This is a genomic window from Virgibacillus subterraneus, assembly GCF_900110695.1.
GTDB classification, from domain to species: Bacteria; Bacillota; Bacilli; order Bacillales; family Amphibacillaceae; genus Lentibacillus; species Lentibacillus subterraneus.
Window position 1 is genome coordinate 1 of the sequence record NZ_FOEH01000003.1, and the last position, 57,671, is coordinate 57,671.

Genomic DNA, 57,671 nt, shown 5'->3' on the forward strand with positions numbered 1-57,671 from the left:
CTGATATAATAAAAACTTAAGAGAACTTAAAGCCGATTTAATTTTAGTGTTTAAGGGTTGATTTCTACCAGGATTTTATTTCACTATCGGGTGCGTTGATTCATTAAGGGTAATTAGCCATTTCCTTTTTGTTTAGGAAGTAATTAGCAATATTAAAAAAAGGGTGTTTAATTATGAGGTATTTATTCTACGGTACAATTAGCTTAGTTGTAATATTTATTGTTTTAACCTCACTCAATTATAATGGGTTTGGAATTATTGTTAGCTTATTTGAGTGGACAACTCGATTTATATTACCTTGGATAGCGTTATATTGGTTTATTCATCTCGTAAAAAGCAAAAAGGTGTAGGCGTTCGCTATTCAAGTAACAGGTGCTTATTTTCAAGAAGGATCAAGCACCTTACTTATTGAACCAATGGCAGCTTAGTAGAAAAAAGTTATTAGAAGTGAGGGGATATTAATCGAACACATTAAGGTTTCTCTTTCGAATGAAAGGCTATTATTAAGGGAATTCACTAAAAATGATTGGATTGATGTACATAAATACGCATCACAAGATATAGTTTGTCAATATCAACCTTGGGGACCTAATACAGAAGAAGACTCAAAAGGGTTTATTAATAAGGTGATTAAAGATGGAACCCAAGAACCGAGAACAAGGCTAGTTTTTGCAATTGTATATAATAAAAATATGATTGGAGCTGGGGAGTTTAACATTAGAGATTTCACTAACAAAGTTGGAGAAGTCGCCTATATTGTGAATCCAGATTATTGGGGAAGAGGCATTGCAACAGATGTTGCTAAGCTATTGATTAATTTTGGTTTTGAAGAACTTAAACTTCATCGTATTTATGCTACTTGTGACCCTAGAAACATTGGTTCATCAAAAGTAATGGAAAAAGTTGGTATGACACAAGAAGGAAGAATTCGTGAAGATTTGTTAATAAGAGAAGGTTGGCGAGATTCTTTTCTATATAGCGTTTTGGAACACGAATGGAAAGAAATAACATAACAATTTTTTTCAACTAAAGGGTGTTTTTTCTTGAATAAGGAGTTAATTTTAATGAAAAAATTGTGTTTTTTATTTTGGTTATTAGTCTTAGTTCTGTTCGTTGCTGCCTGTAGTCATACCCAGGAACCAAAAACTACTACCGAAGCAGTGATTTCACAATTGAGTAAAGAGGAATTCGATAATGTTGGAACTACTGGATTAAACAATCCTAAAAAAGATGACTTTCTCAAATTTACTTTCAACTTTGAAGTTGAACACGCTGCAAACATTACACGAAAAGTTGAATTTCCTAAACGGAAAAGTTGGAAGGAAGCTGTAAACTCGATAGATGATAAAGATAGGTTTTGGTTTGGAGAAGGTTATGAAGAGAATTCCGATGGTGAAAATTTTGCAAGATATAAGAGTGAATTTGTTTTTTACTCCAAAGGGTTGAATGAGGAAGAAATCAGGAAGGCTTTTAACTCAATCACTTTAAAACTTTATTTAGACATTGAAGAAGGAGAGACCTTTGAAAAGGAATATAAAGTTAGTGATCTAGTTAAATTTAATAACAACCAAAGTTCTTAAAGCGATGGGTGCGATTGTTTAATAAGAGATGGCTAATTGCACTAACTAGCAGGATAGTGTAGCAAGTAATGCAGATAAAAATAATATATTTTAAATCTATATGTGGGGTGAATTATGGTTTACATATTCATAGGGCTAATAATATTTGTTGTAATTTCTACAACCTATAAAATAATTAGGAAGAAAAAAGTACCCAATAACGACTTTACTCCTTATGATGATATCACTAGTGGTAAAAAATAAATTCACGTTCAACAAACAGGTGCAATAGTTAAATAAGCAGACTGACGTTAAAGTCGGTCTTTTCTTTTGTCTTTTTGTTCAGAAATTTTCGATTACGAATTGGAATATTATGTTAACATTAAATATATAGATATTGAACTAACTGGCAGTTAAGTTCAATAGGAGGCTGTTTAAATGTGGTTAAATATTATTGGTTCAATTATCATCCTTTTCATTATTGTCTTAACTATTAGAGGAATTATGAGAGACAAAAATAGTAGTAAATCAAAACACACTATCCAAAAAAATAAAGAAAAAAGTAATTCTAAAATTAAAAAAGAAATTGAAGAGGTAAAAAGAAAACAACGTCCACCCGAGATGTGAAGGAAAATAAGCTAACGGATGCAATCCGTCAAGAAGAAATAAGGGGGTTCTTATGAGATTTTATCTTGGGATGATTATGGTTATAGCCTTGTTGTTAACTGGGTGTGCAAACAATCAGACTGTGTCTGTTGAAGGTGAAATACACGGGGTAGACCACGAGAATAATACGGTAGTAGTCTATGTAGGGGATACATTGACAGAAAACCAAATGGAAACGATGGATTTTGACGAAAACGAAAAAAACATTGAGGCATTTCTAGTGCAAGCAGAGGAAGATACAGTGGTAAAGGGTGAAGTAGATTCTTTTAATGATTTAAAAATGGAACAAAAGGTATCCATCGAGATTAAAGGGAATTATGAAAAAGAACTGGTTACGATTGGAACACTTTTTGAAAACCACGAAAAACTGCCCGCTTATGATACAGAAAAGGTGGAGGTTATTCCTTATTCGAAAGTAGAAATTGTCGAGGGAATGACAGTGGACAAAGGAAAATACGGGCTTTATGTTTACAATCCGAAAACTAATGAAAAGAGTGGGTATGATGCCTACCCAGGTGCGAATGAAGATTTTCGTTTTCAAAGATTAGTGATGACACATGCTAATAGTGTAAAAAATACGAAAGAATTGTTAGGGTTATATGACGATTCTCCAACGTATATCATTACAGATGATAAGGGTATTATATTTAAATCGAACAAGGAAAAGGAACTAAATGCGTTTGTAAAAAAATTAGGGGAAACAGAAACGAACTAAAATAGGTAAACGGTACAAACACGAAAATCCTTCTTCAACTAACAGTTCAAGAGTTGCAAAACGGTATTGCTTCGGAAACTCTTATTAAATAAACTGAGGAGTATTCTTGAACATGGTTGTAGGTTTTGTGAGCTTATGAGGACAAAAGTGAAAAGTAAATTAGTATAGTTCTAATAGCTATCATATCAATAGCATTATTTATTTGGATTGTTCAACCTGACTTTGAATTTGGGAAATACGATGATTTTCAAGAAGCAATCAAAAAAGGTATTCCTTATAAAGTTAATAATATAATCCACACTGATCAATTCGATAATGTGACCATTGTTATGTACACCACTAATCCAAATAAAGGTGAACTACCTTTTGCGAATTATGACGCACTTGCTGTAGCCTTTTTTAAGGGGAACAATGTAAAAGGTTGGGAAAATATTGGTCATCACGGATGGACACATTACGAGAATGACAATATGACAGTTTATATTGAACCTCTTCGTGAATACGACAGTAAAGGCAATACGCTTCACGAATTTTATGTGGTGTTTGGTGAGATAAGTAATGCTGAAATTATTACAGTCGAAACTAAAACTAAAGCAGAAGAAAAATTTGAAGAAGCTGAAATTATCACTGCACAAGGAAACCGTTATTATTTTCAAATCGGTAGAGAGACAATTGTTAGAGGATTATCTGAAAGCAGAGAAGTCATAGGTAGCAAGGTAAATAAGTATATATTTGTGAAGAAATATACTTAATCTAAAGGGTGCTATTGTTTAATAAGAACAGTGGTTTCTTGGATAAAGACGCAGATTTGTTTGAATAGCTACTTTTGATTAACAATAAAAGGGGGGAAATAATGACAGAAGAAAAGAAAAAACAGTATTTTTATATGAACATTGGTTATATAGGTGGTTTGTTTATACTTATTTCCCAATTAAGGTATCTATTAGTTTCAGAGGATTCGCTAGGACAGTTTCTTGCGTTGATAGGTATTTTATGTTTAGGAAGTTTTATTAGATATGTAGAATCTAAATTGTTTCCTAAAACAAAGGAAAAACGAATCATTAAAGCGATTTATCTATGTATGTTAATTATAATTGCTATTATTGGTTCTTTTCTTTTATTGAAGTAAACGGTGCGATTGTTTAATAAGAGTATTCGTTTCTTGTGCTAAATAGAAGGTTTGTTTAAGATTAATTTATTAAATATTGAAGCAATAAGGGAGACTTTTCAATTAAAAGGTTTTTATCTTATTTCGTTTGTACAGTAGTTATTGTATGTTTTATTGGACAGTTTAAAGAAATAAAGAACTCTTAAAGAAACTGGTGCTAATCTAAAAAAAGGATATGCGCCTTTTTTGTTGAACTTATTGTATAAAAGTGGAAGGTTAATTTTGTGAAATTACATTTTTTGTTTATTTAACTTGTTTTGATCGTATGTAATAGCCGAGAGGAGGAATTTAATGCTTACAAAAAAACTCCACTTTTTAATTGCTCTTATTTCGTATCCTATAACAATTCTTCATTTTATCTTGGGTGATTACACAAACGAAAAACTATTATCAGGTATATCATTTTTTTCAATTACTACCGTTATTTATGTAGGGTTTGTTTATTTATACTTTAAAAGTGACATAGGTAAGAAATTAGTAATGTGTGGATTACTTGTAATTGGTATGACTTCGATGTTCTTAGCCATTACAGCAGCATAAATCAAACTTCTTATTGAGATCCTTAGCAATTGAGAAGAAGTTCTTTGTATTTATGTTTGATAAACTATCAGGTGTGTAGGTAAATAATAGTGAAAGGAGATATTTCCATGAATTATAATTACAAAACCTCTGCGCTGCCAACCGTGGTCGACCGAACCACCTGGCAGTCCAAACTGGATGAGTTGCGGATTCGGGAGAAGGCACACACACGAGAAGGTGACGCGATCGCAGCGGCCCGACGGCGGTTGCCGATGGTCGAGGTGGACTCGACCATCCCGCTGATCGGCCCAGATGGCCCGGTCACGCTGCTGGAGACGTTTGAGGGCCGGCGCCAGCTAATCGCGTACTACCACATGTGGCACACCGGCAGACCCGCCGCGGAGCAGTGCGAGGGCTGCACCTTCTCCACGACCCACATCAACGAGCTGTCCTATCTGAACTCGCGAGACGTGAGCTACGCGACTTTCTGTCAGGGGCCGTACGAGGAGAGCTCGCGGTATCGTGACTTCATGGGCTGGACGGTTCCCTGGTACTCGGTGCCCCAGGACGCCGTGGACCGGTTGATCGCAGACCGGCATTTCGGGATCCTGGCCAGTTATCTTCGGGACGGTGACAAGGTCTACGAGACTTACTGGACCACCGGCCGCGGCAACGAACTGATGGCACCGTCGTACGGACTGCTGGACCTGACTGTCTACGGCCGGCAGGAGTTCTGGGAGGATTCGCCCGAGGGCTGGCCTCAGCGTTGGGGCTCCAAAGGTGGTCAGTTTAGGCTGGACGGCCGCCCGACCGCCCAATGGTCTCGGCTTGAGGCCGGACACTCCGACGACCTTAACACCACGGCCACCGCCGCCGATCGACACTGCTGCCAAGACAAACCGTGACCTAGGGGTTCCTTCGGGATAACTGAAAAATAAAATATAGCATGATGAAAGTCCTCAAGATAGTTGTTTCAGGCACAATAAGCTATACAACACAATTGTATTCAAAAGCAATCTACTTAATTTTACTTTATTTAATCATCGGGCGCGATTGTTTAATTAGCGTCTCTTTGCTTTCTCAACTAACGGGGGCTTTAATAACAAGAGATATAGAAAGAAAAATGGCTTGGAGAAATATCCAAGTCATTTTTTACTGTAAGATTAATAGTGGATATTACTTGATTATAGATGAGATTTAACTTGTGCATCACTGATTTGTACTTCACAAGTGACCTATTAAGAATTCATCTAGCGGGTTCGGTTTCCTATCACAAAACTTATAATTACATTTTATGATGTAACTAAATTATCAGTGCTATGGTAATGCAATAATGAATTATTAATATGAGTGGTTGTTATTTAGAGTGCAAGCCTTTAGGCGAATTGCCTTAATTGCACTTATGCAGTTAGCAAAAAATGGCTTTCATAAGTAATCCCTTTAACGAATGCAAAGTCTAAGATGGTACTGTTATCATTACTTAAAAAAGTACCCTTGAATCTAAGTACATTATTTTAACAGATGCATAGGATAATTTTATAAATTGTGAAGGGATTGAGAAAAATTTATTATCCATATATGTATCCGTATCAACATCCTTACTATGTTGTTAATGTACCAATGTATAACTATGGAAGACAGTCTATTAACGGCACTTTGCCTAATGGGTTAGAACATGCTGACAGATTTGGATCGTTCAACGCTCACAAAGGTGATAACGGTGCCAAATTGCAAGATTATGGATCGAATCCTTTTGTCATTAATATTAATGAAGCAACGAGACAAAACAATACGTTTCGTACTGCTTTATGGACGGGGACACATTTGCAGGTTACTTTAATGAGTATCAATGTCGGTGAGGATATCGGTTTAGAAATGCATCCTGACGTTGATCAATTTTTACGTGTAGAACAAGGGCAAGGGATTGTCAAGATGGGTAACAGTAAAGATAATTTAACATTTGAAAGAAATGTCTATGACGATTCTGCAATAATGATACCTGCTGGATCATGGCATAATCTGACCAATACTGGTAATATTCCCCTAAGACTTTACTCAATATATGCTCCTCCAAACCATCCTTTTGGCACAGTACATGTTACGAAAGCAGAAGCTATGGCAGCTGAAGAAGAGCAAGAGAATGGAAATACGGTTATTTCAGGCAAGACGCCAGATGAATGGGTGCAGTATACAGAATATTTGGTGGAAGAAGGATTAGAGGATGTACGAAGAGGAATAAATGCAACTCATATTCTCCAGGAATTTATTTTGATGGGAGTTCTTGTAGGGAAGGGATATTCTCCTGAAACAGCATATGAAACTGTAGAAGAATGGGAACGAACAGGAGAATCCAAACTTCTTCAGCAAAGTAAAAATATGTAGTAATATATTTATTTTCAACAGTAAGGGGGTTGTAACATTGGCACCCCTTTTATTTGTATTAGAAAACCTGGCTTATCTCCAACGAGTAAATGTAGCAGGTTAAGGACTGCTCAATTGTAATCTTTCTTCTAATGATACGGTCGTGATAATCGGCAAATGGATCCTCATTCCGTTAAATGCCTAAAAACAGTTAATTGTGAGGCCGAAAAGGGCAAATAACGGAACCAGGAACCGAAACAAGCTCAATTCAAGGAGTTTGAGGCGAATAGCGGAATGACGATTCATATCAATCAGCACACGGATACTCATTCCGCTGAAATGGTAGAAGATCTATCTCGCAGGAGTGAATAGAGAGAATATTAGTGGAATTATTGATAAGCAGCTATGTGACTTAGCTTGGGGTGAAGCAAGCGAGTAAAATAAACAAACAAGTTAATCAAGCTAGCTAAAGATTATAAACAAATCTTTTAAGCAGCCTTCTTCAATGAATGGGAACTTGCGTTAAACAGGAAGATTCATTTAAGTTGGTCTTTTTATTTTGTTTACTATTTCAGAAAATTGTAATCTATTAATGACATCTATGTTATATTCACTAAGGTGAATTGTACAAGCGTATAGGAATTAAAGTGATTGAATATAGGATATACATTTAAATTAAGGAGGGGTAAATTTGTCTTTAAAAGTAGGAGATATCATTACATTTGAACGATCTTTTTCGGAAAGGGATGTTGAATTATTTACAGAGATTTCAGGTGATGAAGGTGCTCATCATAAAACACCTGATGAACATGGGAAGCTTGTTGTACAAGGGTTATTAACGGCGACTCTTCCAACAAAGGTAGGTGGAGACTATGATGTGATGGCTCGTAATATGAATTTTGAGTTCTTAAGACCTGTGTTTACAGGAGATACAATCATTTGCGAGGTTACAATTGAAAAATACGAAAAGCAGGAAAAGAACAGAACATCCATTAGAGCATACTTTTTATGCAACAATCAGCATGGAAAAGAGGTGTTAAAGGGAGAGTTTTCTGGGGTAATACTTTAAGCTTTTACTAACGGTTTACATAGACTTAGAAAAAGTAGTGCTGGATCTGCTCAGTAAGGTACTTTTAAAATGAAGGGGGTTAATGGATGCCAGTTTGTCAGAATTGCGGTGAAAAGTGGACTTGGAAACAAACAATTAAAACAATGTTCAGATTGAAATGCCCGCACTGTGGTGAAAAACAATATGAGTCTGTATCATCAAGAATAAGGGGTGGGGTTTTCGTACTTATTCCATTAGTTTTATTACCTATTAATGCTTGGTTAGAGTTTTCATTAGGTACGATGGTAATTCTTGCTATTATCTTTGCATCGATAGTAATCGGCTTATACCCCTTAATTTTGAAATTATCTAATAAAGAGGAACCTTACTGGTAGTGGGGGGAGAGTTTCTTATAGAAAACCGATCATGTTATTAATCAGCAAATGAATCCTTATTCCGCTAAATGGCAAAAATGCTGTTTAGCAGAGGCTTAAGTGGATCCTCATTCCGTTAAATGCCGAGAAAGAGTGAATTGTGAGGCCGAAAAGGGCAAATAACGGAACCAGGAACCGAAACAAGCTCAAATCAAGGAGTTTGGGGCGAATAGCGGAATGAGGATTCATATCAATCAGCACACGAATCCTTATTCCGCTAAATGACAGAGAAACTAGGAGTAGCGGGGTTCATGATGAGTCAGGTGATTTTGATAAACAAAATGCACCGTAAAATTACGGTGCAATTGAATGAGCCTCAATCTTCCTATAAATCTATTGCTGTAACTTCATGAATTTCTTCCAGGGATTTTAACTCGTCTAATTCTTTTTGTTCCATATGTCGGTCAACTTTAAGCATCATAATTGCTTCTCCGCCGATGCCTACTCGATCCACTTGCATTGTTGCAATATTGATATGATGCTGGGCTAGGATACTTCCCATTCTACCGATAACACCTGGTTGGTCCTGGTGATAAATGACAACAATATGATCCTCTGGTGTTACATCGACACTGTATTTATCCACCTTTACAATTCTTGGTCCTAAGCCATTTAATAGAGTTCCTGCCACACTTCTTGTTTCTGTTGCTGTCTTCACTTCTACTGTCAGCAGGTTTGTGAAGCCTCTGGTCCGGGATGTTTTATTTTCGTTGATGTTAATTCCTTTTCTTTTAGCAAGGTAGAGGGCATTCACATCGTTTACATGGTCGCCGAGATGTCGGGTCAGTAGCCCTTTTACTGTATTTCGCGTTAATGGTGCAACTTCCACTTCAGATAAATCGCCAGCGTAATAGATGTTTACTTCTTCAACAACCTCGTCAGTTAAGTGAATGAGGAATGAGCCAAGTTTTTCTGCTAAGTTGAAGTAAGGCTCGATTTTGCTCATGATATCATTTGGAACGGATGGCAGGTTAACTGGGTTTCTGACTAAATCTCCCATTAAAAAGCCGATAACGTCCTGGCAGACATCGATTGCAACATTTTCCTGTGCTTCGATTGTGCTAGCCCCAAGGTGTGGTGTAGCAAATACTTCCGGTAACTCTAGTAGCTTATTGTCATGGAACGGTTCTTCTTCAAACACGTCCAGTGCGGCACCGGCTACTTTTTTATCAACAATAGCGTTATATAAAGCTTCTTCATCAATAATTCCACCGCGGGCACAGTTAACAATTTGCACTCCAGGCTTCATTTGCTGGAACGCTTCAGCATTAATTAAATGCTTTGTCTCCTTTAATAAAGGTGTATGCACCGTGATAAAGTCTGCTTCTTTTAAAACATCTTCAATTGATCCGTAGCGAATTCCCATTTTATCTGCTTTCTCCTCAGTTAAAAATGGGTCATATGCCATAACGTCCATCCGTTGCCCTTTGGCTCTGGAAGCAACTTCTGTACCAATCCTGCCAAGCCCGACGATCCCTAGTGTTTTATTCTTTAGCTCGACACCGACATATTTTTTCCGGTCCCATTGATGATTTTTAAGTGCATAATAGGCTTGAGGGATTTTTCTGGATAACGACATTATCATGGCCATCGTATGCTCTGCAGCAGAATTCGTATTCCCGTTTGGAGCGTTGACAACGATAATGCCATTTTCGGTTGCTGCATCAAGATCAATATTATCAACGCCGACACCTGCACGTCCGATGATTTTCAGGTTCTTAGCTTTCTGGATGATATTGCGTGTTACTTGTGTTTGACTTCTTACTAGTAAGCCATCGAAATCGCCAATTCTGCTCTCTAATTCTTCTGGCGATAGATTCGTTTCGATTACAAGATTCATATTTTCCGCATCTTGTAGAGGCTGTAAACCTTCCTCGCTTAGCGGATCTGCAATTAATATATTAAATGACATGTTAATACCCCTAACCTAAGTATATTTCTTGCGCAGCTTGTGTTCCTTTACCTAGTTCAATGTCTTTACCTATTTTTCGTAAGCTAATTTCTACTATACTAATTGTTTGCAGTACATCTGCTGGAGAGCAGTAGCCCATATGGCCAATCCGAAAGATTTTACCTTTCATATGCTGCTGGCCACCTGCAACAGCTAAACCGAATTCTTCTTTAAGGACTCTTCGCAATGCCTCCGCTTCAAAATCAGCGGGTTTAATCGCTGTTACGGTAGGGGAGGCGGCGATATCACTCGTTAATAGAGGAATATCCAGGGCGCGAAAAGCGGCTCTGGTCATTTCCATCATTAACCGGTGTCGCTCGTGAATTTGTTCCAGGCCTTCTTCATTCATGAGTGTTAAAACCTGTTCCAGCCCTAATAAAAGTGATAAGGCAGGGGTGAATGGTGTTGAATCTTTTTCCAGGTTATCACGGTACTTTTTCAGGCCTAAGTAGAAGCGTGGCTGCTCATTCTGCTCGATCGTTTTCCATGCACGATCACTTGCAGCTATAAATGTTAGACCAGCGGGAAGCATCATTGCTTTCTGAGAACCTGTAACCAATAGGTCGATACCCCATTCATCCATTTTGCATTCAACACCGCCAATGCAGGACACCCCATCGACAATAAATAATGCATCTGAATGTGAATGTACTACTTGGGCAAGTTCCTGTACTGGATTAAGGACACCTGTGGATGTCTCGCAAAACGTGGCAAACACAGCTTTTATCGCTGGATATTTTGTAAGGTATTCCTTAATAGCGCCAGGTGTAACGGCTTCTCCCCATTCAACATCATAACGATGCGTTTTTATTTGATATGCGTCAGCTATTTTGACGAAACGTTCACCAAAAGCACCTGTTGCGATGACTAGCACTTCATCCCCGGGGGTAACCGTATTGACAACTGCTGCTTCCAAACCCGCTGTTCCACTTCCGGTGATAATCGCAACATCTTGTTCGGTTCCGAAAATGGGTTTTAGTTTTGGTTTAATGCTTTTAAGTAATTCCTTTGTTTCCTGACCCCGATGTCCAATCATTGGCTGGCTCATGGCGCGCTGTACGCTTGGGGGAATTGGAGTTGGTCCGGGAATTCTTAGTAATTGCTGGTCTGATAACATCAATTTTCTCCTTTCTGTAGTTGGAAATTATATTGATTTTCTTTTGCAAACTTTCCTTTATCGTATGTACGTTCAACAAAGGTCACTTCATTATTATTGTCTACTAGCAAAACAGTGGAGGAGCGGGTGCCATATTCAGGTGTCTTGATGAATAACGGTGAGAGCTTTCGTTCAAGGTCTAATCCAACACCTGTTTCCGGTAAGTTTTCATCCTTAGCTTCTTCGGCATCAGAAATGATTTGAAATAACTTATCTGTTTGGACTTTTTCTTGGGTCATTGTATATTTATGTAAATTCATCTTTCCTTTCGTGACTTTCGGCCATGGTGTATTTAAAAAATGATTGCTAAGTCCGTGTGTACCTGCATTGATTTCTGTAACTTTATCTTGTATGTTATTGTAATACAAAATTTGCTCTGTGTCTCCAATAATTATATTAAATCCTGCATATTTATGCTTGTTTACTTTTAATGATTCAAGAAAATTTTGTGGTGTTGCATCTTCTGCTAAATAGCTTCTGACTATATCACCACGTGATTGTTGACCAGTCGCTGGTTGCCCAGGGTCACGGTAATTTGTTAATGCTGCAAACCTTCCTTGTTTTGTGATGCCAAGCCAGGTCCCATGCTGGACTAAATCACGTCCAGCCAGAATGTTCGGTTCATCATCCCAAAAGCGAGCTTGCGCCGTTGGTCTCCCGTAAAACTCATCCCGATTTGCAGCAACTATTAATTTATAGTTTGGATGCTCGTGAAACTGAAAATTGATTAAGCACATCGTAGGATCGCTCCTTTTTTTATTCATTATACGTAAAAAAGAAGGTTTAGCAATAAAAAAAGTTTAAGCGAACAGCACCTGATGCTGTTCGCTTAAACATTGTTAACTATTACGATGAATGACCTCTTCCTCTAATGTGACTGTGTCACTGGTTGGGTCATTGCCCATTTTTAATTCATCATCAGCTATCACCAAGATCTCACCGGATTCAATAGCATCCACATACATTGATGCTTGTTTGTCAGATACACCGAGTTGAACTAATTTTTCATGAATATTAAGGCTTGAATCTTGAGAATTAAGCATTACTTTTTTAATTTTATCTATGAAAGAATCCTTCCCATCATCTTCTATTGCATTGTTTTCCACGTCGACATCCGTACGATCTTCCAACTCAGCCGTATTTTCCTTATTAGTAAAGATGGTAATATTTTCTGCCTTAAGACCTTTCAGTTCCAATACCGACACCTTCTTGATAGCATCCTCTTTCGAGTGAAATGGTCCAAAAATTTCGTTAGCCATTACCAAAGCCTCCTATTAGAAAATATATTCCTTTTTAGTCTATACCCATGAGATAAAACTTCGAAACTGGATGAATTTTATAAAAGTGATAGAATAGTAGGATGTTAATGTTTAGAATAACTGCATCAAGGGGGATTCAATTGCGTACTGCCTTAAAATTAATTGGCAAAATATTTAGTTATATAGTAAAAAAGAAACATAGCGACGAAGATAAATTTAAGTATAAATGAATTGGAGTGTCACTATTTGAGGGGGATAATTATGGATTATACGTTTGAATTTATGACGCAGGAGCAGGCAGAAGATATTGCATATAACTGGCACTATGATGGGATATATTCTTTTTATGATATAGAAGCTGATAAGGAAGATCTTGCTGAGTTTTTAGACTCCAACAAACGAGATTCTACTTATGTTGTTACAAAGGACAGTGAAGTTGTTGGTTTTTTTAGTTTTAATAGAACTGGAAACAACACCATAGATATTGGGCTGGGGATGAGGCCTGATTTGACTGGTAGCGGAAATGGATCGGAATTTATCAAGGCCGGGATGGAATTTGCTAAATCAAACTATTCACCTGATGAAATAACATTATCCGTAGCAACTTTTAATCAAAGAGCGATTAAAGTCTATCGGAAACTTGGATTTGAAGATATTGAAACATTTATGCAGGATACAAACAGCAGCAGTTTTGAATTTTTGAAAATGATTTATTATTGCTGATATTTTGCGTGGAAAAGGGGATATATATGGAACTACTATTAAGGAACGGAAAGTCAGTTAATGTTCGAGAATACTCTGAAAGTGATTTTGTGAATATTCAAAGGTTAAATATAAAAGAAGGCTGGACAAATCTAGTAGAGAAAAAAGATGATACAAAGCAAGCATGGGACCATTCTAATATTGCATTTGTTGTAATGGATGAAGGGGGATTTGTCGGGTATATTCGAGGAATCACAGATAAGTTTATTACTCTATTTATTGGTGAACTAGTGGTTAGTACCGACTATCGCGGGTTAGGAGTTGGACAGGGACTACTTAAATATGTGCATAGCCTATATCCCAAAACAAGAATAGAGATGCTTGCAACAAGTACATCTCGTACTTATTATGAAGAGCAAGGTTATCGGGCTTTCTATGGTTTTAGGAAAACGTTTGAAGAATGAACGGAGGATTACATATGAAAAAGTGGAAAACCATAGATTCAGTTTATTTGTTTGAGACACCATTTGGAAATTTGAGAAAAGATAAATGTGAGCTGCCAAATGGAATTGTGATAGATGACTATTATGTTAATGAATACGTTGATTGGGTTAATGCGATTGTTATTACGAAAGAAAATCAAATTGTACTTGTTGAACAATACAGACATGCTGGAGAGGATTTCTATTTGGAGGTTCCTGCCGGTAAAATAGAAGAAAATGAGTCATACGAGGAAGGAATACTTAGGGAGATTAGAGAAGAAACGGGGTTCACTTCAAAGAGGAAACCTATTAAATTAGGAGAGTTTATGGTTAATCCTGCTACGCAAAACAATAAGGTGAAAACCTATCTGATAATGGATGCCGTTAGAGAATTCAATCAAGATTTAGATGATACCGAAGAGATAATTATTAGATTGATTGATTTTGAGGAAATGGGACATTTAATTAAAACAAATCTGATAAAAACACAGCTGTTCACAGCAAATGCTTATTTTATGGCAAAATTGTTTTTAACAGGAGATAAACTTGCAACTAATCTATCAAAATAACTTGTTCTAATGAATTTGGAGGGATATTAGACATGGTCGAAACAAGGAAAACTTTAGAATCATTTGTTTATCAGCTTGGAGATGAGAATTTCAGAGGGGCCATTGAAACTCTAAAAGAGCTCGGAACTGGGGCACGTAATACACCAAAATCACCTGTAAAAAATAAAGCAATAGAATACGTTATTTCTACTGTTCAAGATAAATCACGATTAAAGGACATGGCTATTAAACTTGCAGAGTTTGAAGACGCTACTGCAAAGGAAATCGCCGCCCATTTACTTATGTCTGTTTATGATGAATATCCTCGTCAAGTTTCAAATGTTTTAAGATCACTTGCTAATGATGAAAATTGGGAAGTCAGAGAGTGGGTTGCTGGTGCTTGCGGAGAAATACTTACGAATCATTTTGAATTATTCTATGAAGATATAAAAAGTTGGACTCGTGACAACTCAGAGAATGTCCGACGTGCTGCCTCTATAGCTGCGATGTATGCAGGTAAAAAACGTAAAGAGGAATATGGAGAGCCACTGCTTGATATCGTGGAGTTATTGTTAACTGATAGTAATCCGTATGTAAAGAAAAATTTAGGACAATTTGCAATTGGGGATGGTTTGCTAAGGTATTATCCATCAAAAGTTTTGGCAAGGTTAGATAAATGGATAGAGATAAGTGATGAAAATGCACGATGGAATATAGCAAAGATTTTTTCATCCGCTGAGGGTATGAAATATATATGTGAAGCAGAAAGTATAATAAAAATACTTTTACACGATGAGCGGTATAAAGTAAAGAAGGCCATTGATTCAACATTAAATAAGGCTATAAAGAAAAACCCTGAATTAGTTAATGGATTAACTATAAAAGTAAAACAATAACTATCTGATTTACTTTTGGATAACCACCTGAATGACATGACCCAATCCTGTATGACGGCTTCCTTCGTTCCGTGTTGCTTCTCCATAATAAAAATGAATGCACTTATACGGTTTGATCCAGCTGAGAATATCTGACGGATTATACAGATTATCTACAGTAGGAGGACCACCGGATTTATAGTTAATTTGATTTTCTGAGTACACTTCAAACATAATCTGTCCGCCAGTTTTAACGGATTGAATTATATTTTCGATTAAAAATTGCTGACCTTGCTTTGGGACATGTCCAAATACCATAATAGCAGAATCGTATTGGTTGGGATCCACACTCTCTTTTGTTAAATCCTTAGCAGCAGTTTCGATGGATACATGATGCTGTTCTGCCAGTTTCTTGGCTTTCTTAATGCCGGCTGTTGACTGATCGTACATTGTTACATGATGCCCAAGGCTTGCCAAATAAACAGCATTACGACCCTCGCCTTCTGCAAAGCAAGCAACATTTGAGGGGGGCGGAATCTGCTCACCCATCTCTCGAATGAATTCATTTACAGTTGTGCCATATACATAACCTTTTTCTGAAAATCTGCTATCCCATTTGTCTTTTGACATTTTGTGAAAACTCCTTATAGATTTGGTTTATAAATAATGTACCATTTAAATCGTTGAATTCATAAGAATAAGTCTGGTGGGGAGCACGTCGGTATTTTGAGAGAGTGTGGCTCATAATCGAACTTTTCTAATGCGTGCTCGAACAAAAGAATAGTTTCCTATAATCTAATAATACAGTATAATTAAGTAGCCTATTAAACTGACAAGTTACCACGATTTCTACGTAAATCCCTGTTGTATTTGCCTCGAAAGCTAGTCTCTAACCAACCCAGTCATAGAAAAAATCACCTTGTCTACTCAAATAAAATATAACCGGAAAGGAAAGTGAACGATGCCAGGATTCGAACAAAAATATGAAGAATGGATTCAAGTACAAATTACCGAGGAGAAGAACCATAGGAGACGTGAACTTCTGAAAAAGGGTTTAGGTCACGGTACGGTTCAATTTCTTCGTTCAATTTGGTTTCCAACTGTGGGAAATTTTAATCATTTATACCCTGAATGGGAAGTACGGGATTTCAACAATGGTTACCGTTACCTTGACCTCGCTTACAGACCAGGACATGATGCGAAAGGATGTATTGAAATTCAAGGATACGGCCCTCATGCGAGAGACCTCGATGTTAGACGATTTAAGGATTTATGCTGGCGACACTCATTATTAGCCCTCGATGGATGGACCATCCTACCAATCGCTTATCTATCTATTCAAGATGAACCTCAACGCTGTCAGCAGCTTGTTCTTGCTTTTATCGGTAAATTCACCTCAACTGAAGTATCCACTGAATTATCTTGGCTCGAGGCAGAAGTTGTGCGATATGCACGTCGGTTGCTAAGGTGTTTTACTCCAGTTGAACTTGCTCACCATCTTCACATTAGCGATCGCCATGCTCGGAAAATTTTGCATAGACTAGTAGAACAGCAGATATTAATTGTTGCAAGTGGTAAAGAACGCGCCCGAACATATAAAATTAGACGATAATTATGTGAATAGTAGTTGTTGCAGTGACTTGGTTCTGAGCCAGTGCTACCAGGCGGATCCTCATTCCGCTATTTGCCTCAAATAATGACTTTTAGCATCTGTTCCGGATCCTCGTTCCGCTATTTTCCCTTTTCACCATCATTTACCCATCTTTATGGACTAATAACGGAATAAGGATTCACTTGACTAACTTTTGAGCAGTTTTTGTAACGTATAACGGAATGAGGATCCGCCACGATTATTTACCAGAACTTGACGGATCCTCATTCCGTTATTCACCTCAAATAATGACTTTTAGCATCTGTTCCGGATCCTCGTTCCGCTATTTGCCCTTTTCATCATCATTTACCCATCTTTTTGGACTAATAACGGAATGAGGATTCACTTCACTAACTTTTGAGCAGCTTTTGTAACATATAGCGGAATGAGGATCCGCCACGATTGCTTATTAGGAAATTGTCGGATCCATATTCCGTTATCGCCAAAGATGGGGCATAGCTGCCGGCATAGTTCTCACCACTCCGATGCCCCAATCACCTAGTTGCTAGCATAATGTCTGTTGAAGGTTTGGAAAAGCTGTTCGAACTGTTCCAGGATTGCTAGTGCTATAAGTCCGTTTCCTTCTGCTGATTTTGGATAGCCTAGAGGTACTGTACGTCTAACAAGCTGGGCATAAAGTTCTGTTTCGGATAAACGTCGATCAAATTGCTTTTCTGCAATGTTGATAACTAAGGCCAGTGCGCCAGATATATGTGGTGTAGCCATGGATGTGCCTGATAACCGGGCGTACTTACTATCAGTATAAGTAGATAATATTTTCACCCCTGGAGCGACAAGGTCGATTTCATCATTGGTATTGCTGAATGGTGCAATTTTTTTGTCAAAGTTAATAGCTCCAACTTGAGTTACTTCATTGTAGGCACCAGGGTATGCAAATTCATCAGTCACAGGTCGGCCATCACCTTCATTCCCGGCGGCACATACTACTGGGATGCCGGAATCAACTGCTTTTTTAACAGATTTATAAAGTTCCGGTACATCCTCCGGACCGCCGAGCGACATGGATATCACCCTTACCTTTTCGCCGTTAGGTCCTTCCCAATTCACGGCATAATTTATCCCATCGATAATCCATTGATAATCCCCGCTACCATCTTCGCTTAAAACTTTTAAAATCAAAAGCTTGGCATTTGGAGCGACACCAGAAATTCCTTCTTCTTGATTAGATGAAGCGGCAATTGTTCCTGCTACATGTGTACCATGACCGTTGTTATCATCGTAATTATCTTTATCCCCGCTGTAATCAGAAGTGAAGTTCCTTCCATCAATTATTCGTTCTTTCAAGTCTGGGTGGTCTACTTGGCATCCGGTATCAATTATTGCGACGACATTTCCGTGGCCTTTCTCTGCTTCCTCCCAGGCATAAGGAGCTTGAATCATAGAAACTCCTTCTGGGATATCAGTCGCTGTATCCTGAATTTCTTCGATCTGATAAGGAATCAAGTGAATTTTTCCCATCGTCTATCCCCTCCTTGTCTTATCTAATATATATACCTCTTGTAAATAATCTAAAACGATTAAATAGACCTATATTGATTTATGCTATAAGTACGAAAACAGGATAAGTATTGTATATTCCTTTTTGTCTATCCTTAGTTGTGTTAGAGTGTAATGTTGTTGTGTTAAACTTTGATGGTAAATAACGATCTTAATATAAAAGAAAGAAGGAAGAAAGATTATGGCAGAAAGTCAGGGACCATCACAAACAGGGGAAAAAATAAATAAAGTACCACTCATGCTAGTATTAATATCAGGGGCTTTTGCCGCCATTCTGAACCAAACGCTATTAGCTACAGCGTTACCGCATATAATGAGGGACTTGTCTTTAGATGAGAATACTGCACAGTGGCTGCAGTCTATTTTTATGTTAGTTAACGGAATCATGATACCAATAACAGCTTTTCTAATTCAGCGCTATACTACAAGAGGACTGTTTTTAACAGCGATGGGAATATTTGGTGTAGGTACAGTAATTTGTGCTATAGCACCGAACTTTGCAGTATTAATGGTTGGGCGAATTGTCCAGGCAGGTGGTGCTGGTATTATAATGCCACTCATGCAGACGATCCTATTTCTTATTTTTCCTGTTGAAAAACGAGGAACAGCGATGGGTATGTTCGGTTTAGTAATATCTTTTGCACCAGCAATAGGTCCGACACTATCTGGTTATTTAGTAGAGCATTTCCCATGGAGAAGCTTGTTTTATGTAATCTTACCAATCATTATTATCGATATTATTGTTGCTTATTTCATTCTTAAAAATGTGACGAAGCAGACGTTTCCAAAGGTTGATACGTTATCAATTATCCTTTCAACATTAGGATTTGGCGGATTGCTATTTGGATTTAGTACGGCTGGGAGTGGAGGCTGGACAAGTAACGAGGTAATTATCTCGATGGTTGTTGGTGCTATTGCCCTTACGCTGTTTATTCAAAGACAGTTCAAACTAGAACAGCCAATACTTGAATTCAGGATATTTAAATACAAAATATTCACATTAACTACTATACTTGGCATGATCGTATTCATGGCGATGATTGGTGCAGCCGTTGTGTTGCCATTACTGATGCAGAATATGCTAGGCTTTACAGCTTTTGAATCAGGGTTAATGCTCCTGCCAGGGGCTCTGTTGATGGGGGCAATGAACCCAATTACCGGTCGTTTATTTGATAAATTTGGCGCGAGATGGTTGGCTATAATTGGATTATTCATCTTAACAGTTACGACGTTTATGTTTACCAATCTAACCACCGAGACAACATTTACGTATTTGGCAGTGGTAAATGCTGTCCGAATGCTTGGGGTGGCAATGGTTATGATGCCAGTAACAACAGCTGGCTTAAATCAGATTCCAACGGACGTAATACCACATGGAACGGCAATGAATAATACAATGCGACAAATAGCAGGTGCGGTTGGAACAGCCCTGCTTGTGTCGGTTATGACCAATAATGCTATTCCGGATGAAGGAATACCTGGACTTGTTCATGGTGTTAATGTGTCCTTTATTGTCGCTGGATTTATCTCTTTAGTTGGCTTAGCTTTATCATTCTTTGTTAAAAATCCACAGCGTGACGTTGGAGATGCTGGCTAACGCACATTTATCACAAATTAATAATGTAAGCAAATTGACCATCAAATTTACGCTGATTTGATGGTCTTTTTTAATTTGTTTTATAAATCTCTTACTAGTGTGCATGGAATTCAGAATATTTGTGTTAAAATATATCCAGAGATTGTGAGTAGATGTACTCATAGGATACTTAGTGAGTTGCAGCTCGAAATGCAGGTCAGCGGTGTGGATCCTGGTTCTGATAAAGGGGCGAATGATTTATCAGTTTTCCTCAATTTCATATATGTCTAATAAGAAAAGAACCATAGAACTCCATTTATTGAAGAGCAGAAAGGGTGATATTATTGCCATTTGAGGCTGAGATTCCAATAATTTTTTCTTATACTGTTTTTCCACTGGGATTGGCTTTGTTAATTATTTCTTTAACAGGACTTAGGAAGGCGAAAAGAAATGGTTTTCTAGCAATAGGAACTATTTTCTTTCTGATAAGTATGTACCTCTTGAGGTCATTACTTTTCCAAATACCTGATGTGGATAACGTTATGGTTTCAGAGCATAACACTTTTGACTTTTATCTTTTTTTGATCCCTTTCTGTTTGTTTATAATTTCCTATATTTTATATATACTGACAGACGTTATATTGGGGTACAGAAATAAATATAATAGTTAATGTTCTTATGTGCTCCAATACACCCAGCACAAATATAGTAGCAGAATTAGTTAATTTAATCTAAATAAGACATCCCATAGTTTGCAAAATTATTAATTATAACAGCCATTTCTTTCGGGGATTGGTCCATTTCATTTTCAATCCAATCCTTAATGACATTTATAGCTCCACTTACAACGAATGTACTCAAGTACCTTGATTCTACCTCATCTATATGATTGACAGCCATCCAATTCTTCATCATAAAACGTTGAGCGATGTTCATCAGTCGCTGCTCAAAAGTGGGGTCACCATTTTTCATTAATAATGTTTGGAACATAAATTTATTATTTGTAATGTATTCTAATAATTTTTGAGTCATCTTTTGTGACTCTTCTTCGATTGTAAAGCTATAACTGCTTAGATACTTAATCATATCCTCCGAAATTTCCGCTTCTATTTTATCCAGTAAATCGTAATGATCTGCATAATGTGTGTAAAAAGTTGAACGATTAATATCTGCCATTTCACAGATTTCCTTTACGGTTATGGCAGATATAGGTTTTTTGGCCAGTAATATAATAAGACTTTCCTTTAATATTTTGCGGGTGTATTTTTTACGTCGGTCTAATTTCTGACTCAATTTAAAAATCCTCCTTAAAAGTATAACTACTACTTTCATACGATCACTAAGTTTTTCTAATGAAATCCAACACAATTTAATAATATGTTGAATAGCTGACGATATTTATAAAACTGTTTGTTGATTATCCAACACAGTGTCTATTACAATAATAAAGTGTATTAAGGTACTATTGCAAGAAAGGATGAAGTCTTATTGACCAATCAGCAAGAATTATCAAACATAAAAAACCCATTGTGATAACATTTATCATCATTGCGCTAATTAGTACAATTGCGCAATTTGCTGTTTCAGTCAATTACAATATGGTTGATTATCTGCCAGATGATGCACCATCAATAGTGGCCATGGATTTAATGGAAAAAGAATTCGATGAGCCGATTGCGAATGCGAGGGTGATGGTTCGGGATGTCTCTATTACCGAAGCCTCAGCATACAAAGATAAATTAGCAGCAATCGATGGTGTAACTTCAGTGACTTGGTTAGATGATGTTATGGATATAAAAACGCCAGTCGAAATGGCTAATCAAGATACTGTAGAATCTTATTATCAGGATGAATCAGCCTTATTTTCAATAAATATTCGTGAAGGTGATGAAGTCGAAGTTACGGATGAAATTTATGATTTGATTGGTGAGGAAAATGCCATTTCAGGTGAGGCAGTAGACACCGCGACATCACAAAAAATGGCTGGTAAAGAGTCTTTAAATGCAGCCTTATTATTGGTTCCAATCATTATCATCATTTTAATTCTATCCACTAGCTCCTGGATGGAACCGTTATTCTTTTTAACGGCTATAGGGGTTTCTGTAATCATTAATTTAGGTACAAATATTTTTATCGGCGAAATATCGTATGTTACTCAATCGGTGGCACCGATACTACAGCTGGCAGTATCGCTGGATTATGCCATCTTTTTACTTCATAGTTTCTCCGATTATCGAAAGCAAGTTTCAGATCCTAAAGAAGCAATGCAACTGGCTATTAAACGATCATTCCCAGCTATCGCGGCGAGTGCATCAACAACGTTTTTCGGTTTTATGGCACTCACGTTTATGGACTTTGGCATTGGGGCTGACTTAGGTCTTAACCTTGTGAAAGGAATTGTTCTGAGCTTTATTAGTGTCATCGTCTTTTTACCTGCTTTAACACTGATGTTTTACAAGTGGATTGATCGTACACAACACAGACCACTTGTCCCGAGTATTAAGAATATCGGGAAGCACGTTATGAAATTTAGGATTCCAAGTTTACTACTAGTCTTCCTATTAATCGTGCCGGCATTTTTAGCACAAAGTGAAACATCCTTCATATATGGTACTGGGGAACAGCCGGAGACAACACGTGCTGGTGCAGATGCAGCAGCTATACAGGAAGAATATGGGGAAAATACGCCAATGGCTTTACTTGTTCCTAATGGTGATATGGCTAAGGAAGAAGAGCTCGTTCAACAGTTAGAGAATCTGCCTAATGTATCGAGTGTAATTTCCTATGTGAATATCGTCAGTTCGGCCATTCCCCCTGATTATTTAGAGGAATCGACGACGGAACAATTTTATTCAGAAAACTACACGCGGATCACACTGAACACTGAAACAGGTTCGGAAGGGGAAGCGGCTTTTTCATTAATTGAGGATGTTCGATATACTGCTGAAACCTATTATGATGACACCCATCTACTTGGTGAGAGTGTAACGTTGTATGATATGAAAAGAATCGTTGAAGAAGATAACACAGTCGTGAATTTGCTAACGGTAATTGCAATTGCGATCGTGCTTTTAATTACATTCCGATCAATCTCCATACCTGCTGTCTTATTATTGACGATTCAATCTGCAGTTTGGTTCAACTTATCGGTACCATACTTTATGGATTCGTCGTTGGTATATGTTGGTTATTTAATTATCAGTACGGTACAACTTGCCGCAACAGTTGATTACGGCATCTTATTTACGGAGACATACCAAAACCTTCGTAAAGAAATGCCAGCAATGGAGGCAATTAAGAAAACGATTGATGATAAGATTTTTGCGATATTTATTTCCGCTTCGATCTTATCGAGTGTTGGATTTATTTTATCATTAACATCTTCAAATCCAATTGTGTCTTCGATCGGTTTATTACTAGGCAGAGGTGCGTTACTAGCATTTGTTATGGTCGTATTTGTCTTGCCGGCTATGCTGGTTATATTCGATCGAATAATTGAAAAAACAACACTAAGAGCAAACTTCTATAAAGGGAAAGGGAAATGATAATGAGATTTAAACGGATAACCGCGGTGTTCATGGCATGTCTTCTTATAATACCAACACATTTAGTATCAGCGGCGACTAATGAATCTTCATCAGATGGAACGTATTCTGAGAAGAGTGAAGTCGTATATGCCACACTAAATGCCAATGGTGATCAGAAAGAGATGTATGTCGTCAACAGTTTTACGGTTGATAAGCCTGGGAAAATGGTAGACTTTGGACCATATACCAGTGTTGGAAATTTAACTAATTTAACAGATATGAAACTAAAAGATAATCAAGTTACGTTTACAGCAACAGAAGATGAGTTTTATTATCAGGGAAATATAGAGAACAAACCATTACCATGGGACATCAATGTTTCCTACAAATTAAACGGCAAAACAGTATCACCTGATGAACTGTTAGGCAAAGATGGCCAGTTTGAAGTTCATATCGATACAAAGGCAAACCAAAAGGCCAATTCCAACTTTTTCGAAAATTACATGTTACAGATATCACTCCCTTTAAACTCGGAAATCTATCAAAATATCGAAACTGAAAATGGAACGATTGCCAATGCAGGGAAAAATAAACAGGTTACCTTTACTGTTATGCCGGAAAAAGAAGATAGCTTTGTGGTAAAGGCTGATGTAAAAGATTTAGAAATGGAAAGTATTGAAATATCGGCAGTAACATCTTCTATGTCGATTGACTCACCAGACTCTGAAGACATGACCGAAGATATGAAGTCCCTGTCAGATGCAACAGAAGAAATAAATGATGGCGTTGGAGAACTGAATGAAGGGATAGCCGAATTAAATAATGGCGCCGCAAGCATACAGGAAGGTTCTGCATCGTATAAAAATGGAATTAATAAACTCGCTAATCGGTCCTCTGAACTAATTAAAGGATCTAAGGAAATTGATAAAGCCCTGGAAGAAATGAGTCAGTCAGTAGGAAGTGGTTCTAATGAGACGAATGTGGGTGAATTAAAGAAATTACAAAAAGGGCTTACTGAAATTGCAAATGGCTTAGGGGAAACGAAGAAAGGTTTGTCTGATTTAAAGAAACAATATACGAAAGCTTATGATGCACTGGATAAATCGATGGCAGCGATTCCTGTGGGCGATATTTCTGACGATGAAATAAAGAAATTAAAAGCTAGCAATGCAGATCCTGAGGTTATTGAAAAACTGATTAAAACTCATAAAGCAGCAGGTGCAGCGAAAGGCACTTACTCCAGTGTCAAAAAAGCCTTTCAAGCTGTGAACCCAACATTAGATGGAGTTATAGGATCACTGCAAAAAATGAAAACGAATGTTGAAACGATGGCTGATAATCTGGGCAAGAGCTTAGATAATATGAATGTCGATGAATCGATGAAAAAATTACAGCAAGGCTTAAGCACGCTATCTTCCAATTATCAATCGTTCCATTCTGGTTTGGTTGATTATACTGGTGGCGTTTCAGAAGTATCAAGATCATACGGTAATCTGCATGGAGGCATCACCGACCTAACAGATGGAACTAGTGAATTGGAAAATGGCGTGAATGATCTTCATGAAGGTACAACTGAGTTAGCTGAGTCAACAAATGATTTACCTGATCAAATGCAAACTGAAATCGACCAAATGATTAATGAATACGATAAATCCGATTTCAATCCCGTTTCATTTGTTTCATCGAAAAATAAAAAGGTTAATTCCGTACAATTTGTCATTAAAACAGAAAGTATAAAAAAAGATGATGACAAGCAAGAAAGTAAAGAACAGGAAAAAGAGAAAAAAGGATTCTGGGACCGGTTATTCGATTTGTTTAGATAAGAGCATCTGGGAAAGTACCAGGTGAAAGTGTGAAGAAGATTTACGTGTTCCGTTACCTATCGCAAATATTAAAAATGTAATGTGAAGTGACCATCAATTTTGTATGCTAATTTGATGGTCACTTTTATTGGTATAATAGGATTTAAAAACCCTTTGATATTGTAGTGTAATTTGTGCACCAGTTTATTAGATAACGATAGCTAGTGTAAGTCTACATTGTGTCCTACAAATTCATATACAAATTTGTATACATAAATTTACTAATAAGCTTGTGAGTTGTTTTAGTTTTCGCTTGATTATACAAGGTATTCTGAATATTTGTGTTAAAATAAATACGGGAGGGATTTTTTATGGGAGCCACAAAACCAAATAATGGGTTTACAAAAATTCAACAAAAGGCAGTTAACCTGGTGCAAGAGGAGAATTTTACAGAAGCGGCTTTGCTTTTAGAAGAAGCTAAGGAGCAATTTCCAGAAAAACTAGATCGACTAGGGCATTGGAAAGCTGGTATTTGTATGTTGCAAGGAAACAACGATAAAGCAATATCAGAACTATCCGAAGTATTAGATCGAGGATATTGGTGGAATCCAGAACTGCTAACGAATGACACTGAGTTACAACCACTCAAAGAAAAGGTAGAATTTCAAAAAATTTTAGAACTGTGCAACGAGAAATATGAAGCAGAAAAGAAGAATGCTAAAGCTTCATTGCAAGTGGTGGGTAATCCTAAAGCTATCACTTCTATTTTTGCATTACACTGGAAAGGTTCAAACGCTAAAGATTTCACTGAACAGTGGAGTGAATCAGCCATTTTATCAAAATATTTATTGGGATTTCCCCAATCTTCTCAGTTGTTTAGTCATGAGTGTTATTCCTGGGATAATCAAGATGTTGCAGAAAAAGATGTTACTGATACATTCAATCAATTTAAGAGAAAATACGACCTTGCAGCAAAAGAGAATATAATAGCAGGAGCATCGCAGGGAGGTAAGACAGCAATTGAGCTAAGTTTTAAGAATAATTTAGCAAAATTTGATGGATTTATAGCAATAGTTCCTTCATTTGAAAATACAGAAGAAATAGAAGAAATCCTGCAATTAAATAGTGAAATAAATGTAAGAGGTTGTGTTATCACAGGAGATAAAGATCCGTTTTATGATAAGACTCTAAAAACAGTGGATATCTTAAGAAAAAATGGGGTTCCTTGTAAGTTAATTGTTAAAAAAGGTATGGGACATAGTTTGCCTGATGACTTAACTAATCAACTTATTGAAGGAGTAGAATTTATTTCAGAAAAGCAATAAAACTATATTGGGTTGTGTGCCTAACCGATTTTCTCCATCAATAATTGGAATATTATGATAATATTGATATATGTGAAAATTAGTTGTTATTTAGTCAGAAGCAGATCAGGGAGAGATTACAATTGGATTTAGGTAAACCAATAGCAAAAGGGAATACAGCAATTATATACCTTTGGGAAAATAAGATTATCAAAATATTTAACGACTATTTACCGAAATCTGAATCTCTTTATGAAGCAAATAAGCAGAAATTTGCTTATTCGTGCGGACTGTTTGTGCCTGAAATATTCGATGTCACACAAATTGATGGGAAGCAAGCCATCATTATGGAATATATTAAAGGGAGTACAATAGGTGATATCCTATTTAAGAATAGGCAGGAAGCAGAGTATTACATGAAACTATCGATTGAAATACAACAAAAAATTCATATGATTACTGCTGATGGTCCGCTTGAGCCGATGGCTGGAAAATTAAGGCGTCAAATTGATTTGGCTCCAGAATTAGACGAAAGACATAAGTCTACATTAGTACATAAATTGGATTCAATGGCATATGAGAAGAGGCTTTGTCATGGAGACTTCCATCTTTTTAATTTGATTATGTCAGATCATAAAGTGGCAATTATAGACTGGATTGATTCCAGTGCAGGAGACATTCGTGCGGACATATATCGTACGTATTTTTTGTACTCACAGTTTTCAATGGAGTTAGCGGAAATGTATTTGCGACTGTATTGTGAGAAAAGCGATTTGTCAAAAGAAGAAATCTTCCAGTGGGCTCCAATTATTGCCGGAGCAAGATTATCTGAAAACGTGTCTTCAGAAGAATCGGAACAGCTTATGGATATAATCAGTTATTACTGTCCTTTTCAATAACGGAACAGAATATGAAATAAAAATATGGTTGGGAGTAATTTGTATATGGATGCAGTATTTGAAACGGACATTGGGGTATTTAATTATCGTGTAGCTGGTGTCTGGATCCAGGATGGTCATGTTCTTTTACACAAAAGTGTTATTGATAATCATTGGGCTCTTCCTGGTGGGAGAGTAGAAATCACAGAAGAATCCCAGAAAGCTCTGAATAGGGAATTTCAAGAGGAACTGGGGATTGATGTTCAAGTACAAAGGTTGCTTTGGTCAGTTGAGAATTTTTTTAACTTTAATGGAAATGACTTTCATGAAATAGGATTTTACTATCAGGTGTCATTTAAAGACGATTATAAATTTAGTACTGAAGAATTCTACGGAATGGAGGGTGATCATTTAATATATAAATGGATTCCGATAGATGATCTTTATAAACTCTCTTTACAACCCGAATTCTTAAAGGCGGAAATAAAAGATATCCCAATGAACCCTAAACATATTGTGGTTAAAGGGTGAAGCTAATACAGGCTATTTAATAGAAATAATGGGGGTGGTTCCATGAGTTTATCAGCAATTTTAACAATGATATTAGGTAGTATTATTGCGTGGGGGTTACCAATTGCGGTCATCATATCAATTATAATTTTATTTAAAAAAGTTAATCGTTTAGAGAAGAACAGATAAGAAAATTGAGGAGTGATGAACATCAGAAAAGTTTCGGTAGTTTTGGGAATAACAGCCGGTATCTCCAGTATTGTCCTATGGTTTGTCCTAAACTTTTACAACCCTTATTCGAATCCAACTGAATTAGCTCCTGTAGTAAACACATTCTTCATGTTGTTCCTTCCAGCTTGTTTAGCGATAGTTGCTTCTTTTATGTCAAAACAACTCCTATTGTTAATCGCATTTTTGTGGTCATTACCAGTAAGTTTATACTTGGTCTTTTCACCTGGAATTTTTGCCTTGTTTGGAATCTCGAGCATTGCTTATTTGATTAGTTATCTATTGGTGCGATTAGCCAATCCGAGCAGTTTATTTAAGAAATCTTACTAAATTAGCAGGTACAAGAAGAACTTTAAGTAGCTGTTACATGATTCTCTTATTTTAGAAGTAACTATATAGCTTAAATAGAAGTCAAAATGAATTTATAGATGTTGGGAGAATGAGTATGTTAGAAACCTTATCCATTATCAGTGACAGCATTGTGGAGTTAGTGGTTTACTTCTACTTAATTTTCATAATTTAATTAGTAAACCACTTAAGGTGATAGAAAAGGTAATAAATACAGGTACTTGGTTAAACAAGACGCCTTTATTGAAGCAATTAATTGAAATAGTAATTGATAATTTTCCAGTTAATTTGAATTAATAGGATTAGCTGGGTAAAAGGGAGATTAAAAATGAAATCAACAGAAGACAAAAGATTTATCATTGAGAAAAAATCAGGCTATAACTCAATAATAGGAAGATTATTATCCATGATGGATTACACACGAATGACTACGCTAGAAGCAGTAAATAATTTAACAGCTAAAGAGCTTGATTATCGTATAGATGTGAAAGGAAATTCAATAGGTTGTCTTTTATACCATATGGCATGTGTAGAAGAAGTTTATCAAATTATCACATTTGAGGAAAGGGATCCTACTGAAAAGGAATTACAAAAGCTTGAGGTAGGCTTGAATCTTGGTGAAAAGGCACATCAAATAATCCATAATAAAGAAATTGAATTCTACAGAGAGCAGTTAAACCGCGTCCGGGAACACACGTTAGAAAAGTTCAGGGAAAAAGAGGATAGTTGGTTAGATGAAGTATCACCCTTCGGCCCTAATAATGTAGCTAATAACTATTTCCGCTGGTTTCATGTATTTGAGGATGAACTGAATCATCGCGGGCAAATCAGGCTAATTCGTCAGCATATGAAGAGAAAGCAGGAAGGTTAAAGTTTAGGCGGAAAGGGCTAATTCTTAGAAAGATTAGTCTTTTATTAATAATTAATATTAAATAGACGGGTGGAGTTATTAATTGCAATTTTTTATTGGAATTGTACCTTCAGATGAATACAAAAAATGAAAATAATAGATTTTCAGCATAAATGGAAAAATAATCGGCTACCTGATGTTGTTGAACCACATATAACTCTGAAGGCACAAGGTGGATTAACCTCAGATGAAGAGTGGTTACAGAAGGTTAAAGAAGTATGTTATAACTTTCACCCTTTTGAAATAACACTTGATAAACCAAAGTTCTTTGGTAATGAAATTCTTTACTTAAGTGCTAGCTCAAGTGAGTTATATAAATTACATAACAGTATAGTTTGAGTAATTTCACCCTCCAGTGATTTAATAAAGAAGTACTTTGAACTTAAGGACTATGTACCGCATATGACCTTAGGTAAAACGAATCATGGTTTATCACAAAAGGAACTTAGAAACATGAAAAGGACGGCAATAACTGAACTTAGTCCATTTCGAACCTTGGAGGTTAGATTTGTAAGGGTTTATCAAGAAATTGAACCAAATAAATATATAAAGTATTTAGATATACCTTTAAATTAATTTCTGCTTCAAAGATCGGAAATGGGGAATAAATTCTAATGATTATAATGATAAACGGAGCATTTGGTGTAGGGAAAACCACTATCTCTAATGAACTTCTTAATGAGGTCGAAGGTAGTATGATATTTGATCCTGAAGAGGTTGGATCTATGTTGCGGAATGTCATTCCCGAGGAAGTAAAACAACTTGAAGCTGTGACAGGTGATTTTCAAGACTTGCATTTATGGAAGGAGTTAACTGTAAATGTAGCAGAATTATTAATTACTACATATAAAGTTAATCTTATAGTGCCTATGACGATTCAAAAACCAGAATACTTAAATTACATTATAAATGGATTTAAAGGTATAGATCGACAAACTTACCATTTTTGTTTGACAGCAAGTAAGGATACTATTTCTAAAAGACTAAGAGAGCGGGGAGAGGAAGATGGGAATTGGTGTTTCCAGCAAACTGATCAATGCTTAAAGTCCTTTAAGGAAAACAATTTTGAGGAGTACATCGATACTGAAAATATTAAAGTCTCCGATATTATTGAAAATATAAAAGATAAGCTGATAATGGAAAGTTAATTAAACTAGCGGGAGAGGTCACATATGAGTTTTTTGATAGTTGCAATCTTATTAATATATTTATTTGATTTCACGAAACTAAGAAAGCAAAATCAGACGATGATTGAACAGAATGAAGAGGTTATTTCTCTTTTAAAAGATATTAAAAAATAACAGACACCTTAGTAATGATAAACAATAAAAGGGAGGTCATATTATGAAGATTATTACTAATGGAGATAGAAGTTTTGATTTAGAAAAGTTACTCGCTAAGCCTCTATTTGCTCATTTAGCCACGGTCGATAAGGATGCTCCGAGAGATACACCAGTTTGGTTTCACTGGGAGAAACAGCAGCTTTGGATAATTGGTACACCTTCAGATACCTTCCCAAAGCGGATAAAAAATAATCCGAAATGTGCAATAGGGATTGTGGACTTTAACCCTAAAACTGGACTGGTTTTACATGCTGGGTTTAGAGGAACCGCAGCAGTTCTGCCGTTTGATAGTACAATTGCAAATCGGCTGCTGTCACGTTATTTGGGCCTGGATGAAAACAAATGGGATCCACGTTTTAAAAACCTAGATAAAAGTAATGTCTTGATTCGTTTTACACCTGAAACAGTAGTTGTTCGGGATCAGTCATATTTAGCCTCCTGAAGATGTTTATTATAGACGTCTAACGAATTATTAGTAGAAAAAAGGAGATTAAAATGTACTTAAAAATATTCGAGGATGTTATTAGTATTTTACATAACGATTATGCGGGTTGTTTGGATAAAAAGGGTTGCGATAATCCTAATTTTTATCGTGAGAAAATACAGGATTCGGGCAATATGAACGATGAAAAGTTTGTGGGAATTGTTCAGGATTATTTACTGGATTTTAAAGATTTACATATGGAGTTTAAATATACCGCACAATCAACTGAAATGGAAGACGATGTTGGATTTGCCGTTAGGAGGTATGACGATTTACTTTATGTTGTATCCAATGAAAAGGAAGATAGAGTGAAAAAAGGTTATGCTATTACAGCGTTAGATGGCTCAACAGTTCCAGAATTAGTAAATATTCATAAAAGGAGATTGATGGAAACGGAAGCGGAGCGGGAAAATTGGAGTGCGATTCTTCCACAATACAAAAGTGCTGATGTTGTTAGTGAATCAGGAAATTCTTTTACTATTGAACTTAAAAAGTATCCAAAAGAAATCTTCCAGCCAGAGTATTCAATAAAAGAAATCTCGAAGGATACATTATTTTTAACATTAACAGACTTTATGAATCATAATGCGATCTCAAAGTTAATCGATGAAAATCGTTCATTCTTAACTACACGTAAAAATCTAATCATTGATGTTCGTGTAAACAAAGGTGGAAGTGACTTAGCATATTTTGAATTACTTCCTTTCCTTTTCTTTTTGAAGGAGAAGGAGAAGAAATAGATTTAAATGGATTTGATGAGGGTTCTATGTTAACCAACTGTACAAGTCGAAATGTAGAACTGAGAACACAATTGCTTAAAAGTGCTTTTTCTTCTATTGAAGACGAGGTAACACGAAATCAAATAAATGCTTTCATTAAACAACTGGAAGAGAACAAGGATAAGGGCTTTGTTGAACTTGATTTTGGAGAAATGGATGATAGTTTTTCAATTAAAACTAAACCCGGTCCAGAACAAGTTATTCTTTTGACTGATGTCTATTGCGGAAGTTCAGGCGATTCATTTGTTGAGCTTTGCAAAAATTCTTCAAAGGTCACTGTAATTGGAAGACCAACATTAGGTTTAAATGATTATTCTAATCTTGCCATTATGAGTTGGGAGAACAAATTCAAACTATCGTATCCTACGTCAAAATTATCCACCGTTGATGAAGGAAAGGGTATGAGCGGAGTTGGAATCCAACCTGATATTTATATTCCTTGGACACCGGAACATATAGACGTTGATTTGGATGTTAAAAAGGCACTTGAGTTTATTTAATTTTGGGGAGGGACTTAATGGGACATTTAATTCTTTCTGGTGGTGGAGATAAGGAGCAATCGAAGGAAATTGACCAATATTTTATAGAACACATTAATCCGAGCAAACCATTGCTATATATTCCTATTGCAATGAATGGAATTATTCCCTATGAAGAATGTTTCAAATGGGCGAATAGTGTTTTTAACCCATTTGGAATAGATATCATTATGTGGACCAATGTAGATAACAAATCTTTTGATGATCTTAAACAGTTCTCGGCAATTTATATCGGTGGCGGAAATACGTTTAACTTATTAAGGGAGTTTAGGATATCTCAATTTGATAGCCTTTTAAAGGAATACATAGAGAATGACGGTATTGTCTATGGAGGTAGTGCCGGAGCGATAATATTAGGTTCAAACATCATGACCTGTGCTCATATGGACCCAAACAACACAGATTTACAAAGCATTAATGGGCTTAATCTTATAAGTGACTATTCCATTTGGTGTCACTATGAAGCTGAAAATGAAAGTTTGATATCGGGCTTTATCAAAGATTATAAGAAGTCTGTTATTGCATTAAGAGATGGAACTGGTGTCGCTGTTAGTGATGAAGGTATAAAAGTAATAGGGAATTCATCAGCCATTTCTTTTACAAATAAGGGAAAAGTATTGACTCATCCAGGTTCCTTTATTTAAAGTACTTCTTTTTGAAATTAACCAGATTAAGCGGGGGGTATAATGAATGCAGGAGAGAAAGTAGCAATCATTGCGGATATTCATGGAAATAGTGCGGCTTTGAAGGCTGTTATGGATGATATTGATAAAGATGAACAAATAGAACACATTTATTGTCTTGGGGATTTAATCGGTATTGGTCATGAAACAAATGAAGTTCTTGAGTTGTTATTTTCCCGTAACAATATATCTTTTGTGATGGGAAATCATGATGAAGCAGTTTTAAAAATACTTGATGGAAATGAGCCAGGGAGTGTTGGAGATGAAAGGGAGCACCATAAATGGATTGCCTCACGGCTGGATGAGAAACTTATCTCTAAGCTCAAAAGTATTCCAATGAGACAAAATGCAAGAATAAACGGAAAGGACTTTTTGTTTGTACATTATCACTTGAATGGACGAGATGAATTTTTGCCAATTGATAATCAACCAACTTCACAAAGACTTGATGACATTTATGAATTAACTGATGTGGATGTTATTTGTTTTGGACACCATCATACAGTTCACCATTTTAAGTCTAAAGAAAGACTTTACCTTAACCCGAGTTCATTAGGTTGTACCTCTAAACCCCTTGCACCATATGCTAAATTGCGGGTTGGGGATTTTGGTCAAATTGACGTTTCCTTTATTGAAGTATCCTATGATAACAAGGAATTTTTACTTGGATATGAAAAGCTGAATGTTCCAGCTGGAGATGATATTCTCAAAATCTTCCACGGCAATCAACATTTAAACTATATCCAGAATCTATAATTGGAATGGATATAACTCAGGATTTGAATACCAGTAAGGAGTTACTATAAATGAGTTTCAAAAAACGATTATTAATTGCTATTTGTTTTTTTGGGGTATCATTAACTTTCATATTTTGGAGTTTTAAACCAAGTGTATTTCAATCTTTTTTACTTATTATTACAGCTATGTGTGCAAGTTTTATTTTAAAGTGGAGACGAAAGGATAATGAAAACAGATAATCTAATAATGCTAAATGTCTCTACTATGCATTACTCATGAGGGTTATTGTTGCTTTAGATGGCACAGTAAGAGTTGTTACCAAATCCGGCGGTGTTAAGCTATATGCCTTTTGTGATATTTATCGGTTTAATAGGTTCAAAGATCCAAAAGTAAAGGAGTTAACATCGTATGTAATGGAAGTAAATGAATAGCGCAAAAAATTTTATAAAAAAGTCTCCCTTTTTATGACTTTTTCTGTTAGTATATGCTAAGTGGAATTTGACGCAATCAAAAATGGGGGGACAGAGTGATGAGAAATACGTTAATTACAATTATTTGGATTACTGGCATTTATTGTTTTTGTCATATTTTATTTGATTTAAATACGAACCAATCATTAATATTGTTAGGTAAGGATATGCAGATTACGATTAGTCTATTAACTAAGGTAATTGAGTTACTATTTTTGGTTAGTCTGTTCATCTATACATTTAAGTACACGGAGAAAAGTCCAGCAAAAAATTGTCAGTAGATTAAAAAAAGCTTGCAGAGAAATCGTATTCTCTGCAAGCTTCTTTATTTATTACTTGTTAGAAATGCCCCATACCTCTTCAGTCAGGTCAACAATATATTTCAGTTTATTCCATTGTTGCTCTTCCGTTAATTTATTGCCATGATGTGTTGAAGCAAAGCCGCACTGTGGGCTTAAAGATAGTTGTTCGAGTGGCACATATTGTGATGCTTCTTTAATACGTGCTTTAATTGTTTCTTTGTCTTCAAGTTCTCCGTTCTTCGATGTTATAAGACCTAATACGACTTGTGCACCGCCGTTTGGAATATGTTCAAGTGGTTTGAAATCCCCTGAGCGATCGTCATCATATTCCAGGAAGAAGCCGTCTACTTTTTCTTTTGCCAATAATGTAGGAGCGATAAGAGCATAGCTTCCTTCAAATGCCCAGGTAGATTGGTAGTTTCCTCGGCATAAGTGTGTTGTTACAATTAAGTCCTCAGGCTTATTCTCTAAAGCGCCATTAACTACTCGTAACGCAAGGTCAATTAAATCTTCTCTTGAATATTTTCCCTCATTAAATGGGATATCTGGAGCGGATAGTCCAGCGATGTATACATCATCTAATTGCAAGTACCGTACACCAGCATCGTAAAATGCTTTGATTGCATCCTGGTAGGTTTTAATAATATCACTTGCATAGTCTTCGATGTTTGGATAGATATCTGTATTGTGAATGCCGGCGTTAAATAGCTGATTTGGACTAGGAATAGCTTGCTTTACGAGTGCCCGTCCATCAACAATTTCGTTTAAATCAGTGAAATCTTTTAGGAATGGATGGTCAGGGTTAAACGAAATCTTTCCAGTATTCCGTACGTCATATTTCTCTGTTTCCAATCCCTCGAATTGGTATCCTTGCTCAGGTGCATATCCTTCAATTCCGTTTAGATGCTCCAGAAAGTCCAAGTGAAACCATGTACGGCGAAACTCCCCATCTGTAACAACTTCTAAGCCAAGTTCAATTTGCTTATCGACAACACGCTTGATTTCTTTTGTCTCCACCTCGCGTAATTGTTCTGCTGTAAGTTTGCCTTCCTTGTAATCTAGTCTTGCTTTGTGTAAATTATCCGGGCGTAGTAAGCTTCCAACGTGCTCTGCTCTGAATGGTGGTGCTTTTGTTAACGATACTGACATATATATTCCTTCTTTCTGTTTTTAGTTTTGTAGAATTGTATTTTTTTAAGCTTTTAACCGGTAGCTCTGATTATGTTCTTGAAGTGTTTTGTCTGTCCCAAACAAGAAATGCTTCTCCATGTCTGGGGAATATTTTGAGTTTACTGTTTTAACTCCTACAGCTTCAGCTACTGAACGCAGCATTGCTGGTGATGCTCCGCAACAAAGCCCGATATAATTTATCCCGATGTCGTTTGCCTCTTTTGCCCAGGCTGCCAGTTCGTATCGGTTATGGTAAAGCGGATCAAGTGCAGTCGGAAAAGTTGTTTCTAAAGGCAGATGGCAGCTGCATCCTCCATCCGGTAAATTAAAGAATGTCGGGTTTTCCTCAGTTGTACGGTATGGGATAGGGAGTCCACCCACATAGCCATCTACATTGTTACGTATGTCAGCAAGGTAAGGCTGCATCGTTTCAGGACCCCGGAAACAATTCATGCCCACAACCAGTGCGCCACTTTCAGAAAGTATTTTACAGGATTCTTCAACAGTGTAGCCATCCCTCAATACATTCTCTCCCATTAGTCCAAACGTGATGACTGCTGGTAAATCCTGTTTCAGAATTTCTTCCAGGGCTATTTGTGCCTCTTCATGGTAATAGAACGTTTCCCCATTAATGAAATCGACGCCCTCTTCCTTACACCATTTTATCATTTCGGCAAAAATACCTCTGACCTTAGTCTTGGATTCAGGGTCTTCGGGATCGAAAATATTAGTATTTGAGATATTTCCAGCCACCAACGCTTCTTCGCTGGGATGTTCTTTAGAAACCTCTTTTGCTAAGCGAACCGCATTTCGGTTTAATGGTTCTAATAGATCTTCTTTGCCAATAATGCGCATTTTTTCCCTGTGTGCATTATACGTAAAGGCTAATACAACGTCTGAGCCTGCGTACATATAATCCCTATATGCCTGTTTCAGTGCTTCGGGGTTATCAAGTGCAACCTCTGGAACAAATGATCCTGCTTGCAAATACCCTCTACGTTCTAATTCAAATAAATACCCTTCACCAACAATAACAGTTCCATCTTTTAAACGTTCTTCTAAACTGCGCTTCAATCGTTTTCCTCCTCTTAAATAAAATAAAAAAACCCACTTCTGAAAATAGAAGAGGGTTTGAAACCGTTAAGTATCACTCTCCTTATCTTCAAGCTTTAAGCATTTCAGCTTCTGGAATTAGCACAGTATTTAAAATCTGTTGCTGAGGTTTCAATGGGCCAGTCCCTCCACCTCTCTGGATAAGAAAATTATTCAATTTTGTATTATTGAATACAATACAACTCTTGCAAATGAATGTCAAGAATATTTTTAGCATTTGAAACACTTTGATTTACTAAACAAGCTTAAGCCACTGATTTGCCGTATCCTCATTCCGTTATTTCCTTGAAAACGCCTATTTTTATCGCGTTATGTAATCCTCATTCCTCTATTCACCCTTTTTAACCATATTTTTCATTGATATTGGGTGAATAACGGAACGAGGATCCGATTCAAGCTTTACAGGACGGATTTTTACCCATTTAGCGGAACCACGATCCGCTTCATTACTTTGAGATTCACATTCCGATCCTCTCGCCACTCATTTTTGCTATTGTGTCATTAATATTCATCATAACAGCGTTAAACTTTCTTGCTTTAATTAAACTATACTGCTTAATTAGGTGTAATCGTTCGGGCGAACAGCATCGGAAGTGGATTAGATAGCTCGGAATCAGCAGAATTCGCCTGGGAATCAGCGAAGATAAACACCATCAAAATTTAAATCCTTTTTCAGGGTTGTTTGAACGTGGGATATGTTAAAATTACGTTAGAGTATTGTTATAGAGGAGGCCAATCCATGAATGTCGTATCCATTGACTTTGAGACGGCGAATGAAAAGAGAAACAGTCCATGTGCTATTGGTGTTGTTGTCGCCAATGAAAATGGAATTGTTGATGAATTTTATAGTTTAATAAATCCAATGATGCATTTCAGTTCGTTTAATACGCGTATTCATGGGATACGAGAGGGAGATGTGGCAGATGCGCCGACGTTCTCAGAATTGTGGCCGACACTCAATGATTATTTATCTCATAACATAGTTATTGCACATAACGCCAGTTTTGATATGAGTGTGATTCGAAATACATTGGACTACTTTAACCTTACATATCCTGAAATGGATTATCTTTGTACGGTGAATATTTCTAAAAGAGTTTGGCCCGAGTTAGAGAATCATAAGTTAAATACGGTAGCTGGTTATCACGGTATTTCCTTCGAGCATCACCATGCACTTGAGGATGCTAGGGTTGCTGCCAAAATTTTAATGAAGGCTTTTGAGACATACGAGACGGATGAGATGGATATATTTCTAAAGAGGTGCAGTATTTCGAAAGGGAGAATTTATGAACGGGGATATTTTCCGCCGAAAGTGAAGCGGGCGAAACGGAGCAGAAAGCTTTATTTCTAAAATATATCAAGGGGAGTTGGATTGCATATGAGGATACTTGTTGTAGGTGCAGCAGGGACAATTGGCAAAGAGATTGTAAGAGAGTTAGGAGAGAATCACTCAATAATTCGCGCTGGACGAAATGGGGCAGATGTTTCTGTTGATATTACTTCCGAGGATAGCATCAGAGAAATGTATAAACAGATTGGTAAAGTAGATGCTGTAGTCAATGCATCTGGTGGTGCGAATTTTACAGCTGTTTCTGAATTAACACCGGAACTAAATGAAAAAGGAATTGAAAGTAAACTTAAAGGGCAAATAAATCTTGTCCTGCTAGGTATGGAATATGTAAATGACGGTGGCAGTTTCACGTTAACAACAGGTGTGATGATGGATGATCCGATTCCACTAGGTGCGTCTGCAGCAATGGCAAATGGTGGCATCAAGGCATTCGTTAAAGCATCATCAATTGAAATGCCTAGAGGTATCCGCATAAATAGTGTAAGTCCTAATATTGTACAGGAGTCATGGGAAAAGCTTGGTAAATTCTTTGCAGGGTTTGATCCTGTTCCTGCTGGTCGTGTGGCTCGTGCTTTTGTTAAAAGTGTTGATGGTATGCAAACTGGTAATAACTATGAAGTATATTAAGGAGGAATCAATGTGGCAGATCTTAAATATGAGATAATCGAAACAGTAGCTGTGCTATCAGAGTCGCCAAAAGGATGGACGAAAGAGCTTAACCTGGTAAGCTGGAATGGGCGTGATCCCAAATATGACCTTAGAGACTGGGCACCGGACAAAGAGAAAATGGGAAAAGGGGTTACATTGACGGAAGAGGAATTATATAAATTGAAAGCGGCATTATCTGAACTTGATTAACTTCACATAGAAATCGTGTATGGCGCTGGGTCCAAAGCAATTTTTGTGTTTTGGACTCGCTATTTTGTAACAAACGTACAAGTTTTCTGCATAAATGTTAACAATAATGTAAAATAGCGGTAATACATAAAACAGGAATGAATTGGAGGACATGAAATTGAATACAAAACGTTGGATTGCACTTGGTGTAGCGGTTGTTTTATTTGTCGTTTCACTAGGTTTTCAAGCTGTAACGAGTGTAGTAACAGCTGATTTTGAAAAAATGTTTAACTTCCCGGATTCATCGCAGAAATTTCAAGAAGAGGTTGTCGAGGAAGGATCAGGCAATAAGATTGCAGTACTTGAACTGGATGGAGTAATTCAAAATGCATCTACAGCATCCTTGCTTAATACAGGCGGATATAATCATGAGCGATTCCTGGAAATGCTTGAAGCAGCTGGGGAAGACTCAACTGTTAACGGCATTATTTTACGTGTAAATACACCTGGCGGGGGCGTTGTAGAAAGCGATGAAATACATGACAAGATTGTTAAGATAAAAGAAGAGCATGACAAGCCTGTATATGTATCAATGGGGAATACAGCAGCATCAGGGGGATATTATATCTCTGCTCCTGCCGATAAAATCGTTGCGCATTCTGCAACATTGACAGGTTCAATTGGTGTTATTATGGAGAGCTTTAATTTTGCGGAATTTGCGAATGAACATGGTATTAAATTTAATACGATTAAGAGTGGCGAGTTCAAGGATATTATGTCGCAGTCACGTCAAATGACCGATGAAGAACGAGAAATTTTGCAGACGATGATTGATAATTTATACGGAGATTTTGTGGATGTGATCGTGGAAGGCCGTGACATGTCAGAGTCGAAAGTCCGTGAGCTTGGCGATGGCCGTGTGTATACCGGAGAACAAGCTGCAAATAATGGTCTTGTTGATGAGCTTGGGTCTCTCACTGATACGATTGCCATTATGAAAGAAGATAATGGCTGGGATAATGCCAAAGTGATTGAATATAAAAAGGGTCTTGAAATTAACGAATTTTTAGGTGGTACATTACAAGGAATGTTTAAAGGACAAACAGAATTATTCGGTATCAAGGAATTGTTGCGTGAATCCAATGGACCACGTGCTATGTACTTGTATTCTAAATAAGGGGGTGCCGTCATGAGTGAAAATGAAGTGGAATATACTGAGAGTGTTGATTACAGATTTGCTGGGTTCTGGATGCGGTTTTGGGCATATCTAGCTGATTTGCTTATTGTATTTAGTATTAACGGCATCCTGCTTAGTCCATCTAAATTTATCAATGATGGGGCTGGAATTGATATTGGTTTCTGGACAATGGCTGGTATCGTTGGTGTGATTGTGTTGTATTTGTACTTTCTGCTAATGACTAAATATTTTGGTCAGACGTTAGGAAAAATGATATTTGGATTGCGCGTTATTCGAGAAGATGCTCATTCGCTCGAGTGGAAGGATCTTATTTTTAGAGAAGTAGTTGGTCGATTTATTCACCGTGTGTTTTTCTTTACCGGATTGTTATACTTGTTCGTTGCATTTAGTGGGGAAAAACAAGGTTTACATGACATGATTGGTAATACGCGGGTTGTGTTTGATAAATAATAATAAGTCCGGGTGCACTGGTGCCTGGACTTTTAGGCATAAAGCTAAGTTTTTTTAAAAATGGAGGGATTAAATGAATAGTGATGAAGGTTTGTTTCTTTTTCTTGCCGGATTTTTGTTTCTGATTCTCTTTTTACTAGTAGTTGCAATCGTTTTTCATATTCTAATGGCTATTGGATTATTTAAAATAGCTAAAAGGGAAGGCAAAAGTGACCTGGCGTGGATGGCATGGGTACCGATTGTTAATACATTTTTAATCACGCAGCTTGTTGAGGATGATGTGCATGAATCGCTGCGTGGTAAATTTACATTGGTTTATGGCGTAACAATGGCATGTGCATTTTTCCTATCCTGGTTCATTCCATTTGTAGGTCTTGCCTCAAACGTTCGTTCTATTAGTTTATGGATTTTACTTTATCATTAAAAGATATTCTAAAAATGAGACGCTTCACCTTGTATTGGTTATTGTCACATTTATGATTACGATGCCAATTCAATTCTTTTTATTTAGAAATAGAGAACGAATTGATAATCAGGATGAGATAATTTTTAAAAGTGAATGATTGATTTTTCCATTTGAATGATGATACGATAGACTCAAGAAAAAATAATTACGAATCACATGTTACTGATGCGATTAGGCATGGTGGTATTATGAGAAGGGCATAGGTTCTTCTCTAAACCGCCATGTCTTTTTTAGTTTCAGTAACTTTTGCACATACTTACCTTAAAGGAGGAATGTTGTTATGTTTAAAAATCTTTTTAAAAAGGAAAGCTCAATCACGAAAATATATGCACCAATTAATGGCGAGATTGTTTCGTTAGAAGAAGTTCCGGACCCTGTTTTTAGTCAGAAGATGATGGGAGACGGGGTTGCGATTAAGCCTAATAAAGGGCAAGTGTATTCGCCAGTAGATGGTGAAGTTGTTCAAATACCTGAGACAAAGCATGCTATTGGGCTGCGCACAGGAGACGGAATCGAAATACTCATTCACATAGGACTTGAAACAGTCTCGCTAGAAGGAAAGGGCTTTACCATCAATGTCAGTACTGGCGATAAAGTGTCAGTAGGTGAAAAGCTGATGGAATTTGATCTGGAATATGTTCGGAATAATGCTTCGAGTGATATATCTCCAATTGTTATTACAAATGGACAGGATACTGGCAAGAAGTTCAGTATGACTGAAGAAAAAGAAAGCACGGCTGGAGAAACAGTAATAATCACAACTTCTGAGCAGTGATCATTGAATGAAAAACGTGCTATGAAGGATGTGGGCTTCAGGTGAAAATAAAACAAATATTAAATAACAATGCGGCAATTGTTATCGATGAACAGGAAGAAAAGATTGCTATTGGGGCTGGTGTGGGTTTTGGTAAGCAAAAAAATGACATTGTGATTTCTAGCAGGGTAGAGAAATTGTTCGTTCTAAAGGAGAATGAAAAACTGCAGCAGCTATTACTCAGGATACCAGAGGAGCATTTTACCATATCAGAAGAAATTATTACCTATACGGAAAAGCGCTTGGGAACAGAATTAAGCGAGCATATCCGTGTGCAGCTGGCAGACCATATTTCCTTTGCAATTGAACGGGAACAGAGTGGTATCAAGCTAAAAAATAAACTATTGCAGGAAATTAAGATTTTGTACAGGGAAGAATTTGAAATCGGTTTATGGGCCATTCAGCACATTAAGGAAAAATTTCAGATCACGATGCCTGCTGATGAAGCAGCGTTTATTGCACTGTATATTCATACAATGAAACTTCAAGGGGGTGATATTCACGAAACGGTTAAGCAAACGACAATAATTCAGGATATGGTGCAGACTATTAAAAAGTATTTAAATATCGAGGTTCATGAAGCTGACATATCCTATGAACGGTTAGTAACACATTTGCAGTTCGCTTTAAGCAGAGCAAAATGGTATGAGAGTCATGTGATGGATAATGAGATGTTTGAGATGATTAAGAAAAAGTATACTTATTCATTTCAATGTGCACAAAAAGTAGCTCAGGAAATATATGCTTCCTATCAAATTGAGCTTCCTGAGGAAGAGTTGGGATACATCACGCTTCATATCGAAAGGTTAAGAACACATTAAAAGTGCAGAAAGAATTTATGAACTCATTCTTTGAAAACGAATTCACAGTTTGAGCAAATGTATCAGAATTCATATTTTATGAAACATTAATCTATGTTAGGAGGAATTTATAATGATGAAGTATTTGCAGAATCTTGGCCGCTCATTAATGCTCCCGGTTGCGGTATTACCGGCTGCGGCAATTCTGATTGGTATTGGAAACTGGATTCTTAACTTTGCAGCCGACAGTACAATTGCAACATTTCTGACCAATGGCGGGTTAGCCATTATTGGAAATCTTGGTATATTATTTGCTGTTGGTGTTGCAATTGGAATGTCGAAAGAGCAAGATGGTGCCGCTGGATTAAGCGGACTTGTAGCCTTTTTGGTTGTAACAAATCTATTAAATGTAGGTGGAGTTGCTGGTCTGCAAGGGATTGAGGAAAGTTCTGTCAATCCAGCTTTTGAAAGTATTGAAAACGTGTTTATAGGTATTTTATCCGGAATTGTAGCCTCGATGATGTATAACCGGTTTAGTGAAGTCAGGCTGCCGGATGCTCTAGCTTTCTTCAGTGGTAAGCGGCTTGTTCCAATTATGAGTGCTGCAGCCATGATGGTTGTATCAGCTGCTCTCTTCTTCGTTTGGCCGGTTGTCTATTCAGGACTGGTTTCATTTGGTACAGGTATAAGTGATTTAGGAGCATTTGGAGCTGGTTTGTATGGGTTCTTTAACAGATTGCTCATTCCAACAGGGTTGCATCATGCACTAAATTCTGTTTTCTGGTTTAATGTTGCAGGAATTGATGATATTGCTAATTTCTGGGCGAGTGAAGGAGAAAAGGGAATTACTGGACGCTACTTAGCTGGGTACTTCCCGATCATGATGTTTGGTCTGCCCGCAGCAGCATTGGCAATGTATCACACAGCAAAAACGAAACGTAAAAAACAAACTGCATCACTAATGATGGCTGCCGGATTCGCCTCATTCTTCACCGGTGTAACCGAGCCACTTGAATTCTCATTTATGTTCTTGGCGCCATTACTATATGTTGTTCACGCGGCACTTACAGGACTTTCGATGGCTATTGCTGCAATGTTTGAATGGACTGCTGGATTTAGTTTCAGTGCTGGGTTAGTTGACTATACGCTAAGCTTAGGAGTACCAATTGCCAATCAGCCACTCATGCTTGTTGTACAAGGCCTTGTTTTTGGCGTAATATATTACTTCTTGTTCCGTTTCCTAATTGTCAAATTTGACTTGAAGACACCAGGTCGTGAAGACGATGCTGACGAGCAAGGAGAAGAAGTAGGCGAAGCGGAAAGCTTGGATGCCACCGATGGGGCTGAGAAGGATGAAACAGCTGAAATGGCTGAGAAAATTTATGAAGGTTTAGGCGGAGATGAGAACGTGACAACAGTTGATAACTGCGTATCTCGGTTAAGGCTTGAAGTAAATGATATGGATAAGGTCGATCAGGACAAAATTAAATCAACAGGTGTGCCAGGCATCAATGTTGTCGGCAAGCATAATATACAGGTTGTTGTCGGTACACAGGTACAATTTGTTGCAGATGAAATAAGAAAGCTTCGAAAAAAATAATCGGATGGTTGCGAGCAGTGCTGGATGCACTGCTCGTTTATTTTGAGCAACGAAAAATTTATATAATTCAGGCATTGACATCTTAATGAAAACGCTTTAACATAATGTGTAACGGGTTACATGAGGGACGTCGTTTTTATTTTAACGCGTATGTAACGGGTTACATGTAAGGCATGTCAACAGAAGAGTCGCGAGTATCAACAGAAGAGTCGCGAGTATCAACAGAAGAGCGCGAGTATCAACAGAAGAGTTGCGAGTATCGACAGAAGAATCGCGAGTATCAACAGAAGAGGTGCAAGTATCAACAGAAGAGTCGCGAGTATCGACAGAAGAATCGCGAGTATCAACAGAAGAGGTGCAAGTATCGACAGAAGTATTAAATACTAAATTATGAGAGTGGTTATTGTATATGACAACTATAAAGGATGTCGCTAAGCTTGCCAATGTGTCGACTGCTACTGTATCACGTGTTTTGAACAGTAATGGATATGTGAATTTTTCGACAAAAGAGCGGGTGAAGCAGGCGATTGAGCAATTGAATTATTTGCCGAATGATGTGGCGCGAAGTCTTTTTAAGGGACGTTCAAAAATGATTGCGTTATTTGTGCCGGATATTATGAACCCTTATTTCCCGGAGCTTGCGCGAGCCGTGGAAGATGTAACGAATCGTTATGAATATACATTTGTGCTTTGTAATACAGATGATGACATTGAAAAAGAATTAACCTATTTGAGTGCTTTACAGCAGAAGTCGGTGGATGGTTTTATTATTGTTTCGAGTACAATTTCGGAAGAGCATATAAGTAAGATAAATGCCCCAATTGTCGCGTTAGACCGAATCTTGAGTTCTAAGCTTTCATCGGTGACAGTGAATAATCGTGAAGGTGCGAGACAAGCTGTACAGTTCTTAAAATCAATTGGGTGCAAGCGCATCGCTCATATTTGCGGACCTGAACATGCAGGTAACACGAAAACACGCCTGCAAGGTTATTTGGATGAGGTTCAAGATGAAGATTGGTTCATTTCCAGCTATATTTTACCTGGTGAATTTAATTTCGAAATTGCCAAGCAATCCACGATGAAATTATTGAAGGATCATCCTGAAATTGATGGGATTTTTGCTGGAAACGACTTGATGGGTGCTGGGGCATTGAGTGCAGCAGCTAATCTAGGAATCAGTGTTCCAGCTGATTTGTCGGTTATCGGGTTTGATGGAATTGCTCTTGGTGAGACAACTACACCTTCACTTACGACGATGGCTCAGCCTATTTACGACATAGGATCTAAAGCGGCAGAAATACTTGTTCAGCAAATTGACGACAATCAAACAAGTATCAGGTCAGAGGAATTTAAAGTTGTATTAACAGAACGACAATCAACAATATCAAGGAGGTAAGGAGATGGCTATTAAACCAAGTGTATGTGTTGTTGGAAGCATCAATATGGATCTAATCGTAACGACTAGAGCAATGCCAAAGCAAGGTGAGACCGTTCTTGGCGATGATTTTTTCACCTATCCTGGTGGAAAAGGTGCGAACCAAGCAGTTGCTGCAGCAAGAATTGGTTCGAATGTTAATTTCATAGGCGCTGTTGGGGATGACCCTTTCGGTAAAACCCTTTTAGAACACCTTGAAAGTGAGAGCATTAACATAGATGGTGTTGCAACCGTTTCAAGTGCAGCAACAGGTATTGCAAATATAATTTTATCTGAAAATGATAACCGGATTATTGTTGCTTCCGGAGCAAACTTACTTGTTACACCAGAGTTAGTAGAGCACAATCTTGACCAAATAAAACATAGTGACGTGGTGTTGCTTCAATTGGAAGTCCCTATGGAAACCGTTCTCTATACACTGAAAGCTGCAAGTACGTATAACATTCCAGTAATTGTGAACCCTGCACCATACCAACCATTACCAGATGGACTGCTTGAGAAGGCATCCTATTTAACACCTAATGAATTAGAAGTTGAATCGATAAAAAACGACCCGTTATTTGAAGGTATCCATGAAAAAGTGATTGTTACCCAAGGTGATCAAGGCGTTCAATTTTTCGAAGGTGGTGTGAAAAAACATGTACCGAGTTACCCCGTTGATGTAGAGGATACAACAGGTGCGGGAGATACATTTAATGGTGTCTTTGCAACAGAACTTGCACGAGGCTCAGCTGTTGGCGAAGCGATTCAGTTGGCCAATGCGGCTTCAGCATTATCTGTCACAAAAGTTGGTGCACAAGGTGGTATGCCGACAAAAGAAGAGGTAGAGAAGTTCTTGCTAGAAAGGAAGGTTTCGGAATGAAAAAGTCAGGCATTTTAAATCGAGATATTGCAACAGTACTTGCAAGATTAGGACATACAGACACAATCGTTATCGGTGATTGCGGGCTACCAATTCCAAATGAAGTCCCTTGTATCGATTTATCGCTAGAGCTTGGCACACCAAAATTTACATCAGTTCTTAAGGCTGTGTCAGCAGATATGATGATCGAGGAAATGACGTTCGCAAGTGAAATAAAAGACAATAATAAAGCTTTATACGATGAAATTTCTGAGGAATATAAAGATATTCCTAAAAACTATATAACACATGAGAATTTAAAAAAGGAAACTGGCAATTCACAGGTTATTATTCGTACAGGGGAAGCGACCCCTTTTGCAAACGTAATATTGAAGTCAGGCGTCATTTTTTAACCAAAGGAGGTGAAAATCATGGTACAAACACCTTTTGTGGAAATGGATGGAATTGATAAATCCTTTTCTGGGAACCAAGTGTTGAATGGAGTCCATTTTAACGTCCAGAAGGGTGAGGTTCACGCATTAATGGGCGAAAATGGTGCTGGAAAATCTACGTTGATTAAAGTGTTAACGGGGATTCATAAACGTGATAATGGTGTAATTAAAGTGAATGGTAAAGAAGTGGATTTCTCGAACCCGAAACAGGCAGAGAAGGAAGGGATCCTTGTTATTCACCAGGAGCTTAACATTATTCCGCACCTTACAGTTACAGAAAACATGTTTCTTGGTAAAGACATCACTTATCCGAAAACCGGTATTTTAAACACAAAAGAAATGAAAAAACAAACTAAAGCAAGTTTACAAGCGTTAGGTGTAACAAACATTCATCCGGACGATACTGCAGGTGATTTGTCAGTTGGCAAACAGCAGATGGTGGAGATCGCACGGGCGTTATCGACTAATGCAGAGATGATTGTGATGGATGAGCCGACCGCTGCTTTAACTGAGCGTGAGATTGATAATCTGTTTCGCGTTGTCGAATCACTGCAAAATCGTGGTGTTGCAATTATTTATATTTCACACCGGATGGAGGAAATTTTTAAGATTTGTGACCGGGTCACAGTACTACGTGATGGGACGTATATCGGAACGGAGAATATTTCGGATACCAGTTTTGAAGCAATTGTGAAAATGATGGTTGGACGCGAGCTTGGCGAGCGTTTTCCGGAACGGTCGAACGCAGTTGGCGATGTTATCTTTGAAGTGAAGAACCTTGAACGAAAAGGATTATTTAACGATATTAGCTTTCATGTAAATAAGGGTGAAATTCTTGGTGTATCAGGATTAATGGGAGCAGGCAGAACCGAAATTATGGAAGCAATTTTTGGCTATGAAAAGAAAAATAATGGGACTGTCTTACTGGATGGGAAGAAGTTGTCTATTAAACACCCGCGTGACGCCGTGAAAGCTGGGATTGGTTTTATATCAGAGGATCGTAAAGCAAAAGGGTTGGTGATTAATACATCAATTCGCGAAAATATTTCCCTTCCCAATATGAAAACAGTATCAAAAAATGGAGTTGTGTCAGCCAAAAAAGAACGTGATCTTGTAACGGATTTAATTAAGCGGTTACATGTTAAAACGACCGGTGGAGAACAGGAAGTTAAGTCATTAAGTGGCGGTAATCAGCAAAAAATTGTTATCGCAAAATGGCTCGGAATAAATCCGAAACTGCTTATCCTGGATGAGCCAACACGCGGTGTTGATGTTGGGGCGAAAAAAGAAATCTATAACATTATGAATGAGCTTACCAAAAATGGTGTTGCAATTATCATGATTTCTTCTGAACTGCCGGAAATTTTAGGTGTAAGCGACCGCATAATGGTTATTCACGAAGGTAAGATCACACAAACCATGGACAGGCATGAGGCCGATCAGGAAAAAATAATGACGGCAGCTACAGGAGGGGAGTCATGATGAATAAATTATTGGTTACTAATTTTGCGAAAATCGGCCCATTGATAGGACTTATTCTAATAATGATAATATTAGGATTTATGAGTGAGAATTTCTTCACATTGGATAACATTCTTAATCTGCTTCGCCAAATTTCCGTAAATGCGCTAATTGCATTTGGGATGACATTTGTTATCCTGACTGCTGGTATTGACTTATCAGTAGGGTCGATGCTGGCCTTAGGCAGTGCGTTGACAGCTGGAATGTTAACGACCGGGATGGATCCGCTATTTGCTATATTGGTTGGTTTATTGATCGGGCTAGCATTGGGTGCAATGAATGGGCTTATTATTACGAAAGGTAAAGTAGCTCCGTTTATTGCAACACTTGCAACCATGACCATTTTCCGTGGTGCAACGCTCGTTTATACAGACGGTAAACCAGTTACAGGTCTTTCTGATAGTTTCACATTTGAAATGATTGGTCGAGGTTATGTATTTGGTATTCCATTTCCAGTTATTTTGATGCTGGGCGTATTCCTTATCTTATACTTTGTGCTTCGTAAAACAGTTTTTGGCCGGCAAGTTTATGCTGTGGGCGGAAATGAAGAAGCATCTACATTATCAGGAATTAAAGCGGATCGCGTGAAGATCTGGGTTTACGCGTTAACTGGGATGTTATCAGTATTAGCTGGAATTATTTTAACAAGCAGATTAAACTCAGCACAGCCAACAGCCGGATCGATGTTTGAACTGGATGCAATCGCTGCAGTTGTTATCGGTGGTACAAGTCTTATGGGTGGACGCGGCCGTATTTTTGGAACATTGGTTGGCGCATTAATTATTGGTGTTATCGATAATGGCTTAAACTTGTTGAATGTTTCATCATTCTATCAGCAAATTGTTAAAGGTGGTGTTATATTACTTGCCGTTTTACTTGATAGAAGATCAAAATAATTAATAAAATTTTGGGAGGAATTAAAATGAGTAAATGGATTAAAAGATTAGGGCTATTAACATTATTGCTGGTTGTAATCAGCGCATGTTCTACAGAAAAACCAGGATCGTCAGATGATAACGAAGGTAATTCTTCAGAAGGCAGTTCAGATGATTCCATTAAAATCGGACTATCTGTCTCAACATTGAACAACCCATTCTTCGTATCTTTACGTGATGGTGCTGAAGCTGCAGCAGAAGAGGCTGGGTATGAAATCGTAACAGCGGATGCACAGAACGATGCATCAACACAGTTAAGTGATATTGAAGATTTACTGCAGCAGGATATTGATGTTCTTTTAGTGAATCCGACCGATTCAGAGGCAGTAGTTTCAGCAATTGAATCAGCCAATGATTCAGGAGTTCCAGTTATAACTGTTGACCGCAGTGCTGATGGCGGTGAAATTGTTACACATATCGCCTCTGATAACGTAGCAGGTGGTGAAATGGCTGGTGAGTTTATTGCTGAGCAGTTAGGTGAAAGCGGCAACTTAGTAGAGCTTGAAGGTATCCCAGGTGCATCAGCTACACGTGAGCGTGGTAAAGGATTCCATAATATTGTTGATGGTATTGACGGTTTGGAAGTCGTTGCGAATCAATCAGCAAACTTTGACCGTTCAGAAGGCTTAACAGTAATGGAAAACATTATCCAAAGCAGTGATCAGATTGATGCCGTATTCGCTCATAATGACGAAATGGCATTAGGTGCAGTACAAGCGCTCGAGTCAAATGGCATGCTGGAAGATGCTGTCGTTGTAGGATTCGACGCAACCGATGATGCCCGTGCAGCAGTAGAAGAAGGCCGTATGGATGCAACAGTTGCTCAACAACCAGAATTAATCGGACAAAAAGCTATTGATGCTGCAGGAAAAGTAGCTGCAGATGAATCAGTTGAAGAATTTATTCCAGTAGAATTACAACTAGTAACAGCAGAATAAATTATTGGAGGAATCAGGTCATCGCTGGATGGCCTGATTTTTTACTGTCTTAGTGCAACTTAGGCTTGGTGATATGTCAAGTTTTCTAAGTTTAGTGAGATGAGGTAAAACTTATGATTCGATCATTTTATCTAAAATAATCAGTTTATCGAGTAATTTTGGCAAAAGAAGTCATTACGCCTTACTTGTCATTATTAGTTTTCTGAATTAAAATAAAACAAAGAATATTCAGCGCATAAGTCATCGAAAAAAATCATTTGAGGAGTGGAAATATGAACACAGAAACAAATGTACATGATGATCTTGACAAGATGTTGCAGCGCGCTCGACGAAATACACTGGGCGATTTGTTGGCGCGGACTCGTGATCGAATGCCTGAGAAGTTAGCACTTACGTATGAAGGGCAACGGTTGAATTATGCAGAACTGGATAACTTGGTAAACCAAACGGCACATGCCTTCTTGGCCGATGGAATGAAAAAAGGTGATATGGTGACGGTAATGTCCAAAAATAGTTTGGATTTCGTCATAGCAAACTTTTCTTTAGCAAGAATTGGGGCAGTTATGATTCCGATTAACTACATGCTTTCCATTGAGGACGTGGCGTATATTTTGGAACATGCGGAGGTTAGTGCATTTATTGCCTCAGAGGAGTATGCACCAGTTTTGGATAAATCGGCTGGAAGGCTGAATATCAGACAGCGCTATTTGATGGACACTCTTGGAACATATGAAGGAGAACTCTCTTCGTGGGTATCGTTGTCTGATGCACGTGATGGCCGTTCAAATGACTTTGTAGATGCTGATATTGCTGATGATGATCTTGCACATGTGTTATATACAAGCGGGACAGAATCACGGCCTAAAGGAGTTATGCTTTCCCATAAGAGCTTGATTAGTGAGTATGTAAGCTCCATTGTAGATGGAAAAATGGCAGCTGAAGATGTGGCGATTCACGCGTTACCGCTATATCATAGTGCACAGTTACATGTATTTTTAGGGCCAAGTATTTACGTTGGATCAAGTGGAATTATCCTTGGCGCAGCCAGTCCTGAGGTAATTTTACAAACAATAGAAGAGGAGGGCGCAACACAGCTATTTGCTCCACCAACTGTCTGGATAGCATTACTGCGGCATCCGGATTTTGATAAACGTGATTTATCGACGCTTGAAAAATGCTATTATGGCGCAGCAATTATGCCACGGGAAATTTTAAAAGAGCTTGCCGAGCGTTTACCGAATGCGAAGTTCTGGAACTTTTACGGACAAACAGAAGTAGCGCCACTTGCAACAGCATTGCAGCCAGAAGATCAATTACGGAAATTGGGGTCAGCTGGTGTGGCAACCTTAAATGTACAGACGAAAATCGTTGATGATAACGATAATGAAGTTGCTCGCGGTGAAACGGGTGAGATTGTTCACCGGACACCACATACGATGAAAGGTTATTTACATGATCCGGAGAAAACAGCTGAAGCATTTCGCGGGGGCTGGTTTCACAGTGGGGATTTGGGTGTAATGGACGAAGAAGGCTACATTACAATTGTTGACCGCAAAAAAGATATGATTAATACAGGCGGTGTCAATGTGTCGAGTCGGGAAGTAGAGGAGACTATTTATCAAATGGACGGGGTTTCCGAAGTCGCTGTTGTAAGCATTCCTGACCCATATTGGATCGAAGCAGTGACTGCAGTCATTGTTCCGAAAGAAGGCGCTAGTCTTACAGAAGATGGAGTTGCTGAATTCTGCAGAGAAAGACTTTCAAAATTCAAAGTTCCAAAGCATGTAGATTTTGCTGACGAATTGCCGAAGAATCCAAGTGGCAAAGTACTGAAGCGGTCGTTACGTGATAAGTATGAAGAACTTGAGGAAAAATAGAGCCTCGACCGCAGATGTAATAAGCAGCTCAAAACTGGAGAATAGATAAAGTTCGACATGGTATCGATAAAGTTATGGCCAAAATAGATAAAGTTCGACATTATATCGATAAACATCGACAAAAAATGATAAAGTTTTTAAAAGGTGTCCTGTCCTCAGGGCACCTTATTTAGCAGTTAAGAAAGTATAAATACTTTCTTACTGCATAAGTGCAACTAAGGCACTCGCCATTAAGGCTTGGCGAATGTCATAGTTTCTAAAGCATAAAATGGCTCATAGTTTGAAATAATACAAAGTGGAGGTGTTTATGTTATGAGTGAAAAAGAGGATAACAGAAGCAAGCGCAGAGTGAATTCAAGTGTTAATCACCAGGGAATAAGCGAAGATGCGGCTGATCAGCGGCCAAAGTCGCAGCTCGAACAACGGACTAAGAAGAAGAACACGAAATAAAAGGGTGAGGATCATCGATAATACATTGAATTATTTGCGTGAATCATTAGCGAATTATAGTGAAAATGATATGTGTCAAAAGATTGATAAGAAGCTTGAAACAGAAGGATACAAGAATGAAGCCGAGTTTGTCAGAAATTTGGATGAAGAAGAAATGGCTTATCTGGATTCTGTATTGGAAAAAGAATTGAGCTATGCCAGGAGTGTTGAAAATGATATTCGTGTTAAGGAATTAACGGATGTATATGAGTTATTGTTTTGAAACCGTTTTCAAAATAGGTTAAAATTCCCATTGAATTTGGGTGGGTTTACGTGTAATATGTATTTATAAGCTGCAATGTACGTATTAATTTTAGTTTAACCTCTAACATATGAATAGGGAGTTTTACATCGAAACTATAATGTCGTGCCTCGATAGTGTGGAAGACAGGAAGGTTTCTGCAAACACCCACTTTGCGAAGTGGTGGTTTAAACTTTTTATGAAAATACGGCAATTGTGGCTGATAAATTTTTAAATGACAGGCCAGTTTCCTAATTGGAAGCTGGTCTTTTTGCATTCTTTCCTAAGATATAGTTCTTTTATACTAGTTAAATACTCCGTTTAGTGAATTGGAATTTATTCGTGTTTTTGGGAAAATAGCAATACAAACTAATTTGGTTTGGGTCTAGATTGGTTAGTGAGTTACTCATTAGACTAGTCTGGACTTTTTTAATTATTATTAAATTTGGAATAAATGCTAACATCGTATAAAATTGAATAAACTTTGGTGTATAGGGGGGGTATAGTGAAATTCCAGCAATTGTTAAAAAATGAAGAAACGAATGCAAAAGTATTTATGATTGGAACATCGGTTTTAGGATTTGGACTTGTATTAGTACATATATTTCAGTTACAAGAAGCTCCGAAAGATCCGATCATTCTACTTTTATTTGCAGTATTTCTTGCAATTTGTGAATATTACCCCATTCCTGTTTGGAAAGGAAATACAGCCATCAATTTCCCAATCATGTTTACACTTTACCTGGTTTTTGGTCTAGGTTATACCATTTTTGTTTTAGCGAGTGTTGTACTTTTGGTGAATCTGATAAGTCGCCGTCCCTTACGCATTGTTTTTTTTAATCCAGCACAATTAATATTAAGCTTTTACATTGCTGTGAAGCTACCTGAGTTATTTGATGATATTATTTTTCTTAATTCTTCCTTTATTAATGATTTTATAAAATACGGTTTGATTTTACTTCTTTTTCATATAATAAACAATTTATTAGTTGATGTCGTGTTGTGGTTACGTCCACAAATCTATTCACTGAATTCCTGGAAGCAAAAAGCATTATCAGAGGGAACTAGTTTCATTATTTCATTAGGCTATGGATTTATGTTGTTTTTACTTGGCAGCCAAAATAGAGGAGGAATTGACTTTTTTTCATTTTTCTTCTTTTTTTCACCCCTAGTTGGACTATCAATGTTAAGTGCTGTCATCTTTCGCTTAAGAACGGAAAAAAGTAGGTTGAAAGCATTATTTTCAATCACTTCAGAGTTAAATACAATGGTTCCCACAGAAGACTGGCTTGATGGTCTAAAGACAAGTTTTAAAGCCTTCATCGATGCAGATGCATGCATTTTGTGGTTTAAGGAAGGTGATGAGTGGTACAAGAGATTTGAGCAAGGATCAGTGAAAGATAATATTGACCTAAGAAATGAGGATTTCCAGATGATGTCCAATATGGAAAAACCGGTTCGCTATGATAACCGGAGACACGATATTGGTATTGCATCTGTTTGTTTTGATCAAAGTCTTAAATCATTTGTTTACGCTCCACTTATTATTGAAAAGGAAGTCTTTGGTACTCTTATTGTTGCTAGAAGCAGAACAAAAAGCTTCTTGGAAGATGATGTAAGCTCGATAGCATCTTTTGCTAATCAATTGGCCATTGTTATGAAAACAAGAACACTTATTAAAGAGCAAGAAAAGCGACTGATCCTTGAGGAAAGAAACCGTATAGCTAGAGAAATCCATGATGGGGTTGCCCAGTCACTTGCTGGGGCTATTATGAATTTGGAAACAGCTGAGAGAAAGTTCACAAACAAACCATATGAGACGTTAACAATTATATCGGGCAGTGTTTTAAAGTTACGCAATAGTTTAAAAGAAGTCCGAGAATCCATTTATGCATTAAGGCCCTACCCTACAGAAAGAATCGGATTAATCTCAGCCATTACAAAGAAGATAGAAGAGGTTAACAGTGAGTACAAGGTGGATATTAACTTTGAAGTCAGGGGGATAGAAGAGCGATTGAGTTCTATGACTGAAAAGGTGCTGTTTGATGTGTTACGAGAAAGTATTTTAAATTGTATCAAGCATAGTAGAACTGAAAAAATCGTTGTGTTATTGAGTTATCAGTCACAGCAAATATTGTTGCGTATTAAGGATTTTGGTGTTGGTTTTTCATTATTTGATGAAATGATTAAAGCTGAAAACACTTCTCATTTTGGTATTTTAAATATGAATGAGTCCATTGAAAAAATAAATGGTTCATTACAAATAAATAGTAAAAAAGGGTCTGGGACTGAAATATCGATTATAATTCCTAAAATGCACTTAGAAGGGGGGCCGCAATATGATAAAAATAATGTTAGTCGATGATCATGCAGTTTTGCGTGACGGATTAAAGAATATAATTGATTTGGAAAATGATATCAAAGTAGTAGGTGAGGCAATTTCTGAAGAAGATGCGCTACAGAAAATCGAAAAAATAGATCCAGACATTGTTTTAATGGATATTAATTTGCCAGGCCTCAGTGGAATTGAAGTGACTAGAATCCTAAAAAAGAATTATCCAAATATTAAAGTTTGTATTTTAACTATGTATAGTCACGATGAGTACTTTATGTCAGCTATTCGTGAAGGTGCGGACGGTTATTTATTGAAAGATTCCCCATCTGAACAAGTTATTCAAGCGATTCGAACTATTGCAAATGGTGAGTCCGTTATTCAGCCTTCTATGACAAAAAAACTGCTATCTTTTCACCAACAAAAAAAAGAGACAGATGCCGAGAGTTCAAGTGAACTTAGTGAACGTGAAAAAGAAGTCCTAATGTGTTTACTTGAGGGATTAAGTAATAAAGATATTGCCACAAAGTTATTCATAAGTGATAAGACTGTCAAAATACACGTGAGTAAAATATTTAAGAAATTTAATGTTAAAAGTAGGTCCCAAGTTATAATTCATGCAGTCCAAAATCAGCTTGTACCTATATCACATATCCGCAGAGAAAAGGAATAAAAAACTAATAACACCACACATAAAGTATTAAATGATTAGTACTTTTGTATGACCTTTAAATAGTTCGTCTATAACTGGTTTTATTACCTTTGTTTGATAGAAATAAATTCTTCTCTAATCCATAATTGAATTGAATGAAAATTCTTTTAAATATTAGGAGGAGAATTAAGTGAAGAAATTGATTACTTTAACGTTAATGTCCGGGCTATTACTTTCCTTGTTGTGTTTGGGTATTACTACAGTAGATGCTACAAAAAAGGTGGCAATTGGACCAGAGCTTGAGGAGGCAATTGCTTCAGGTGAAAGTGAATTTGAAGTTATTATTACATTTTATGGTGACAGGAAACCGACTGCAGACAATTTAAATCTACTAGAAAATATAGGCATTAACAAAGGACTATCATTAAATTCTTTGCCAATGGTAGCTACAGTTACTACTAAAGGACAAATTGATGCATTAAAGAAGGAAGACACCGTTCGTTCAGTTTATCTAAATCGTAAACTTGAGTATTTTAACGCTGACTCTACTGCCTTAACAGGCGTCAATAAAGTGCGGACAGATGATCAAATGAGGAAACAGAATGGCGGGTTTCCTGTTACTGGCGACGGAATTGGTGTTGTTGTCAACGATAGTGGTGTGGATGGCACCCACCAGGATATCGAGTTTGGAGATCATTTAGTGCAAAATGTTATGGCAAATGCAAATTTAAATAGTTTGGCACCAGAACTACTACCAATTACTTATGCAGAAGGTGTGATTAATACAGATACAAACTCAGGTCATGGAACACATGTGGCAGGAACCGTCGGAGGTACTGGTGAAATGTCTAGCGGAAAGCATGAAGGAGTTGCCCCAGGCGCAGATTTGATTGGTTATGGATCCGGTGCTGGATTATTTATATTGGATGCTATAGGTGGCTTTGACTATGCAATTACACATCAAACTCAATATGACATACGAGTCATCACAAACTCATGGGGTTCTTCGGGGGATTTCGACCCAAATGATCCAGTAAATATAGCTAGTAAGAAAGCATTTGATCGTGGAATAACAGTATTATTTGCTGCCGGGAATTCAGGTCCTGGAGAAAATACCCATAATCCG

At 37.4% G+C, this 57,671-nt stretch carries 64 protein-coding genes, 1 other RNA gene and 1 riboswitch (1 of these 66 running past the window's edge); of the genes, 56 read left to right on the plus strand and 9 right to left on the minus strand.

Features of this window, described 5'->3' with window-relative positions; genetic code table 11:
• Positions 1-470 precede the first annotated feature (470 nt).
• From BMY13_RS09635 to BMY13_RS09685, 11 genes are all read left to right on the plus strand, one after another.
• Positions 471-1,013 carry a GNAT family N-acetyltransferase gene (locus BMY13_RS09635; RefSeq protein WP_092504222.1) on the plus strand — a complete coding sequence of 181 codons (543 nt, stop codon included), beginning with the start codon at positions 471-473 and terminating at the stop codon, positions 1,011-1,013.
• A 30-nt stretch (positions 1,014-1,043) separates the two neighbouring features.
• A complete protein-coding gene (locus BMY13_RS09640; protein WP_245736076.1) occupies positions 1,044-1,580 on the plus strand; it encodes a fructose-bisphosphate aldolase in 537 nt (178 codons plus the stop codon).
• 417 nt (positions 1,581-1,997) lie between these two features.
• Complete coding sequence (locus tag BMY13_RS09645) at positions 1,998-2,186, plus strand: hypothetical protein (RefSeq protein WP_092493473.1); 189 nt, start codon at positions 1,998-2,000, stop codon at positions 2,184-2,186.
• 52 nt (positions 2,187-2,238) lie between these two features.
• Complete coding sequence (locus BMY13_RS09650) at positions 2,239-2,940, plus strand: hypothetical protein (protein ID WP_092504227.1); 702 nt, start codon at positions 2,239-2,241, stop codon at positions 2,938-2,940.
• 329 nt (positions 2,941-3,269) lie between these two features.
• Positions 3,270-3,692: a hypothetical protein gene (locus tag BMY13_RS09655; RefSeq protein ID WP_092504229.1), complete on the plus strand. Its 423-nt coding sequence runs from the start codon at positions 3,270-3,272 to the stop codon at positions 3,690-3,692.
• A 101-nt stretch (positions 3,693-3,793) separates the two neighbouring features.
• Positions 3,794-4,069, plus strand: a complete 276-nt coding sequence (locus tag BMY13_RS09660; RefSeq protein WP_092504231.1) for a hypothetical protein — start codon at positions 3,794-3,796, stop codon at positions 4,067-4,069.
• Between the two features lie 330 nt (positions 4,070-4,399).
• Entirely contained in the window at positions 4,400-4,648 is a 249-nt protein-coding gene (locus tag BMY13_RS09665) for a hypothetical protein (RefSeq protein ID WP_092504233.1), read from the plus strand.
• A gap of 107 nt (positions 4,649-4,755) precedes the next feature.
• A complete protein-coding gene (locus BMY13_RS09670; protein ID WP_092504235.1) occupies positions 4,756-5,532 on the plus strand; it encodes a DUF899 family protein in 777 nt (258 codons plus the stop codon).
• Between the two features lie 658 nt (positions 5,533-6,190).
• Positions 6,191-7,009: a cupin domain-containing protein gene (locus BMY13_RS09675; protein ID WP_425445154.1), complete on the plus strand. Its 819-nt coding sequence runs from the start codon at positions 6,191-6,193 to the stop codon at positions 7,007-7,009.
• A gap of 670 nt (positions 7,010-7,679) precedes the next feature.
• The gene (locus tag BMY13_RS09680) at positions 7,680-8,057 is read left to right on the plus strand and encodes a hotdog domain-containing protein (protein WP_092504237.1); all 378 of its coding nucleotides are present in this window, start codon (positions 7,680-7,682) and stop codon (positions 8,055-8,057) included.
• Positions 8,058-8,143: 86 nt separating this feature from the next.
• Complete coding sequence (locus BMY13_RS09685) at positions 8,144-8,431, plus strand: TIGR04104 family putative zinc finger protein (protein ID WP_092504239.1); 288 nt, start codon at positions 8,144-8,146, stop codon at positions 8,429-8,431.
• A gap of 364 nt (positions 8,432-8,795) precedes the next feature.
• Here BMY13_RS09685 and serA read toward each other — a convergent pair whose 3' ends face one another.
• The 4 genes from serA to BMY13_RS09705 form a co-directional block, all read right to left on the minus strand.
• On the minus strand, positions 8,796-10,382 hold the full coding sequence (serA, locus tag BMY13_RS09690; RefSeq protein WP_092504241.1) for a phosphoglycerate dehydrogenase: 1,587 nt from the start codon (positions 10,380-10,382) through the stop codon (positions 8,796-8,798).
• Between the two features lie 10 nt (positions 10,383-10,392).
• Complete coding sequence (locus BMY13_RS09695; RefSeq protein ID WP_092504243.1) at positions 10,393-11,538, minus strand: pyridoxal-phosphate-dependent aminotransferase family protein; 1,146 nt, start codon at positions 11,536-11,538, stop codon at positions 10,393-10,395.
• Positions 11,538-12,314 (minus strand): NRDE family protein, encoded by a 777-nt coding sequence (locus tag BMY13_RS09700; RefSeq protein WP_092493479.1) that lies wholly within the window; start codon positions 12,312-12,314, stop codon positions 11,538-11,540. The genes BMY13_RS09695 and BMY13_RS09700 overlap by 1 nt, the downstream gene beginning before the upstream one ends.
• Positions 12,315-12,416: 102 nt before the next feature.
• Positions 12,417-12,836 (minus strand): general stress protein, encoded by a 420-nt coding sequence (locus BMY13_RS09705; RefSeq protein WP_092504245.1) that lies wholly within the window; start codon positions 12,834-12,836, stop codon positions 12,417-12,419.
• Between the two features lie 261 nt (positions 12,837-13,097).
• Between BMY13_RS09705 and BMY13_RS09710 the strand changes: the two genes are divergently transcribed.
• Genes BMY13_RS09710 through BMY13_RS09725 form a run of 4 tightly spaced genes read left to right on the plus strand, consistent with a single transcriptional unit; the run spans position 13,098 to position 15,464 of the window.
• On the plus strand, positions 13,098-13,559 hold the full coding sequence (locus BMY13_RS09710; protein ID WP_092504248.1) for a GNAT family N-acetyltransferase: 462 nt from the start codon (positions 13,098-13,100) through the stop codon (positions 13,557-13,559).
• A 26-nt stretch (positions 13,560-13,585) separates the two neighbouring features.
• Positions 13,586-14,002, plus strand: a complete 417-nt coding sequence (locus BMY13_RS09715; protein WP_092493481.1) for a GNAT family N-acetyltransferase — start codon at positions 13,586-13,588, stop codon at positions 14,000-14,002.
• A 14-nt stretch (positions 14,003-14,016) separates the two neighbouring features.
• Positions 14,017-14,589 carry an NUDIX hydrolase gene (locus BMY13_RS09720; RefSeq protein WP_092504250.1) on the plus strand — a complete coding sequence of 191 codons (573 nt, stop codon included), beginning with the start codon at positions 14,017-14,019 and terminating at the stop codon, positions 14,587-14,589.
• A 32-nt stretch (positions 14,590-14,621) separates the two neighbouring features.
• The gene (locus tag BMY13_RS09725; RefSeq protein WP_092493483.1) at positions 14,622-15,464 is read left to right on the plus strand and encodes a DNA alkylation repair protein; all 843 of its coding nucleotides are present in this window, start codon (positions 14,622-14,624) and stop codon (positions 15,462-15,464) included.
• Between the two features lie 9 nt (positions 15,465-15,473).
• Here BMY13_RS09725 and BMY13_RS09730 read toward each other — a convergent pair whose 3' ends face one another.
• On the minus strand, positions 15,474-16,073 hold the full coding sequence (locus tag BMY13_RS09730) for a class I SAM-dependent methyltransferase (RefSeq protein WP_092504252.1): 600 nt from the start codon (positions 16,071-16,073) through the stop codon (positions 15,474-15,476).
• Positions 16,074-16,404: 331 nt separating this feature from the next.
• On the opposite strand from BMY13_RS09730, the gene BMY13_RS09735 reads away from it, so the two are divergent.
• A complete protein-coding gene (locus BMY13_RS09735; RefSeq protein ID WP_092504254.1) occupies positions 16,405-17,055 on the plus strand; it encodes a transcriptional regulator in 651 nt (216 codons plus the stop codon).
• Between the two features lie 537 nt (positions 17,056-17,592).
• Here the strand turns inward: BMY13_RS09735 and BMY13_RS09740 are convergent.
• A complete protein-coding gene (locus BMY13_RS09740) occupies positions 17,593-18,573 on the minus strand; it encodes a S8 family peptidase (RefSeq protein WP_092504256.1) in 981 nt (326 codons plus the stop codon).
• Positions 18,574-18,793: 220 nt separating this feature from the next.
• Between BMY13_RS09740 and BMY13_RS09745 the strand changes: the two genes are divergently transcribed.
• The gene (locus tag BMY13_RS09745) at positions 18,794-20,209 is read left to right on the plus strand and encodes an MDR family MFS transporter (RefSeq protein WP_092504258.1); all 1,416 of its coding nucleotides are present in this window, start codon (positions 18,794-18,796) and stop codon (positions 20,207-20,209) included.
• A gap of 705 nt (positions 20,210-20,914) precedes the next feature.
• Here the strand turns inward: BMY13_RS09745 and BMY13_RS09755 are convergent.
• On the minus strand, positions 20,915-21,481 hold the full coding sequence (locus tag BMY13_RS09755) for a TetR/AcrR family transcriptional regulator (protein WP_092504260.1): 567 nt from the start codon (positions 21,479-21,481) through the stop codon (positions 20,915-20,917).
• A 305-nt stretch (positions 21,482-21,786) separates the two neighbouring features.
• Here BMY13_RS09755 and BMY13_RS09760 point away from each other — a divergent pair, with 305 nt between their 5' ends.
• The 17 genes from BMY13_RS09760 to BMY13_RS09825 all read left to right on the plus strand — a co-directional run bounded on the left by BMY13_RS09760 (position 21,787) and on the right by BMY13_RS09825 (position 35,012).
• On the plus strand, positions 21,787-23,733 hold the full coding sequence (locus BMY13_RS09760) for an efflux RND transporter permease subunit (protein ID WP_092504841.1): 1,947 nt from the start codon (positions 21,787-21,789) through the stop codon (positions 23,731-23,733).
• Positions 23,734-23,735: 2 nt separating this feature from the next.
• Positions 23,736-25,538 carry a hypothetical protein gene (locus tag BMY13_RS09765; protein WP_092504843.1) on the plus strand — a complete coding sequence of 601 codons (1,803 nt, stop codon included), beginning with the start codon at positions 23,736-23,738 and terminating at the stop codon, positions 25,536-25,538.
• Between the two features lie 350 nt (positions 25,539-25,888).
• A complete protein-coding gene (locus BMY13_RS09770) occupies positions 25,889-26,842 on the plus strand; it encodes an alpha/beta hydrolase (RefSeq protein WP_092504262.1) in 954 nt (317 codons plus the stop codon).
• A 122-nt stretch (positions 26,843-26,964) separates the two neighbouring features.
• Positions 26,965-27,720: an aminoglycoside phosphotransferase family protein gene (locus BMY13_RS09775; RefSeq protein WP_092504264.1), complete on the plus strand. Its 756-nt coding sequence runs from the start codon at positions 26,965-26,967 to the stop codon at positions 27,718-27,720.
• A gap of 45 nt (positions 27,721-27,765) precedes the next feature.
• Positions 27,766-28,230: an NUDIX hydrolase gene (locus tag BMY13_RS09780; protein WP_092504266.1), complete on the plus strand. Its 465-nt coding sequence runs from the start codon at positions 27,766-27,768 to the stop codon at positions 28,228-28,230.
• Between the two features lie 42 nt (positions 28,231-28,272).
• Positions 28,273-28,398, plus strand: a complete 126-nt coding sequence (locus BMY13_RS19920; protein ID WP_281243686.1) for a hypothetical protein — start codon at positions 28,273-28,275, stop codon at positions 28,396-28,398.
• Positions 28,399-28,413: 15 nt separating this feature from the next.
• Positions 28,414-28,767, plus strand: coding sequence for a hypothetical protein (locus tag BMY13_RS09785; protein ID WP_092504268.1), 354 nt, complete (start codon positions 28,414-28,416; stop codon positions 28,765-28,767).
• 346 nt (positions 28,768-29,113) lie between these two features.
• Positions 29,114-29,656: a DinB family protein gene (locus BMY13_RS09790; RefSeq protein ID WP_092504271.1), complete on the plus strand. Its 543-nt coding sequence runs from the start codon at positions 29,114-29,116 to the stop codon at positions 29,654-29,656.
• Between the two features lie 126 nt (positions 29,657-29,782).
• Positions 29,783-30,034 carry a 2'-5' RNA ligase family protein gene (locus tag BMY13_RS19985; RefSeq protein WP_342728814.1) on the plus strand — a complete coding sequence of 84 codons (252 nt, stop codon included), beginning with the start codon at positions 29,783-29,785 and terminating at the stop codon, positions 30,032-30,034.
• Positions 30,035-30,309: 275 nt separating this feature from the next.
• On the plus strand, positions 30,310-30,843 hold the full coding sequence (locus BMY13_RS09800; protein WP_092504273.1) for an AAA family ATPase: 534 nt from the start codon (positions 30,310-30,312) through the stop codon (positions 30,841-30,843).
• A gap of 24 nt (positions 30,844-30,867) precedes the next feature.
• Positions 30,868-30,996: a hypothetical protein gene (locus tag BMY13_RS19925; RefSeq protein WP_281243687.1), complete on the plus strand. Its 129-nt coding sequence runs from the start codon at positions 30,868-30,870 to the stop codon at positions 30,994-30,996.
• A gap of 43 nt (positions 30,997-31,039) precedes the next feature.
• Entirely contained in the window at positions 31,040-31,480 is a 441-nt protein-coding gene (locus BMY13_RS09805; RefSeq protein WP_175476766.1) for a pyridoxamine 5'-phosphate oxidase family protein, read from the plus strand.
• A 53-nt stretch (positions 31,481-31,533) separates the two neighbouring features.
• Positions 31,534-32,262 (plus strand): S41 family peptidase, encoded by a 729-nt coding sequence (locus tag BMY13_RS19735; RefSeq protein WP_245736077.1) that lies wholly within the window; start codon positions 31,534-31,536, stop codon positions 32,260-32,262.
• 26 nt (positions 32,263-32,288) lie between these two features.
• Positions 32,289-32,801 carry a S41 family peptidase gene (locus BMY13_RS19740; protein ID WP_245736078.1) on the plus strand — a complete coding sequence of 171 codons (513 nt, stop codon included), beginning with the start codon at positions 32,289-32,291 and terminating at the stop codon, positions 32,799-32,801.
• Between the two features lie 17 nt (positions 32,802-32,818).
• Positions 32,819-33,484, plus strand: coding sequence for a Type 1 glutamine amidotransferase-like domain-containing protein (locus BMY13_RS09815; RefSeq protein ID WP_092504275.1), 666 nt, complete (start codon positions 32,819-32,821; stop codon positions 33,482-33,484).
• 42 nt (positions 33,485-33,526) lie between these two features.
• Positions 33,527-34,279, plus strand: a complete 753-nt coding sequence (locus BMY13_RS09820) for a metallophosphoesterase family protein (RefSeq protein ID WP_092493498.1) — start codon at positions 33,527-33,529, stop codon at positions 34,277-34,279.
• Positions 34,280-34,790: 511 nt separating this feature from the next.
• Positions 34,791-35,012: a hypothetical protein gene (locus BMY13_RS09825; RefSeq protein ID WP_092493499.1), complete on the plus strand. Its 222-nt coding sequence runs from the start codon at positions 34,791-34,793 to the stop codon at positions 35,010-35,012.
• Positions 35,013-35,063: 51 nt separating this feature from the next.
• Here BMY13_RS09825 and BMY13_RS09830 read toward each other — a convergent pair whose 3' ends face one another.
• Positions 35,064-36,182 (minus strand): 5-methyltetrahydropteroyltriglutamate--homocysteine S-methyltransferase, encoded by a 1,119-nt coding sequence (locus tag BMY13_RS09830; RefSeq protein ID WP_092504277.1) that lies wholly within the window; start codon positions 36,180-36,182, stop codon positions 35,064-35,066.
• Positions 36,183-36,227: 45 nt separating this feature from the next.
• Positions 36,228-37,277, minus strand: a complete 1,050-nt coding sequence (locus BMY13_RS09835) for a homocysteine S-methyltransferase family protein (RefSeq protein ID WP_092504279.1) — start codon at positions 37,275-37,277, stop codon at positions 36,228-36,230.
• Positions 37,278-37,356: 79 nt separating this feature from the next.
• A riboswitch (SAM riboswitch) is annotated at positions 37,357-37,463 on the minus strand.
• A 592-nt stretch (positions 37,464-38,055) separates the two neighbouring features.
• Between BMY13_RS09835 and BMY13_RS09840 the strand changes: the two genes are divergently transcribed.
• The 22 genes from BMY13_RS09840 to BMY13_RS09945 all read left to right on the plus strand — a co-directional run.
• Positions 38,056-38,667, plus strand: coding sequence for a 3'-5' exonuclease (locus BMY13_RS09840; protein ID WP_092504281.1), 612 nt, complete (start codon positions 38,056-38,058; stop codon positions 38,665-38,667).
• A gap of 27 nt (positions 38,668-38,694) precedes the next feature.
• Complete coding sequence (locus tag BMY13_RS09845; protein WP_092504283.1) at positions 38,695-39,294, plus strand: short chain dehydrogenase; 600 nt, start codon at positions 38,695-38,697, stop codon at positions 39,292-39,294.
• Between the two features lie 12 nt (positions 39,295-39,306).
• On the plus strand, positions 39,307-39,525 hold the full coding sequence (locus BMY13_RS09850) for a YdbC family protein (RefSeq protein ID WP_092493504.1): 219 nt from the start codon (positions 39,307-39,309) through the stop codon (positions 39,523-39,525).
• A gap of 157 nt (positions 39,526-39,682) precedes the next feature.
• Positions 39,683-40,681, plus strand: coding sequence for a signal peptide peptidase SppA (gene sppA / locus BMY13_RS09855; RefSeq protein ID WP_092504285.1), 999 nt, complete (start codon positions 39,683-39,685; stop codon positions 40,679-40,681).
• Positions 40,682-40,693: 12 nt separating this feature from the next.
• On the plus strand, positions 40,694-41,152 hold the full coding sequence (locus BMY13_RS09860) for an RDD family protein (protein WP_092493506.1): 459 nt from the start codon (positions 40,694-40,696) through the stop codon (positions 41,150-41,152).
• 73 nt (positions 41,153-41,225) lie between these two features.
• Complete coding sequence (locus BMY13_RS09865; RefSeq protein WP_092504288.1) at positions 41,226-41,576, plus strand: hypothetical protein; 351 nt, start codon at positions 41,226-41,228, stop codon at positions 41,574-41,576.
• A gap of 322 nt (positions 41,577-41,898) precedes the next feature.
• Entirely contained in the window at positions 41,899-42,393 is a 495-nt protein-coding gene (locus tag BMY13_RS09870) for a PTS sugar transporter subunit IIA (RefSeq protein WP_092504290.1), read from the plus strand.
• A gap of 41 nt (positions 42,394-42,434) precedes the next feature.
• Positions 42,435-43,253, plus strand: coding sequence for a PRD domain-containing protein (locus tag BMY13_RS09875; RefSeq protein WP_092493509.1), 819 nt, complete (start codon positions 42,435-42,437; stop codon positions 43,251-43,253).
• A gap of 112 nt (positions 43,254-43,365) precedes the next feature.
• Positions 43,366-44,832, plus strand: coding sequence for an N-acetylglucosamine-specific PTS transporter subunit IIBC (nagE, locus tag BMY13_RS09880; RefSeq protein WP_092504292.1), 1,467 nt, complete (start codon positions 43,366-43,368; stop codon positions 44,830-44,832).
• Between the two features lie 250 nt (positions 44,833-45,082).
• Positions 45,083-45,226 (plus strand): hypothetical protein, encoded by a 144-nt coding sequence (locus BMY13_RS19480; protein WP_175476767.1) that lies wholly within the window; start codon positions 45,083-45,085, stop codon positions 45,224-45,226.
• 15 nt (positions 45,227-45,241) lie between these two features.
• Positions 45,242-46,228, plus strand: coding sequence for a LacI family DNA-binding transcriptional regulator (locus BMY13_RS09885; protein ID WP_092504294.1), 987 nt, complete (start codon positions 45,242-45,244; stop codon positions 46,226-46,228).
• Positions 46,229-46,232: 4 nt separating this feature from the next.
• Entirely contained in the window at positions 46,233-47,129 is an 897-nt protein-coding gene (gene rbsK, locus BMY13_RS09890; protein WP_092504296.1) for a ribokinase, read from the plus strand.
• A complete protein-coding gene (rbsD, locus tag BMY13_RS09895) occupies positions 47,126-47,521 on the plus strand; it encodes a D-ribose pyranase (protein ID WP_092504298.1) in 396 nt (131 codons plus the stop codon). The genes rbsK and rbsD overlap by 4 nt, the downstream gene beginning before the upstream one ends.
• 18 nt (positions 47,522-47,539) lie before the next feature.
• Entirely contained in the window at positions 47,540-49,042 is a 1,503-nt protein-coding gene (locus BMY13_RS09900) for a sugar ABC transporter ATP-binding protein (RefSeq protein ID WP_092504300.1), read from the plus strand.
• Entirely contained in the window at positions 49,039-49,977 is a 939-nt protein-coding gene (locus tag BMY13_RS09905; protein WP_425445150.1) for an ABC transporter permease subunit, read from the plus strand. Before BMY13_RS09900 ends, BMY13_RS09905 begins: the two co-directional genes overlap by 4 nt.
• Before the next feature lie 26 nt (positions 49,978-50,003).
• Entirely contained in the window at positions 50,004-50,954 is a 951-nt protein-coding gene (gene rbsB / locus BMY13_RS09910) for a ribose ABC transporter substrate-binding protein RbsB (protein WP_092504302.1), read from the plus strand.
• Between the two features lie 272 nt (positions 50,955-51,226).
• The gene (locus tag BMY13_RS09915) at positions 51,227-52,831 is read left to right on the plus strand and encodes an acyl-CoA synthetase (RefSeq protein ID WP_245736079.1); all 1,605 of its coding nucleotides are present in this window, start codon (positions 51,227-51,229) and stop codon (positions 52,829-52,831) included.
• 385 nt (positions 52,832-53,216) lie between these two features.
• The gene (locus tag BMY13_RS09925) at positions 53,217-53,543 is read left to right on the plus strand and encodes a sporulation protein (protein WP_425445151.1); all 327 of its coding nucleotides are present in this window, start codon (positions 53,217-53,219) and stop codon (positions 53,541-53,543) included.
• Positions 53,544-53,607: 64 nt separating this feature from the next.
• Positions 53,608-53,788, plus strand: a non-coding RNA gene (gene ssrS / locus BMY13_RS09930) — 6S RNA.
• 278 nt (positions 53,789-54,066) lie between these two features.
• Entirely contained in the window at positions 54,067-55,926 is a 1,860-nt protein-coding gene (locus BMY13_RS09935; protein WP_245736080.1) for a GAF domain-containing sensor histidine kinase, read from the plus strand.
• Positions 55,901-56,566 (plus strand): response regulator, encoded by a 666-nt coding sequence (locus BMY13_RS09940; protein ID WP_092504308.1) that lies wholly within the window; start codon positions 55,901-55,903, stop codon positions 56,564-56,566. Before BMY13_RS09935 ends, BMY13_RS09940 begins: the two co-directional genes overlap by 26 nt.
• A gap of 169 nt (positions 56,567-56,735) precedes the next feature.
• Positions 56,736-57,671, plus strand: the 5' end (the start) of a protein-coding gene (locus BMY13_RS09945; protein ID WP_245736081.1) for a S8 family peptidase. The gene runs 1,506 nt beyond the window's last position; the window shows 936 of its 2,442 coding nt (coding positions 1-936); the start codon lies at positions 56,736-56,738; the stop codon falls past the right edge of the window.

Excerpts from the sequence above, each read along its gene's own strand:
- BMY13_RS09645 (WP_092493473.1), top strand. The coding sequence starts at position 1,998 with ATGTGGTTAAATATTATTGGTTCAATTATCATCCTTTTCATTATTGTC.
- BMY13_RS09650 (WP_092504227.1), top strand. The coding sequence starts at position 2,239 with ATGAGATTTTATCTTGGGATGATTATGGTTATAGCCTTGTTGTTAACT.
- BMY13_RS09655 (WP_092504229.1), top strand. The coding sequence starts at position 3,270 with ATGTACACCACTAATCCAAATAAAGGTGAACTACCTTTTGCGAATTAT.
- BMY13_RS09660 (WP_092504231.1), top strand. The coding sequence starts at position 3,794 with ATGACAGAAGAAAAGAAAAAACAGTATTTTTATATGAACATTGGTTAT.
- BMY13_RS09665 (WP_092504233.1), top strand. The coding sequence starts at position 4,400 with ATGCTTACAAAAAAACTCCACTTTTTAATTGCTCTTATTTCGTATCCT.
- BMY13_RS09670 (WP_092504235.1), top strand. The coding sequence starts at position 4,756 with ATGAATTATAATTACAAAACCTCTGCGCTGCCAACCGTGGTCGACCGA.
- BMY13_RS09685 (WP_092504239.1), top strand. The coding sequence starts at position 8,144 with ATGCCAGTTTGTCAGAATTGCGGTGAAAAGTGGACTTGGAAACAAACA.
- serA (WP_092504241.1), bottom strand. The coding sequence starts at position 10,382 with ATGTCATTTAATATATTAATTGCAGATCCGCTAAGCGAGGAAGGTTTA.
- BMY13_RS09695 (WP_092504243.1), bottom strand. The coding sequence starts at position 11,538 with ATGTTATCAGACCAGCAATTACTAAGAATTCCCGGACCAACTCCAATT.
- BMY13_RS09700 (WP_092493479.1), bottom strand. The coding sequence starts at position 12,314 with ATGTGCTTAATCAATTTTCAGTTTCACGAGCATCCAAACTATAAATTA.
- BMY13_RS09705 (WP_092504245.1), bottom strand. The coding sequence starts at position 12,836 with ATGGCTAACGAAATTTTTGGACCATTTCACTCGAAAGAGGATGCTATC.
- BMY13_RS09710 (WP_092504248.1), top strand. The coding sequence starts at position 13,098 with ATGGATTATACGTTTGAATTTATGACGCAGGAGCAGGCAGAAGATATT.
- BMY13_RS09715 (WP_092493481.1), top strand. The coding sequence starts at position 13,586 with ATGGAACTACTATTAAGGAACGGAAAGTCAGTTAATGTTCGAGAATAC.
- BMY13_RS09720 (WP_092504250.1), top strand. The coding sequence starts at position 14,017 with ATGAAAAAGTGGAAAACCATAGATTCAGTTTATTTGTTTGAGACACCA.
- BMY13_RS09725 (WP_092493483.1), top strand. The coding sequence starts at position 14,622 with ATGGTCGAAACAAGGAAAACTTTAGAATCATTTGTTTATCAGCTTGGA.
- BMY13_RS09730 (WP_092504252.1), bottom strand. The coding sequence starts at position 16,073 with ATGTCAAAAGACAAATGGGATAGCAGATTTTCAGAAAAAGGTTATGTA.
- BMY13_RS09735 (WP_092504254.1), top strand. The coding sequence starts at position 16,405 with ATGCCAGGATTCGAACAAAAATATGAAGAATGGATTCAAGTACAAATT.
- BMY13_RS09740 (WP_092504256.1), bottom strand. The coding sequence starts at position 18,573 with ATGGGAAAAATTCACTTGATTCCTTATCAGATCGAAGAAATTCAGGAT.
- BMY13_RS09745 (WP_092504258.1), top strand. The coding sequence starts at position 18,794 with ATGGCAGAAAGTCAGGGACCATCACAAACAGGGGAAAAAATAAATAAA.
- BMY13_RS09760 (WP_092504841.1), top strand. The coding sequence starts at position 21,787 with ATGGTTGATTATCTGCCAGATGATGCACCATCAATAGTGGCCATGGAT.
- BMY13_RS09765 (WP_092504843.1), top strand. The coding sequence starts at position 23,736 with ATGAGATTTAAACGGATAACCGCGGTGTTCATGGCATGTCTTCTTATA.
- BMY13_RS09770 (WP_092504262.1), top strand. The coding sequence starts at position 25,889 with ATGGGAGCCACAAAACCAAATAATGGGTTTACAAAAATTCAACAAAAG.
- BMY13_RS09780 (WP_092504266.1), top strand. The coding sequence starts at position 27,766 with ATGGATGCAGTATTTGAAACGGACATTGGGGTATTTAATTATCGTGTA.
- BMY13_RS19920 (WP_281243686.1), top strand. The coding sequence starts at position 28,273 with ATGAGTTTATCAGCAATTTTAACAATGATATTAGGTAGTATTATTGCG.
- BMY13_RS09785 (WP_092504268.1), top strand. The coding sequence starts at position 28,414 with ATGAACATCAGAAAAGTTTCGGTAGTTTTGGGAATAACAGCCGGTATC.
- BMY13_RS09790 (WP_092504271.1), top strand. The coding sequence starts at position 29,114 with ATGAAATCAACAGAAGACAAAAGATTTATCATTGAGAAAAAATCAGGC.
- BMY13_RS19985 (WP_342728814.1), top strand. The coding sequence starts at position 29,783 with ATGAAAATAATAGATTTTCAGCATAAATGGAAAAATAATCGGCTACCT.
- BMY13_RS09800 (WP_092504273.1), top strand. The coding sequence starts at position 30,310 with ATGATTATAATGATAAACGGAGCATTTGGTGTAGGGAAAACCACTATC.
- BMY13_RS19925 (WP_281243687.1), top strand. The coding sequence starts at position 30,868 with ATGAGTTTTTTGATAGTTGCAATCTTATTAATATATTTATTTGATTTC.
- BMY13_RS09805 (WP_175476766.1), top strand. The coding sequence starts at position 31,040 with ATGAAGATTATTACTAATGGAGATAGAAGTTTTGATTTAGAAAAGTTA.
- BMY13_RS19735 (WP_245736077.1), top strand. The coding sequence starts at position 31,534 with ATGTACTTAAAAATATTCGAGGATGTTATTAGTATTTTACATAACGAT.
- BMY13_RS19740 (WP_245736078.1), top strand. The coding sequence starts at position 32,289 with ATGTTAACCAACTGTACAAGTCGAAATGTAGAACTGAGAACACAATTG.
- BMY13_RS09815 (WP_092504275.1), top strand. The coding sequence starts at position 32,819 with ATGGGACATTTAATTCTTTCTGGTGGTGGAGATAAGGAGCAATCGAAG.
- BMY13_RS09820 (WP_092493498.1), top strand. The coding sequence starts at position 33,527 with ATGAATGCAGGAGAGAAAGTAGCAATCATTGCGGATATTCATGGAAAT.
- BMY13_RS09825 (WP_092493499.1), top strand. The coding sequence starts at position 34,791 with ATGAGAAATACGTTAATTACAATTATTTGGATTACTGGCATTTATTGT.
- BMY13_RS09830 (WP_092504277.1), bottom strand. The coding sequence starts at position 36,182 with ATGTCAGTATCGTTAACAAAAGCACCACCATTCAGAGCAGAGCACGTT.
- BMY13_RS09840 (WP_092504281.1), top strand. The coding sequence starts at position 38,056 with ATGAATGTCGTATCCATTGACTTTGAGACGGCGAATGAAAAGAGAAAC.
- BMY13_RS09845 (WP_092504283.1), top strand. The coding sequence starts at position 38,695 with ATGAGGATACTTGTTGTAGGTGCAGCAGGGACAATTGGCAAAGAGATT.
- BMY13_RS09860 (WP_092493506.1), top strand. The coding sequence starts at position 40,694 with ATGAGTGAAAATGAAGTGGAATATACTGAGAGTGTTGATTACAGATTT.
- BMY13_RS09865 (WP_092504288.1), top strand. The coding sequence starts at position 41,226 with ATGAATAGTGATGAAGGTTTGTTTCTTTTTCTTGCCGGATTTTTGTTT.
- BMY13_RS09870 (WP_092504290.1), top strand. The coding sequence starts at position 41,899 with ATGTTTAAAAATCTTTTTAAAAAGGAAAGCTCAATCACGAAAATATAT.
- nagE (WP_092504292.1), top strand. The coding sequence starts at position 43,366 with ATGATGAAGTATTTGCAGAATCTTGGCCGCTCATTAATGCTCCCGGTT.
- BMY13_RS09885 (WP_092504294.1), top strand. The coding sequence starts at position 45,242 with ATGACAACTATAAAGGATGTCGCTAAGCTTGCCAATGTGTCGACTGCT.
- rbsK (WP_092504296.1), top strand. The coding sequence starts at position 46,233 with ATGGCTATTAAACCAAGTGTATGTGTTGTTGGAAGCATCAATATGGAT.
- rbsD (WP_092504298.1), top strand. The coding sequence starts at position 47,126 with ATGAAAAAGTCAGGCATTTTAAATCGAGATATTGCAACAGTACTTGCA.
- BMY13_RS09900 (WP_092504300.1), top strand. The coding sequence starts at position 47,540 with ATGGTACAAACACCTTTTGTGGAAATGGATGGAATTGATAAATCCTTT.
- BMY13_RS09905 (WP_425445150.1), top strand. The coding sequence starts at position 49,039 with ATGATGAATAAATTATTGGTTACTAATTTTGCGAAAATCGGCCCATTG.
- rbsB (WP_092504302.1), top strand. The coding sequence starts at position 50,004 with ATGAGTAAATGGATTAAAAGATTAGGGCTATTAACATTATTGCTGGTT.
- BMY13_RS09915 (WP_245736079.1), top strand. The coding sequence starts at position 51,227 with ATGAACACAGAAACAAATGTACATGATGATCTTGACAAGATGTTGCAG.
- BMY13_RS09925 (WP_425445151.1), top strand. The coding sequence starts at position 53,217 with ATGCGGCTGATCAGCGGCCAAAGTCGCAGCTCGAACAACGGACTAAGA.
- BMY13_RS09940 (WP_092504308.1), top strand. The coding sequence starts at position 55,901 with ATGATAAAAATAATGTTAGTCGATGATCATGCAGTTTTGCGTGACGGA.